General features: G+C 32.1%; 50 protein-coding genes (1 of these 50 running past the window's edge). 41 read left to right on the top strand and 9 right to left on the bottom strand.

The annotated features are described in order from the left end of the window. From EDD62_RS07385 to EDD62_RS07340, 10 genes are all read left to right on the top strand, one after another. On the top strand, positions 1-3,943 hold the 3' portion of the coding sequence (locus EDD62_RS07385; RefSeq protein ID WP_123808211.1) for a PD-(D/E)XK nuclease family protein. The gene continues 281 nt to the left of window position 1, outside the view; 3,943 of the gene's 4,224 nt are visible here — the last part of the coding sequence; its start codon lies beyond the left edge, outside the window; its stop codon occupies positions 3,941-3,943. Continuing rightward, on the top strand, positions 3,933-9,668 hold the full coding sequence (locus EDD62_RS07380) for a UvrD-helicase domain-containing protein (RefSeq protein ID WP_123808209.1): 5,736 nt from the start codon (positions 3,933-3,935) through the stop codon (positions 9,666-9,668). The genes EDD62_RS07385 and EDD62_RS07380 overlap by 11 nt, the downstream gene beginning before the upstream one ends. 1 nt (position 9,669) lies before the next feature. After that, positions 9,670-10,923 (top strand): McrC family protein, encoded by a 1,254-nt coding sequence (locus EDD62_RS07375; RefSeq protein WP_170152805.1) that lies wholly within the window; start codon positions 9,670-9,672, stop codon positions 10,921-10,923. A 172-nt stretch (positions 10,924-11,095) separates the two neighbouring features. Further along, the gene (locus EDD62_RS07370) at positions 11,096-11,743 is read left to right on the top strand and encodes a restriction endonuclease subunit S domain-containing protein (RefSeq protein WP_123808205.1); all 648 of its coding nucleotides are present in this window, start codon (positions 11,096-11,098) and stop codon (positions 11,741-11,743) included. Then, entirely contained in the window at positions 11,736-13,310 is a 1,575-nt protein-coding gene (locus EDD62_RS07365) for an N-6 DNA methylase (protein WP_123808203.1), read from the top strand. Before EDD62_RS07370 ends, EDD62_RS07365 begins: the two co-directional genes overlap by 8 nt. 251 nt (positions 13,311-13,561) lie before the next feature. Further along, on the top strand, positions 13,562-14,128 hold the full coding sequence (locus EDD62_RS07360; protein WP_123808201.1) for a restriction endonuclease subunit S: 567 nt from the start codon (positions 13,562-13,564) through the stop codon (positions 14,126-14,128). A gap of 27 nt (positions 14,129-14,155) precedes the next feature. Continuing rightward, on the top strand, positions 14,156-14,578 hold the full coding sequence (locus tag EDD62_RS07355) for an SHOCT domain-containing protein (protein ID WP_123808199.1): 423 nt from the start codon (positions 14,156-14,158) through the stop codon (positions 14,576-14,578). Between the two features lie 92 nt (positions 14,579-14,670). Further along, positions 14,671-17,331, top strand: coding sequence for an AAA family ATPase (locus tag EDD62_RS07350; protein WP_123808197.1), 2,661 nt, complete (start codon positions 14,671-14,673; stop codon positions 17,329-17,331). A gap of 71 nt (positions 17,332-17,402) precedes the next feature. Next, a complete protein-coding gene (locus tag EDD62_RS07345) occupies positions 17,403-17,849 on the top strand; it encodes a hypothetical protein (RefSeq protein WP_123808195.1) in 447 nt (148 codons plus the stop codon). 32 nt (positions 17,850-17,881) lie between these two features. Beyond that, a complete protein-coding gene (locus tag EDD62_RS07340; RefSeq protein WP_123808193.1) occupies positions 17,882-18,061 on the top strand; it encodes a hypothetical protein in 180 nt (59 codons plus the stop codon). Positions 18,062-18,139: 78 nt separating this feature from the next. On the opposite strand, the gene putP is transcribed toward EDD62_RS07340, so the two are convergent. Then, on the bottom strand, positions 18,140-19,675 hold the full coding sequence (gene putP, locus EDD62_RS07335) for a sodium/proline symporter PutP (RefSeq protein ID WP_123808191.1): 1,536 nt from the start codon (positions 19,673-19,675) through the stop codon (positions 18,140-18,142). Between the two features lie 307 nt (positions 19,676-19,982). Between putP and gatC the strand changes: the two genes are divergently transcribed. The 4 genes from gatC (at position 19,983) to EDD62_RS09230 (ending at position 23,710) form a co-directional block, all read left to right on the top strand. After that, on the top strand, positions 19,983-20,282 hold the full coding sequence (gene gatC, locus EDD62_RS07330) for an Asp-tRNA(Asn)/Glu-tRNA(Gln) amidotransferase subunit GatC (RefSeq protein WP_123808189.1): 300 nt from the start codon (positions 19,983-19,985) through the stop codon (positions 20,280-20,282). A 22-nt stretch (positions 20,283-20,304) separates the two neighbouring features. Beyond that, a complete protein-coding gene (gene gatA / locus EDD62_RS07325) occupies positions 20,305-21,768 on the top strand; it encodes an Asp-tRNA(Asn)/Glu-tRNA(Gln) amidotransferase subunit GatA (protein ID WP_123808187.1) in 1,464 nt (487 codons plus the stop codon). Positions 21,769-21,779: 11 nt separating this feature from the next. Further along, positions 21,780-23,207, top strand: coding sequence for an Asp-tRNA(Asn)/Glu-tRNA(Gln) amidotransferase subunit GatB (gatB, locus tag EDD62_RS07320; RefSeq protein ID WP_123808185.1), 1,428 nt, complete (start codon positions 21,780-21,782; stop codon positions 23,205-23,207). Positions 23,208-23,548: 341 nt separating this feature from the next. Then, positions 23,549-23,710, top strand: a complete 162-nt coding sequence (locus EDD62_RS09230; RefSeq protein WP_170152804.1) for a hypothetical protein — start codon at positions 23,549-23,551, stop codon at positions 23,708-23,710. 104 nt (positions 23,711-23,814) lie between these two features. Here EDD62_RS09230 and EDD62_RS07315 read toward each other — a convergent pair whose 3' ends face one another. Continuing rightward, positions 23,815-24,576 carry a hypothetical protein gene (locus tag EDD62_RS07315; RefSeq protein WP_123808182.1) on the bottom strand — a complete coding sequence of 254 codons (762 nt, stop codon included), beginning with the start codon at positions 24,574-24,576 and terminating at the stop codon, positions 23,815-23,817. A 153-nt stretch (positions 24,577-24,729) separates the two neighbouring features. On the opposite strand from EDD62_RS07315, the gene EDD62_RS09225 reads away from it, so the two are divergent. The 11 genes from EDD62_RS09225 (at position 24,730) to dinB (ending at position 36,455) form a co-directional block, all read left to right on the top strand. Further along, entirely contained in the window at positions 24,730-24,906 is a 177-nt protein-coding gene (locus EDD62_RS09225; protein WP_161485359.1) for a hypothetical protein, read from the top strand. Between the two features lie 2 nt (positions 24,907-24,908). Continuing rightward, on the top strand, positions 24,909-25,850 hold the full coding sequence (locus tag EDD62_RS07310) for a diacylglycerol kinase (RefSeq protein ID WP_123808180.1): 942 nt from the start codon (positions 24,909-24,911) through the stop codon (positions 25,848-25,850). A 9-nt stretch (positions 25,851-25,859) separates the two neighbouring features. After that, positions 25,860-27,659 carry a metallophosphoesterase gene (locus tag EDD62_RS07305; protein WP_123808178.1) on the top strand — a complete coding sequence of 600 codons (1,800 nt, stop codon included), beginning with the start codon at positions 25,860-25,862 and terminating at the stop codon, positions 27,657-27,659. 21 nt (positions 27,660-27,680) lie between these two features. Further along, on the top strand, positions 27,681-29,054 hold the full coding sequence (gene rlmD, locus EDD62_RS07300) for a 23S rRNA (uracil(1939)-C(5))-methyltransferase RlmD (protein ID WP_123808176.1): 1,374 nt from the start codon (positions 27,681-27,683) through the stop codon (positions 29,052-29,054). 300 nt (positions 29,055-29,354) lie between these two features. Continuing rightward, complete coding sequence (locus EDD62_RS07295) at positions 29,355-29,516, top strand: helix-turn-helix domain-containing protein (RefSeq protein ID WP_249037357.1); 162 nt, start codon at positions 29,355-29,357, stop codon at positions 29,514-29,516. Then, a complete protein-coding gene (locus EDD62_RS09395) occupies positions 29,507-29,635 on the top strand; it encodes a DNA cytosine methyltransferase (protein ID WP_123808174.1) in 129 nt (42 codons plus the stop codon). Before EDD62_RS07295 ends, EDD62_RS09395 begins: the two co-directional genes overlap by 10 nt. Positions 29,636-29,684: 49 nt before the next feature. Then, the gene (locus tag EDD62_RS07285) at positions 29,685-29,879 is read left to right on the top strand and encodes a hypothetical protein (RefSeq protein ID WP_148086843.1); all 195 of its coding nucleotides are present in this window, start codon (positions 29,685-29,687) and stop codon (positions 29,877-29,879) included. 344 nt (positions 29,880-30,223) lie between these two features. Beyond that, a complete protein-coding gene (locus EDD62_RS07280) occupies positions 30,224-31,798 on the top strand; it encodes a Vga family ABC-F type ribosomal protection protein (protein ID WP_123808170.1) in 1,575 nt (524 codons plus the stop codon). A 267-nt stretch (positions 31,799-32,065) separates the two neighbouring features. Next, on the top strand, positions 32,066-33,253 hold the full coding sequence (locus tag EDD62_RS07275; RefSeq protein WP_249037356.1) for a hypothetical protein: 1,188 nt from the start codon (positions 32,066-32,068) through the stop codon (positions 33,251-33,253). Between the two features lie 23 nt (positions 33,254-33,276). Next, positions 33,277-34,869: a hypothetical protein gene (locus EDD62_RS07270; protein WP_123808168.1), complete on the top strand. Its 1,593-nt coding sequence runs from the start codon at positions 33,277-33,279 to the stop codon at positions 34,867-34,869. 515 nt (positions 34,870-35,384) lie between these two features. Continuing rightward, positions 35,385-36,455 carry a DNA polymerase IV gene (gene dinB, locus EDD62_RS07265; protein WP_123808166.1) on the top strand — a complete coding sequence of 357 codons (1,071 nt, stop codon included), beginning with the start codon at positions 35,385-35,387 and terminating at the stop codon, positions 36,453-36,455. Here the strand turns inward: dinB and EDD62_RS07260 are convergent. Next, positions 36,427-37,455, bottom strand: a complete 1,029-nt coding sequence (locus EDD62_RS07260; protein ID WP_123808164.1) for an FUSC family protein — start codon at positions 37,453-37,455, stop codon at positions 36,427-36,429. The genes dinB and EDD62_RS07260 overlap by 29 nt on opposite strands. Positions 37,456-37,564: 109 nt before the next feature. On the opposite strand from EDD62_RS07260, the gene map reads away from it, so the two are divergent. Beyond that, a complete protein-coding gene (gene map / locus EDD62_RS07255; protein ID WP_077139900.1) occupies positions 37,565-38,314 on the top strand; it encodes a type I methionyl aminopeptidase in 750 nt (249 codons plus the stop codon). Positions 38,315-38,366: 52 nt separating this feature from the next. Here map and EDD62_RS07250 read toward each other — a convergent pair whose 3' ends face one another. From EDD62_RS07250 to EDD62_RS07240, 3 genes are all read right to left on the bottom strand, one after another. Continuing rightward, positions 38,367-38,924 carry a beta-class carbonic anhydrase gene (locus EDD62_RS07250; RefSeq protein WP_123808162.1) on the bottom strand — a complete coding sequence of 186 codons (558 nt, stop codon included), beginning with the start codon at positions 38,922-38,924 and terminating at the stop codon, positions 38,367-38,369. Positions 38,925-38,944: 20 nt separating this feature from the next. Continuing rightward, positions 38,945-39,937 carry a YihY/virulence factor BrkB family protein gene (locus EDD62_RS07245; protein WP_083705820.1) on the bottom strand — a complete coding sequence of 331 codons (993 nt, stop codon included), beginning with the start codon at positions 39,935-39,937 and terminating at the stop codon, positions 38,945-38,947. Positions 39,938-40,158: 221 nt separating this feature from the next. Further along, positions 40,159-40,473 carry a hypothetical protein gene (locus tag EDD62_RS07240; RefSeq protein ID WP_077139902.1) on the bottom strand — a complete coding sequence of 105 codons (315 nt, stop codon included), beginning with the start codon at positions 40,471-40,473 and terminating at the stop codon, positions 40,159-40,161. Between the two features lie 225 nt (positions 40,474-40,698). Between EDD62_RS07240 and EDD62_RS07235 the strand changes: the two genes are divergently transcribed. The 8 genes from EDD62_RS07235 (at position 40,699) to EDD62_RS07205 (ending at position 47,488) form a co-directional block, all read left to right on the top strand. Next, positions 40,699-40,896, top strand: coding sequence for a DUF1128 family protein (locus tag EDD62_RS07235; RefSeq protein WP_077139903.1), 198 nt, complete (start codon positions 40,699-40,701; stop codon positions 40,894-40,896). Positions 40,897-40,975: 79 nt separating this feature from the next. Continuing rightward, the gene (locus EDD62_RS07230; RefSeq protein WP_123808160.1) at positions 40,976-42,211 is read left to right on the top strand and encodes an aminopeptidase; all 1,236 of its coding nucleotides are present in this window, start codon (positions 40,976-40,978) and stop codon (positions 42,209-42,211) included. Positions 42,212-42,290: 79 nt separating this feature from the next. After that, entirely contained in the window at positions 42,291-42,464 is a 174-nt protein-coding gene (locus EDD62_RS09220) for a hypothetical protein (protein WP_170152803.1), read from the top strand. 102 nt (positions 42,465-42,566) lie between these two features. Beyond that, a complete protein-coding gene (gene rlmD / locus EDD62_RS07225; protein WP_123808158.1) occupies positions 42,567-43,928 on the top strand; it encodes a 23S rRNA (uracil(1939)-C(5))-methyltransferase RlmD in 1,362 nt (453 codons plus the stop codon). A gap of 67 nt (positions 43,929-43,995) precedes the next feature. Beyond that, positions 43,996-44,817: a regulatory protein RecX gene (locus tag EDD62_RS07220; protein WP_123808156.1), complete on the top strand. Its 822-nt coding sequence runs from the start codon at positions 43,996-43,998 to the stop codon at positions 44,815-44,817. Next, complete coding sequence (locus EDD62_RS07215) at positions 44,795-45,109, top strand: YfhH family protein (RefSeq protein ID WP_123808154.1); 315 nt, start codon at positions 44,795-44,797, stop codon at positions 45,107-45,109. The genes EDD62_RS07220 and EDD62_RS07215 overlap by 23 nt, the downstream gene beginning before the upstream one ends. A 12-nt stretch (positions 45,110-45,121) precedes the next feature. After that, positions 45,122-46,711: a hypothetical protein gene (locus EDD62_RS07210; protein ID WP_123808152.1), complete on the top strand. Its 1,590-nt coding sequence runs from the start codon at positions 45,122-45,124 to the stop codon at positions 46,709-46,711. Between the two features lie 12 nt (positions 46,712-46,723). Continuing rightward, on the top strand, positions 46,724-47,488 hold the full coding sequence (locus EDD62_RS07205) for a hypothetical protein (RefSeq protein WP_123808149.1): 765 nt from the start codon (positions 46,724-46,726) through the stop codon (positions 47,486-47,488). A gap of 94 nt (positions 47,489-47,582) precedes the next feature. On the opposite strand, the gene EDD62_RS07200 is transcribed toward EDD62_RS07205, so the two are convergent. Continuing rightward, positions 47,583-48,551 (bottom strand): metal-dependent hydrolase, encoded by a 969-nt coding sequence (locus EDD62_RS07200; RefSeq protein ID WP_123808147.1) that lies wholly within the window; start codon positions 48,549-48,551, stop codon positions 47,583-47,585. Positions 48,552-48,581: 30 nt separating this feature from the next. On the opposite strand from EDD62_RS07200, the gene mutY reads away from it, so the two are divergent. From mutY to EDD62_RS07175, 5 genes are all read left to right on the top strand, one after another. Next, complete coding sequence (gene mutY, locus EDD62_RS07195; protein ID WP_077139911.1) at positions 48,582-49,610, top strand: A/G-specific adenine glycosylase; 1,029 nt, start codon at positions 48,582-48,584, stop codon at positions 49,608-49,610. 61 nt (positions 49,611-49,671) lie between these two features. Beyond that, positions 49,672-50,220: a nucleoside tri-diphosphate phosphatase gene (gene ntdP / locus EDD62_RS07190; RefSeq protein WP_077139912.1), complete on the top strand. Its 549-nt coding sequence runs from the start codon at positions 49,672-49,674 to the stop codon at positions 50,218-50,220. 49 nt (positions 50,221-50,269) lie between these two features. Further along, on the top strand, positions 50,270-52,006 hold the full coding sequence (locus EDD62_RS07185) for an ABC transporter ATP-binding protein (protein ID WP_123808145.1): 1,737 nt from the start codon (positions 50,270-50,272) through the stop codon (positions 52,004-52,006). Between the two features lie 106 nt (positions 52,007-52,112). Beyond that, a complete protein-coding gene (locus tag EDD62_RS07180) occupies positions 52,113-53,720 on the top strand; it encodes an FMN-binding glutamate synthase family protein (RefSeq protein ID WP_123808143.1) in 1,608 nt (535 codons plus the stop codon). Next, a complete protein-coding gene (locus EDD62_RS07175) occupies positions 53,662-54,303 on the top strand; it encodes a DNA-3-methyladenine glycosylase (protein WP_249037355.1) in 642 nt (213 codons plus the stop codon). Before EDD62_RS07180 ends, EDD62_RS07175 begins: the two co-directional genes overlap by 59 nt. A gap of 128 nt (positions 54,304-54,431) precedes the next feature. Here the strand turns inward: EDD62_RS07175 and EDD62_RS07170 are convergent, their stop codons facing one another. Next, positions 54,432-55,727: a glutamate-1-semialdehyde 2,1-aminomutase gene (locus tag EDD62_RS07170; RefSeq protein ID WP_123808141.1), complete on the bottom strand. Its 1,296-nt coding sequence runs from the start codon at positions 55,725-55,727 to the stop codon at positions 54,432-54,434. Positions 55,728-55,819: 92 nt separating this feature from the next. Between EDD62_RS07170 and bcp the strand changes: the two genes are divergently transcribed. Further along, a complete protein-coding gene (bcp, locus tag EDD62_RS07165; protein WP_123808139.1) occupies positions 55,820-56,272 on the top strand; it encodes a thioredoxin-dependent thiol peroxidase in 453 nt (150 codons plus the stop codon). Between the two features lie 82 nt (positions 56,273-56,354). After that, entirely contained in the window at positions 56,355-56,807 is a 453-nt protein-coding gene (perR, locus tag EDD62_RS07160) for a peroxide-responsive transcriptional repressor PerR (RefSeq protein ID WP_123808137.1), read from the top strand. A gap of 32 nt (positions 56,808-56,839) precedes the next feature. Here perR and EDD62_RS07155 read toward each other — a convergent pair whose 3' ends face one another. Next, entirely contained in the window at positions 56,840-57,223 is a 384-nt protein-coding gene (locus tag EDD62_RS07155; protein ID WP_077139918.1) for a YgzB family protein, read from the bottom strand. Positions 57,224-57,671: the final 448 nt, after the last annotated feature.

Raw genomic sequence — 57,671 nt, 5'->3', positions numbered from 1 at the left:
CAGAATTATGAATGACTATCAACATGAAGAAGAGATGAGTGTATTTAAGGCACAACTTAATGATAATGATGATGTTTCAAAGCAAAATTCAATTGAACATATTGAATTTGCATATGCAATATTAAATGCTATCCAAGAATTTGAAGATTATTTAGTGGACGTCAATATGGATGAGATAGTCAACTTAAATGAAATGCCTAAACTAAAGGCAATTAGTTTTATATATGATAAATATAAAGAGGAAATTAAAAGGTTATCAACGTCTCCTAATAAGGATATTTCATTATCGTCTATTAATATGTTGAAAGATTTTATAGAGAGATTAAAATCATATAACAATAGTGAAGAAATACGCGCATTACAACATGCAAAAATATACATACATGGCATAACTGATTTTACACCGATAGAAATTAAGTTAATACAAGAGTTAAGCCGATTAGGTCTCCATATAGAAATATCTACGACAGATGATTCATTACATCAGGAAACGTTTGAAAGAAGAGAAGACGGCATACTTAAGCCGATTGAAATGAAGTCCAGCTTACATAAACAAGAAAATCTAGTGAATAAGCTTCAAATATTCGAAACACCAAATCACCGGGTAGAATTTGAACTGATTGCGAAAAGAATTGAAAATTTAGTACATACATCTTCTGATACAAATTTTAAGGATTTTGTAGTGTATTATCGAGATGATATGGTATTACAACAATTACTTAGAACATTTAATCGTTATAATATCAATGTTCAATATAACGAGAACAAACCGATGACAACACATCCATTTACTCAATTTGTAGATGGCTTATTTGAGTATGCGAATATAAATTATGATAATCTCCATCACCCTAAATATTTAGAGACTATTATTAAAATTGCTAAAACAAGATACTTAACGTCTTCTGTACTCAACACTTATCTTGATAGAATTGATGATTTCGTTCATTCATATGCTGTAACGTATGGGGAATTATTCAATGAAGATCATGAATTTGATCCTGAGGTACTTTTTTATAAAAAGTATAAAGAACGTACGAATGAGAATGACGAATTCCTTAAAGATATAGCGTTAAAACGGTATGAAAAAGAACTTGCTAAAGATGAAGTTAATACAACTGAAGTAGAAAAAGAAAACATAAATAAACCTGAAAGCAAAGCATACAAAGCACTCGTTGAAAGGCAAAAGGAGTACTATGAATCACTAAATCAGAATACAGATGAAGGCAATGTTGATTTAGAGGATGCATTGAATGACAAAGAGATTAAAGATATTGGTCAACTGAATGCAAAAGATGATGATGAAGAAGCAATCGAAGAGAGTGTTGAATTGAACCAATCAAATAAAGTGGATAGTGACTATACTGAGAGCTTTGTTAATACTGTCATTGTACTACGACATATTATCGATGGTGTTAATAACTTTAAGGCAATTTTTGAAGAAGAGATAAATGAAGATTCAAATAGAAACGTTGGTGGTGAAATTAAAAAAGAAATTCCTTTGATTGATGTTCTCGACGACATAAACCAATACTTTAATCATTACGGTATATATACTAAGTTATCTGGACAGTACTCATATTATGAAGATGAGGAAAAGCATGAGGTTCAACAAGTATATAATACAGTCGTCAATATTATTGAGAGTGGTTATATATCACTGAATGGTATTATACTTGACAATCGATCTAAATCATTAAAGTTAATGACTGATTTGTTTAGAACGACCTTCTCAAAATCAGTATTTCAACAACAACAATTATTAAAAGATGCGGTATATATAAAATCATTAGATGACGTTTCCTTTGATTCCTACAAATATGTGTTTATTGCAAATTTTGATCGAAATAATACACCAAGAACGATTAAGGACAATAAACTAATTTCTGATCGAATCAAAGAGAAGTTCAAAAATAGATTATCACCAACGACTATAGAGTTAAGAGATAAAGACAAATCTTTATTTTATAGAGCAATTCAATCAGCTGAGGAAAAAGTCGTTATTACTTATTCTTTAATTAATCATGATGGACGTGTAACAAAAGAAAGTCCATTCATTGGTGAATTGATTAATGATAGCAAGTTAAATATTAATAAGTATACAAATAGGTATAGAGTCTACAGAAATTCATTACTCGGAGAATGGATTGAATATAAGAAAAATAAAGATAATGAATATGATGAAATTATTCACTTTGATGAATATATAAATCTATTAACTTCCAAAGATCATATTAAAACACCTTTAATTCATAGGTTAAATGAATTATCTAAGATTCAAACAAATGAAAGTAAAGTTATAAGACATCATGAGGATCAACAAGCACAAAATAAATCAAAAACTGAAGTATTGAAGCCATGGGTTCATGCGTTGAACTATATTAAAGATAATAATAAAGATTTATATGATGAAATAAATGATTATTATAATTTTTATTCTAAAGTATCGAATCAGTTTATAGGGCCATCATTGGCGCATGAGTTATACCTATCTGAATCTGAAAGAGATCAAGCATCGAACGAATATATTTTTGAGCCAAGTGTATCGAGGTTCCAGACATATAACGGATGTGCGTTTAAACATTTCGCTCAATATGGATTACATTTACAGACTAGGGAAGCATTCGACATAGAATCTAAAGATACAGGAACAGTTCAACATGAAGTATTGGAACGTCTCTTTAAAGATTCAGACATTATTGAAACCCTTCGACATGAGGAAGATGATGAAAAGATTGTAGCGAATCAAGAATTAAGCGATCGAATACATGAAATTATCGAAGATGTTTTAAGTGACAGTGCGTATGTGAATGGGAAGTACAACCATTCACATTATAACCAGTATTTGAAACGGAAAATTCATCGTTCAGTTCGTAATGCAGCAATATTCTCTATTATGTCTTTAAGTATTGGTAAGTATAATCCAGAAAGATTTGAAGCAGATTTTGGTTTTGTGCGTGAAGATGATAAAAGTAACAAGAAGTCTAAAGTAGCAAATGTTAAAGAAATCACTACAGCCAAAGTTGATAATAAGTCTTATAAAGTTCATATTAAAGGTCAAATAGATAGAGTGGATATTTATAGGGATGAAGAGAACAAAAAAGCTTATATAAACGTTATAGATTATAAATTAAGCAAGAAAGATTTGTTATTAGAAGATGTATTAGACGGAGGTCAGCTTCAACAATTTAGCTATATGTATGTGATTAAAGAAAATAAGGAACAATTTGGATTGGAAGGATATGAAGTCTTACCAAATACGATGATGTTTTTGCCAGTGCATAGTAAAAATGGAAAAGTTGAATATGATACAGATAAGAAAAAGGTAAAAGAAATTTTAGATAATAGAAATGATGAAAATGAATATGAGTCGAAATTTAAAACTTTTATTTTTGATAAAACAAAGAAAGATTACAAACCAAAAGGTATGTTTATCAATGAAGCTGAAGCATTTAATAAAGAAGTTCACTTTAGTCAATCAGAAGGTTTAATGGCTTTGCTACAAAAATACAATAGTGATGAGAATTCAATTGACAAAGAAAGTTATAGGAAAATTTTTTCTCATTTTTATCCATCTGAATATGGTGGACCAGAACCGGAAAAAGATTATAAGAAAAGAAATCCAGAAAAGGAAATGGATGAATTATTTTTAATTAGAAATCAAAGTCAACATAAATTTATCTCACATGATGGATTTGAAGAAGTCATCTCCAAAGTTAAAGATATTTATGAGAAAAATACTAGTGAGATATTTAATGGTCATGCCTTAGTATCGCCTAAAGAAAATGACGATGGTGAATTGCAGCCTTGTGAATATTGTGAATTCAAGTCAGCTTGTTATTTTGATATTACAAATAGTGAATCACGTAAACCTGATAAAGAAGAATATGAAAGAATCATTCTAGAAGATATATTAAAGGGGGTTAAGCCAGGTGAGTACTAAAGAGATTAAATTTAATCCTCAACAAGAGTTCTCTATTAATGCATTGGGCAATGGTGTTGAAAATTATGATGGGTTTAAACAATATGACAATATATTGGTGTCGGCGGCTGCAGGTTCGGGTAAAACAGCGGTGCTTGTTCAAAGAATTAAGAGAAACATTGAATTAGGTGTGAAAATCGATGAAATGTTAGTCTCGACATTTACGATTGAAGCGGCTAAAAATATGAAATCACGTTTAGAGGATTTGTTAGAAGAAAATATAAATTCTGATCATGAGCATAATGAAAAATATAAAACTGCAGTTGAGCAAATAAATAAAGCTCAAATATCAACATTGCATAGTTTCTGCTTAGATGTTATTCAAGATAATTATTATAAACTAGGCTTGTCACCTAATCTTCGTTCATTGGATGAAGTGGAAAGGGATGTCTTATTAGAGCAAATTATTGAAGAATGTTTAGAGCCATATTATGAAAATCCAGATGATCATGAAAACTTCATTACAATAGCAAATATACTATCGATTAAAAACAGAAAGTATATCGTTGATAAAATCAAAGAAATTATTGATATAGTATTAGCGAATGAGAATAAAGAAGGTTTATTAGATATCTTTGAAAGTTATTTGAACTTTGAAAGCAAAGAAAATATAAATAAACCTATTAAAAAACTTACTTTAAATTATATTGAAAATTATATTGATAATTTGAAAGAGAATTTATTAAGCCTACAAAATGACGTTTCTTATATGTATGAGGAGACAGTTAAATCTATAAATGAAAGTAAAGTGTACACTTTTGAGCCTGATGATGATTTGAAAATGTATAGTGAGTCCAAACCGTTAAATGATGTTTATAACCAATTGAAAAATATGTTAGATAATATTCCAAATGCTTTATCAGATCTTAAAAATATAGAATCAAATATTAAGAAAAATCCAAATAATTATAATGATTATAAAATCAAAGAAAACTTACCAAAGTTTTTAAATCCTATTCCAGGGTCAAGTGGAAAGAGAGTTAGAGATTTAATTGATGAAGATTCAGTCTTTTCAGAGCTTTTTATAAATGGTGAGAAACTTATAAAAGAAGGTTCTTTTAAAGAGTTAAATAATAGTTTGAGTATAGACCCAATTATCCCAAATAATAATTTTCAGTATCAAAACTTTGCTGAAGTGAGTCATAATTATATTGCAACATTAAATGAAATTGTAAAAAGTATTATCAAGAAATTTGATTTATACAAAAAAGAAAATAACTTAATAGATTTCTCAGACTACGAACATTTGACATTAAAGTTGTTAACAGAGTATGAAGATGTTCGAGAATTTTATCATGATAAGTTTAAAGAGATTATGATTGATGAATATCAAGATTTCAATAATGTCCAAGAAGCGATAATTAATAAAATTAGAGAGCCTATTCATGATGAGAAACCTACAACAGTGTTTATGGTTGGTGACGTGAAACAATCTATTTATCAATTCCGTCAAGCGGATCCGGAGTTGTTCAATAGTAAGTATGCACAGGCTTTGAAACTTGATGAGTGGGAATTAAATAAAGATCTAGATAAATATATGATTATTCCATTTACAAATGATGAACTTGATTCGAAGTTTAAAGATGTTTCACCTCGAAACATTGTTATAGAACTGAATAAGAACTATCGTTCGAATCAGAATGTCATTGACTTTACGAATAGTGTATTTGACCAAATTATGATAGAAGATCGTGGTGGTATTAATTACCGTTCAGGACATGCATTACAGTTCGGTGGTTCTAATATCGATAATACGAAATGTGATGTCACTGTGATAAATAAAAAAACTTCTGATGAGCAGAATGGTAAAAAGTTAAGCAGAGAAGAGATGACGAGTCAATATATTATTGATACGATTCAAAAGCTAAAAGAAGGAAATCCGTCTTTTAAATATAGTGATGTAGCAATCTTGTCAACTTCTAGAAAAAATCATCGTCATTATAGTAAAGAACTTTATAATGTTGGTATTAATAGTGTTATGAATACTCGTAAAGGATTTCTTGAGTCATTGGAAGTTAAAGTGGTTTTAAGTGTCTTACGGGCATTAGATAACCCATTACAAGATGTAGATTTAATTTCAATGATGAGGTTGCCTATCTTTAATCTTTCGGTGAAAGATATTGCAACAATTAAGAATCCGAATAGTTATAGTCATTATTTGTACAGTATATTTAATTTTATTAATGATGAAGACAATAAAGATAAGGACTTATATGACAGGCTAGTTTATTTTAAAGAGACTTTATATGATTTAAGACGATATGTAAGGTATCACTCAGTAGATGAAATTCTAAGAAAATTATATGAAGATCTTGAGATTGAATCATTCTTTGTATCGATGCCATTAAGTGAATCACGAGAGGCTAACTTAACTGGATTAATTAATAAAGCAGTTGAATTTAATCGTCAAGGACATCGCTCTGTTCATGAATTTATTAATCAAATGAATCATTTAATCTCTAAAGAACAAGATTTTGGTGAAGAATCTTTCGTTTCTGAAGACGATGCAGTAAAGATTATGACAATTCACGGAGCTAAAGGATTAGAGTTTAAACATGTAATTTATGTTGATACTGAAACTAAATTTAATAAGAAATCTGCAGAGAGCCGTTTAGTGATTGATAGTAAATTAGGATACGGTATCGATCAATTGTATTCTCATGTAAGTTCTGAAGTTTATGGGTATGAAGAATCATTCTATAATAAATTAATCAAGAATCAAATGATTAATAAACAACAAGGTGAAGAATTACGAAAGATGTATGTAGCGTTTACGAGAGCGGAAAACTCAATTCATATCCCATTGATTGTCGATGACAAAGAGATTGAAAAATCTAAAATGAATGAAAAAGATGATCCTATAAAGCAAAGTAAACCAGCATTATACATTTTAGATGTGATTAACCATTTCAGTGATGAACAGTTCATCAATATTAATCATAAAGATATGGATGAATTAATAAAGTTGAAACAAGATAGTACCTCACTAAAAGAAGATGAATCAAAAAAGAATGATTCATCAGAAAGATCATTTCAGAAAGATCATTCTTCTAGACTGAATTCAATATTAGAATCATTTAATCATGAGGATAAAACTTCATCAGAAATCGATTTAAGTCAGTTGGATCAGAATTATGAACAACAACGACCAGATGTCAAAAAAGTTTCAGTAACTGAGTTGAAGCAGTTAAGACAACAACAGCAACTTGAAGCAACAGGGGAAGCATTAAATAAAGAAATGGTTCAGTTTAGAAGGCCGAGTAATCCGCTAAAGGGGCATTCAGAAGATTATGGTATGTTGACAGGTACGTTAATGCATGAAGTCATGATGCATGCGATGAATGATTATAGAATGAATCGTGATAAAGGTGAAGAATTGATTGCAGAGGAAGCGGAAAGAAAAGCGAAAGAGCATTCATTGTTCATGAGTCCAAACTATAAATTCAAAGAGAATGCGATGAATTTCTTAAAAAATCATGAAGTGAAAACATTATTAAAAGATGTTAAGGAAATTCATACTGAACAGCCTTTCTTTGCAAGCTATAATGATATTGTTCAAGCGAGCGATGATGAAGAACTTCTATTTGAAGGGATTATTGATTTATTACTAGAGAAAGATGATGAATTTATTATTATCGACTATAAGACGGATACGATCAGTAAAGATGAGAAAAAAGAGTTATTAAATCGATATGAAGAGCAGTTGACATTGTATACGAAAGCAGTTCAAAGATTAACAGGTGTGAATAAAGTATCATCATATATCTACGGAACAAAAAGTGATGTGTTGATACAAGTTACTGGTGAAGACAGTTTATTAGATGGATATCAAAATAATCCAAAAGATTTTAAAAACATTGTTAAAATTTCAAATGAAGAAAGGCATGATGATAATATGACTAGTAAAATTTTAAGATTAGAGAAAGGTAAACCATTAACAATAAATGATAAGGATACAAAAGGGCACCTTCTACATTCATGTAAATTAAATAATCATGAAATAGGTGTGAAACAAAAATCTGGCAATATACATTGGAACTCAATAGTAGCTTCATATATTAAAGCTAAGCATATTGATGAATTAAAAGTTAGAGAGATTCTTTTTAACGATATTTTTCCAAATGAGAAAATTGATGACTCAGAGCAACATCAAAAGAAAATTTTAAAAAATGTAGTTGGAATATTTAAGACTGAAATTGAAGTCGAACAAAAAATGGATCAGAAATCATCAGATAATAATCAAAAAATTAAAATGAGTGATACATCAATCCCTATATATTATGCATGTTACACTGCAATGGATAATATTTTGCTTCTACAAGGATTAATAAATGTTTACGGTAGTACTGATGACATTATTGAGTTAGAATTTTATTCTAATGATAAATCTTCAAATGATACAGATGATGAAAATAATATTAATAAATCGGAAATAGATGATAATATATCTCTAAATACAATAATCTATGGGCCTCCTGGTACAGGTAAAACACATAAAATCAAAAAAGATTTTTATGCAAATCTTATTTCTAGTGATGTATCAAAAAAAAATTTGGAAGGATTAACATGGATAAATGCTATATTGTTGGTATTTAAGGAGTATGATTTTATACCATTAAATTTAAATGATATTTATGAAAATAAATATATAAAAGAAAAGATAAAACAGTCAAATCCTGAAAATTATAAATCAACTATTCGAGGTGCAATTTATAAAGATAAAAATCAATTATTTAAGAAAGATAATAATAAGTGGGGAATAACTGAAAAAGGTATTGAAAAGGCTAATGAAATTGATATAGATTTTAAAGAAGTTTATAAGGAAGATTATAATGGTAATTTTGAAATGGTGACATTTCATCAATCATTTGGGTATGAGGAATTTATAGAAGGTATCAAAGCTAAAACTATTAATGGACATATTGAATACATTGTAGAAAATGGAATATTTGTTGATTTTTGTGAAAGAGCTATGGAATCAAAAAGAAAAGGTGAAAATAAAAACTTTTTATTTGCTATTGATGAAATAAATAGAGCTAATATTAGTAAAGTATTCGGTGAGTTAATAACTTTGATTGAAGATGATAAGCGTATAAAATTTGTAGATGGAAAATGGAACGGTAGCATGGTTACCTTGCCGTACTCTGGAAAAAAGTTTGGTGTACCTGATAACGTCTATTTAGTTGGAACAATGAATACATCAGATAAATCAATAACCTTGATTGACTCGGCTTTACGAAGAAGATTTGACTTCATAGAGCTAATGCCTTCTCCAAAAACATTATCAAATATATTAGATGAAAATGGAATAATTAAAGGGGTTAATGTGCCTAAAATATTAACTTTACTTAATGAACGTATATCTGTTTTGTATGATAGAGACCACATGCTAGGACATGCATTATTTATTAATGTTAGTTCATTAGAAGATTTACAGAAGGTATTTCAAAAAAAAGTTATTCCTACTTTGCAAGACTATTTTTATGGGGATTTAATTAAGGTCAAAGCAGTTTTAAATGATAAACATAGTATTTTTGTAAAAAGAAAACAACTGAAACCACATTTATTTGATAGTGGATTGATTGAGGATCTATATGATATTGAAGAACAATATGATTTAGTTACTGATGTAACGCATGAAGATTTTATTAAATATATAAATAGCATTGACAATGAGAACCTATAAAATGAAGAGGTTAATTGTACTTAAAGAATTTGACCGCATTTATATTGGCGAAAAAATTAATGATGTTATAATTACTAATACTGATATTGAACAATTGCAAAATTTAAAAATAGATAAATCCAAGGCAAATGTAGAAGACTTTTTAAATCCAATAAGAAAGGGTGTACAATTTAAGAATTATGTAGGGGTTTTAAAAATAAACTCTGGTTTAATTGTTGAAATTCTTCCCAAACTTTATGGCATAAATAGTGATGAAGAATCAAAGAAATTGGTATTTACAATGCTTAGAGACACAAAACATGTAAAATCTAAGTTATTTGATGAAATAGCTATGGATAAAGATAATAATTCGATGTTAGAAATTTTTATTAACATGTTTTTGGATGAAGTCGAAAAAATTTGTAAAGTAGGGTTAGTATCCGAATATCAAAAAGTAGAGGAGAACTTCAAATTTTTAAAAGGTAAATTACTTATTCATAAACATGTTAAAGTTAATAAATTTAATTACTCTAACTTTTATAATGAATATGACGACTTTATTTTAGACCATAATTTGAATAGGTTAATTAAAGCAACTTTAATCTATCTTTCTAAAGTAAATGTGTCAAATAATGTTAATCGTAAAATTAATAATTTGCTACCTTTTTTTGAAGATATTAATGCTAGGCTACTTGATATTAATAAAATATCTCCACATATTAATAGAAGGTTTGAAATATATGATAAAGCAATTGAATGGTCCAAAATGATTTTAAATAATAACACATTTAATACATTTTCAGGTGTTAATTCTTCATTAGCATTTCTATTTCCTATGGAAAGGCTTTATGAAGAGTATGTATATAATAAATTGAAGTATAATAATATTGATAATATTGAAATTGTAAGTCAACAAAATAAATACTCGCTATTTAACAAGAAAAATAATGAATATACTAGTATATATAAATTGAAACCAGATATAGTTATTAAAAAAAATGAAGATGTAATCATAGTTGACACAAAGTGGAAGATACTTGGTAGTAATGGCCCCAGTCAAATGGATATTTATCAAATGTATGCATATTTTACAAGATATAGACATCATGGTATTAATGTTAAAAAGGTAATTCTATTGTATCCATATAGTGGTAGTTACCCCCGAACAGTATTTCAATCTTTAAGTGAAGCAGGAGGTACTATAGCAATAATTGAAGTTGCATTTGTAAATTTAACAGATGATAATTGGATTAATGATTTTTGGAAATTAATTTGAAAACTAAATATATACTATTTGAGTTAATATGTATATTTAAATAAACATTCCTCTAATGGAATGTTTATTTTTTTCAATATTTATATAGTAATATCTATAAAATATTTTTAATATTTTATAATAATTTATGTATAATATAAAGTATACAAAATATACTTAATGAGGTGAAAAAATGATAGATATTAAAAGTAACGATAAAAAAGAAAACCACTTTACGTATGAATTAAAATATGCAAAGCTAGATGATCTAGTAACGATTTCGCCGGGGACTTCAGTGTCTCGGCTAAATCGTTATGATGATGAAAGTAAGTCAGGTACTAGGATCTATAACCAGTTGAGCTTTACAAGTGATAAAAATGGTTTTGAAATAAGTGATGGCATTGATAACGAGTATAAAGTAATTAGAAGTGATGACATCACAAGTTCGATGCTAACGCATGAAAATGACTTAATCATGAATATGTCAACAGGTGAATTGGTCAGAGTCTCAGCAGCGAATAAAGATTTACTTTTGCCTTACAATTATTCCAAAGTAAAAGTTAAAAACAATCAAATTGATGATAAATTTTTAGAATATTGGGTGAATGAATCTAAGACATTTAAAGAGAGAGTTAATGATAATTCAGAGTACTCAAGAAGATTATCTATAAAAAAAATTAAAGATATAGAAGTTGCATTACCAGATATGGAGACTCAAATGAAAATTGGTGAACTTTATAGAGCAAATCAAAATATTATTATAAAGCAAATTGAGAAAACAAAACTTATAAACAAATTGATATCTCAAGAAATTTTAAAGGAGAGTGAAGAAGATGAATGACGCAAGAGATATTTATAAAAATATAATTAATGAAATTGAAATGCTTTTTGGGCAAAGAGAATTTCATAAAACACAATATATAGAATTATTACGTTCAATATTATTATATAAGTACTTATGTGAAAAATATAAAATGCATATTGAAGAATATAAAGAAGATAATGATATTAATGAAAGCTATAATGAAATCTTTGAGGATGACATATTATTTAATCAATTTAAAGTTTACCTTTATCAGAATGTTGGATACATTATCGAGCCTGGAAATTTTTATGAAGACTTTATTGTTGAAGAAGACATTTTGAAATTCGAATTACTTTATTTTGAACAAGCATTAATTAAATTTACTGAATCACGATATGAATTCGAAAACATGAATATCAAGGATAAAGTTGTGAATATAGATGTTGATGGACTGTTTTCTCACATTAATCTAAATTCAACAATATTAGGACAGAAATTACAAGATAGAAAAGAGACATTATACCTTATACTCATAAGTATTAATAAGGCTACTCAAGATATTAACTTGGAATTGTATTCAGATATCTTTAAATTATCTTTAAATGAAACAAGATTTATAATCTCATCTTTCAGTAGCAACAAGAAGCATGTATTAGCTGAATCTATTGAACAGGATTTTCCACTTAATATTGCAATGATGATTAGTGAAGGTCTTATACCAAAAAAGAAATATAATAATCTGTATGTCCCATTTGAAAAAAATGGTGTTCCTTCAGCATATATAGCAGAGAATAATGATATTATGAAAATACAAAGCGAAACTTGGAATGATTTAGAACATAACATTTCACGGCAAAATTATTTAATACATGGTATTAACAATATAAATATAAAGAATCGTGGTCTCTTTAATTTGGATTATGGAATAAAATATATAAAAGATAAAGTTGATCTTATATATGCAGATTTTATGAAAATTAGATCCGTTAGGGATATAAAAAAGTATGACGAGAATAATATGTATGCTGAAAATCATACATTATTAAAAGAAAAAAAAGCTGAATTACTTTTGAAATACATTGACATGATGAGTGACGATGGAATAATGATTGTAGTTTCTGACAGGAGCTTTTATAATTCATTGGATGATGAATTATGTGATTCAATATTTTCCGATCAAAATGTAGTGGACTGCATCATTGATTTACCAACAAATGTGTTAGGTGAACGTTATACGAACCCAAGAATAACTATATTAAACAAAAATAGATATGAAGATGATAAAATACTTCTTATTGATGCAACGAGAAATTATATAGCGAGTGAGAAATATAATGAAATATCTGATCGACATATTAGTAAAATAGTGAGTATATACAAATCAAAGGAAGATCATCCTGGATTTAGTGCAATAGTTGAACCGAATCAACTTCAAACCGATTTCGGATGGAATTGGGAAATGTCAGACTTTATTACGCCGATTATTTACCAGGAATATGTAGATCCTAAACAGGTTAAATTAGACTTAGAACGGTTAGATACAGAAATAAGCAATGATCTAGAACGTGTTAAAAAGCATATTAAAGAACTAAATATATTTTAGCGATTAAAATCTTCTCAAGTGTGAGAAGATTTTTTTTTACAAAAATTTGTATTAAACAGTTTACTTATTACAGATATGTGGTATATTAAATATAACAGTTGATATACAAGTTATAATATAAATATTTTAAAATATACATTATGTTAATTACATTGTATATTCATCTGCATGGTTAGTTGTATATTAATTATATAATATTGTAATTTACAATATACAACATAGCTCGTTAAGTATTAGAAAGGAGAAAAGATATGTTGTTACAAGACTGTGTTGTCTTTGAAGGTGGGATTAATGTGAATAGGGTGATTGAATACGATGATAAAGGCTTGGTGTATAACGTCTATCATCATCACAGCTTTCTTTATGATTGTGGAGAGATTAACGCAAATTCAATTGAAGTTAATACTGTTCGAATTCAAGACGATGCGAAAGTAAAAGTCGTTCACGAAGGGGATATCATAGTGAATTTATCACGTGGTTATTGCACACGGGTATCAAGGGTTAATGATGGATATTTATTGCCATACAACTATTCAAAGGTCGTTGTGCCCGATGCAATTGATGATTGTTTTTTTGTCGCTTGGTTCAATCATTCATGGGAGGTGAGTACTCAATTGAATCAATTAAGGAAGTCACAACATAAGAAGATGAAATTGACACATCAAGCATTAGATGACTTTGAAATATCATTACCACTTCTAGAGTATCAACAACATATCGGTAATATGTACAAATTATTAATCAACACAAAACGACAAGAGCAAGAGCGCATTGCGCAAGATGAATTAGGGATTAAAGTTGCTTTAAATAAATTATAAAAAATATTTTATAAAGGAGATTTTTATATGAATAATCAAGTGAGAAGAAACAAAGAGATGGAAGCTGCTAAAACATTAACTTTTGCAGCGGGTGTTGTAGCAATAATTGCAGGTGTAATTTGGTGTTTTACAGGTGTTGGTTTGTTATGGGCTTGGTTAGATATCATTGGGGGGATATTATTCATACGATCTAAAGGCTTTACCGATGAGAAATTTGCTTCTAAGTCGACTGGGATTTTAGTGTTCGGATTGATTTTCTTAGTGACATCGGTATTAGGAGGCGTACTAGCAATACTCGCTTATATGAAATTAAGTAGTGCGAAACAGTCCAATGACCAGTCAACTGGATCTGGTAATGTTATGGATCTTGAAAAGGCATATGAATTGAAAAATAACGGTGTTATTTCGGAAGAAGAATTTGAAATGATCAAGAAAAAAACAATTGGGTAATGGTGAAAGTTGATATGAATATGTAAATACTGTGCCAATACAATGGATGGGAGAAGTTATATATTAATAAACTATTCGAAGGGGTCGATGTAATGAATTGTATGAATCGTGTTGAATATGAAGTGACAAGAGAATGTAATGAAGCATTGAATATTTTAGAAACTCAATGTAAAAATAAATCATTAATACAGACTGAGGATATTTTACTTGCGATTATTTCTGCTCAAGATACTGGTGCAGGATATTCGTTAGGACGTCATTCAATCACGCGTTCAAAAGTAAGTAAAATGTTAGACAGTGCAATAGTTGTAAGAGACAGAACAGTTATAGAGGTGAGTGAAGGATTATTTAGCGCGACTTCCGAACATGTGAAGAAAATCAAAGAAAATGATCTGGAATTTATTAATGAGCCCCCGTCTGATATATCAATTAACGGTATTGATTTATGTGTTTCGGAACATGTTAAAGCTATTTTTGATGCTGCAGATGAATTTAGAGTCCAACTTTCTTTAGATAGTGGAATGGATACGTATTATTTACTTGTTGCAATCGTAGAAAACGAAGAATGTAATGCACATCATTTATTAAACAAGCTCATGGCAACATATTACTCAGATTATCGAGTAGATTTAAAAGATAACTTTAGTATACGATACAGTATGCTTAATAGGAAGTATGATGGACATGTGAAGAGAAAGAAACAAGACAAAGAAATTGAAGATAATAGGCTGACTAATAAGTTAGAAAATCCAAACTACTCATTACTACGTGATATATCAACGGATTTAACCGAATGTGCAAAAAATGGTCAACTTCCAAACGTCATAGGACGTGATGATGAAATTGATCAAATTGTTCATACCATTTGTCGAAAGAATAAAAATAATGCTGTATTGATAGGACCTGGTGGTGTCGGTAAATCTGCAATTGTTGAAGGCTTGGCAAATAAAATAGCATTAGGTGACATAAAACCTTTAGATTCTATGAAAATATTGCAATTTAGTATGGCCGATCTTCATGATAAATATCAGGATAGAGTTTTGAATAAATTTAAAGAAGAGATTTCAAGCGAGAAGGATATTATCTTATTTATCGATGAAATTCATATGTTAGGTGATCATAAACGAATGACGGATATATTCAAACCTTTAATGGCCAGAGGAGACTTTACAATTATAGGGGCTACAACGCCTAATGAATGGAATCGAAATATTGCGAATGACCAAGCTTTAGTCAGAAGATTCGAGAAAGTGTATGTAGAAGAGCCTACTATTGAAGACACGATTAAAATTGTAAGTGATACGATTCACTCGTATGAAAATTATCATCAAGTGACTGTTCCAAAAGAAGTTATTGAAGCTGCAGTCATTTTATCCAGTGATTACTTAACTGAAGAATATATGCCTGATAGTGTATTTACTTTAATTGATAATGCATGTACGATGTGCAAATTAGATCAACAATTAGATATAGACCATAATCTTGATCGATGGTATATCGATGAAAGGAAAAAATTATTAAAAGAAGTAGACAAACTTGCAGCGATTAAATTTAATGAAGCAGCAGTAGAGGAAAAGAGGCTTGAATTAAAGAAACTAGAGGAACAATATAATATCAAAGTCAATGACTATGACAAGAAGGAATATCCAATTAAGTTGTCTTTTGAATATTTAAAGCAAGTCATTCAAAAGAAGGTAGACCGTAATATTCCAGATTATGTAATTCAAGACCAAAAGGCTCGCAAACAAGAAGAGTTTAATCGTTTACAAACATTAAATACCCAAATGCAAAAGCAAATTATAGGGCAATCTGAAGCGGTAGATATTGTGTCTAAAGCCGTTATAAGATCTAAAACAGGTTTTAGAGATCAGTCGAAGCCTATTGGTGTGTTTATGTTTGTTGGGACGACCGGTGTAGGTAAGACGGAAACAGCAAAAGTATTAGCCAAGACAATGTATGGGCGAGAAGATGAATATATTAGATTCGATATGAGTGAATATCAGGCCGCCCATGAAGTATCGAAGTTGATTGGGGCACCACCGGGATATGTTGGATATGGTAGTTCTGGTGAATTAACTAAGCAGGTCTCGAATAAACCAAAGTCAGTCATATTGTTCGATGAGATAGAGAAAGCCCACCCAAAAGTTTATGATATCTTACTACAAGTATTTGACGACGGAAGATTAACTGATTCGATGGGCAAAGTCGTTGATTTTACTGAGACGATCATTATCTTAACATCAAATATCGGAGCGAGTGATATTAAACATCGTAAACAAGTCGGATTTGGTGCACCTGAGTTATCTGAACTAGATTATGGCACAGTTACAATGTCAACTCAAGAAGCAATTAATGATTATTTTCGACCAGAATTTATTAATAGAATTGATGAAATTGTAACATTCAAGCCATTTGATGTGGATAGCATATATAAGATTACTGAACTTGAGTTAAATAAAAAGTTTGAAGCGATTGAAGAAATGGGATTCAAAGTGTCTTACGATCGAAAACTGATAGATTTTATTGTAACGAGTTTTTATGATCCAGTGAATGGTGCAAGGCCAATCAAAAGAGGTATTACAAAGTCTGTTGATGATAAACTCTCTGAACTCGTTATAGAAGGGTTATTAAATGAAGGAGATAAAGTTTCTTTCAGTGCATCTAAAAGTAGAATTGAAGTGACTATTGAATCTAAATCTAAAGGCGGTGATGAAGGCTTTATAGGTCAATCAGATGAAGTAGGAAGTCGGTAATTAATTACGGTGAAATAAATTTAACTTTATGCTTTTAAAATGAAAATATTCAATAAGGATGGGATTATATTATGAAAAAAATTATTACATTATTAACGATTGTTTCAGTATTCGCTATGTTAGTTGGTTGTTCAAAAGATGTATCTGGGGACTATAAAGCATTTAACAAGAATGCAGGTATTGTCGAAATGTCAATCTATGAAGAAGATATTGATGTGATTTTTTCTAGCCGTAATGAGTATGCTGAAATTATGTCATCCGGACTCTTTGCTCCAGATATTGATACATCAATGAATAAATTAACAGGTAAAATTGATTCAAAGAAAAAAGAAATGAAGCTACGCAATGAAGCGGGTGATAAGGTAGATGTGACATATGAAGTTGATGGAGATAAGATTATTATGAATATTGAAGGGTTAGGAAAAGGGATTACGTTCTATAAAGAAGATACTGATGAATATAAAGAAAAATCAAGTAAATTTGATGAAGAATCTGTAATAAATAATATGTCTTACTAAAAGAGGAAATTATTAAAAGGAGGTGAAACAACATGGCAAAATCGAAAGGGGATGTCGAAAGATACTTAAGAAACGAAGGATATAAAGATGTTCAGTTTGTAAGACAACCTTCTAATAATGTATTTGTATTTGATGCACGTACAACATTTAGTGGACCAGTCACTGTTGAAGTGACAGATGGTTTATTAGGATTGTCTAAAAAACATATTTAATTAATCTGGCTAAAAATAAACCCACACTGAAAAAAATGTTCAGTGTGGGTTTTAATATATAGTTAAAATATGTGACTATTATTTATAATCTCTCAATAATCTTCTAGATTCGTCAAATTGTTCAACCATTCGTTCTGATGGTTCTGGTGTCATTAATGTTGTAACAATGGCTGCAATCATAGCAAGGATAAATCCTGGTACGATTTCATATAAATCTGTACCGAATCCACCTGCAACAATCCATACAACGACTGTTAATGCACCGACAATCATACCTGCGATGGCGCCTTGACGGTTAAAGCGTTTCCAGTTCAATGCTAAGATCATAATTGGTCCGAATGCTGCACCGAATCCTGCCCATGCGTTTGCGACGATGTCTAATACGCTTGAGTTTGGATCCCATGCAATGATAATTGCAATTACAGCAACTAAAACAACTGATAATCTACTCATTAATACTAAATGATTATCAAGCTTCTCTTGATCAATATGATCATTGCGACCTGTTTTGTTACGGAACATTTGATAGAAGTCTTGAATTAATGAACTTGATGTTACAAGCAATTGAGAAGAAATTGTACTCATAATCGCTGCAAGAATTGCCGCTAAGAAAAATCCACCAATTAATGGGTGAGTTAATACTTGACTCATTAAGATTAAGATTGTCTCAGGGTCTTCTACGTTATGCTTTGTTTGATCGATAAATGCAATACCTAGTAAACCAGTAAAACAAGCACCGACAATTGCGATGGCCATCCATGCAATACCGAAACGTCTTGCAGTTGGAATGTCTTTCACTGAGCGAATTGACATAAAACGAACAATAATGTGTGGTTGTCCGAAATAACCAAGTCCCCATGCTAAGTTAGAAATAATACCAACAAGTGCTGTTCCTTTGAAGATATCCATCTTCGTCTCATCAATTGAACGAATTGTATCGAATGCTTCCATTCCACCAAGCTCTGTAAATGCAACAACTGGTACTACGATCAAAGCAATGAACATGACAGTTCCTTGGAAGAAATCTGTTAAACTTACTGCTAAATATCCACCAAAGAATGTATAAATCACAACGACACCAGCAGTAATTAATAATCCCCAATAGTAATTCAATCCGAATGCACTATCGAATAACTTACCGCCAGATACCATTCCAGACGCCGTATACACTGTAAAGAATAATACAATGACAATACCTGAAATAATTTTTAAAGTACCTTTCGTATCTTCGAATCTGTTCTCTAAAAAGTCAGGGATTGTGATTGAATTATTTGCAACTTCAGAGTATACACGTAATTTTGGTGCGACTACGAAGTAGTTAATATAAGCTCCGACTGTTAATCCGATTGCAATCCAACCAGATGCTAGTCCTGTTGCATACATCGCTCCAGGTAATCCCATTAGCATCCAACCACTCATGTCAGATGCACCAGCAGATAATGCTGTTACATATGGTCCAATGTTACGACCACCAAGCATATATTCATCTAAATTAGCTGTAGATTGTTTATATGCATAAATACCAATACCAATTAAAACAAGGAAATACAATACCATCATTAAGTATTCTTCCCATCCAGCTGTAAACGTAAATTGAGCTGAATTTAATATCATTTTATCGCCTCCTATATTTAAGAGTACATAAATGACTAAGAATAATCAAGTTAGTTGACCTAATTTTATTCAGTATTCTCAATGGTTTCGAGGATATTTACTATTGTACCAATAGTTGAGAACTAATAATCTGAATATTTAAGCTTTAATATCAATAACCATTAAACGCTAATATATCTACGAAAAATGAAAATGTTAGTATTGAATCTAACATTTTGATTCAGTATTTCAACTGAGTTCGATAGCATTTTTAAGCTAATTTTGATAAAATTTAATACGATTGACATTTCCATAGAGGAGGATTGACATGGAGCATATAAATAAGGAGCAAGTGAAACATGTTGCTCATTTATCAAAAATTGAAATTAATGACCAAGATGCAGAAAAATTCAGTGAACAGTTAGAAAAAATTATGAGTTTTGCTGATCAATTAGATGAAGTCGATACTGAAGGTGTCAAACCAACGTATCATGTATTAGATTTAGTGAATGTATTTCGTGATGATGCGGTTGTAGATCCGTTAAGTCAAGAAGATGCTTTATCTAATGCGCATTCAACAATAGATGGACAATTTAAAGTACCACAAGTCATGAATGATAGCGAATAATTTTTTAACTAAGGAGTGATATATGATGCGTTACGATTCTATAGAACAATTACATGAAAAATTAGTCAATCAAGAAGTGACTGTTTCAGAATTAACGTCAGTTTTTCTTGATGCAATTGAGCAAGATGATCAAACGATCAATTCATTTTTGTACGTGAATAAAGACAAAGCGCTTGAAGCAGCTAAAGCGTTAGATGAACTACAATCTGAAGGTAAAGTGACGAATCCATTATTCGGTATTCCGGCCGGAATTAAAGATAATATCGTCACTAAAAATATCGAAACGACATGTGCAAGTAAAATATTGGAAGGCTTTATCCCTGTCTATGACGCAACAGTCATGAACAAATTAAATGAGGTAAATGCTGTTAATCTTGGGAAATTAAATTTAGATGAATTTGCGATGGGTGGTTCAACGGAGACTTCATACTATAAGAAAACTGTAAATCCATTTGACCATAAAGCAGTACCTGGTGGTTCATCTGGTGGTTCAGCAGCGGCGGTTGCAAAATCACTAGTCCCTTATTCACTAGGATCAGATACTGGAGGGTCAGTAAGACAACCTGCAGCATATTGCGGCATCGTAGGAATGAAGCCAACGTATGGACGAGTATCTCGTTTTGGACTCGTTGCATTTGCATCATCTCTTGATCAAATTGGACCAATGACTCGTTCGGTGAAAGATAATGCATATGTATTAAATGCAATTAGTGGATATGATAAGCATGATTCAACAAGCGCCAATGTCGAGGTCCCTGATTTCACACAAAAAATCGGTCAAGATATTAAAAACTTAAAAATAGCGGTACCAAAAGAATATTTAGGCGAAGGGGTCTCTGATGAAGTAAAAGCAAATATTCAAGATGCCCTTGAAACATTTAAATCACTTGGTGCAACAGTAGATGAAGTATCATTACCACACTCTAAATATGGATTGCCGGCGTACTATATTCTCGCATCATCTGAAGCAAGTTCTAACCTTGCGCGCTTTGATGGTATCCATTATGGGTATCAAGCAGAAGGTGTTGAATCATTAGAAGAATTATACAAAAAGACGCGTTCAATAGGATTCGGTGACGAAGTGAAGCGTCGTATTATGCTCGGTACTTATTCATTAAGTGCAGGACATTTTGATGCATATTATACGAAGGCTCAAAAAATTAGAACGTTAATCAAAGAAGATTTCGATAAAGTATTTAATGAATACGATATTATTGTAGGTCCAACCGCTCCAACACCTGCCTTTGATTTAGGTGAACAAGTAGAAGATAATTTAACGATGTATGCAAATGATTTATTGACCATTCCAGTCAATTTAGCAGGTCTTCCAGCGATTAGTATTCCATCGGGATTATCAGAAAATGACAGACCGATTGGATTACAAATCATCGGTAAAGCATTTGATGAATCTACAATATATCAAGTAGCACATGCATTTGAGACGCAATTTAATTTACATGATCACTATAAGAAATTGAATCAATAGGAGGAGTTTACATGAATTTTGAAACAGTAATCGGATTAGAGGTTCACGTTGAATTAAAGACAGATTCGAAAATGTTCTCTCCTTCACCTGCACATTTTGGAGCTGAACCAAATACGAACACAAATCCAATCGACTTAGGGTATCCAGGTGTTTTACCCGTCGTGAATAAAAGAGCGATAGATTTTGGGATGAGAGCAGCGATGGCGTTAAATATGGATATCGCAACGCACTCTAAATTTGATCGTAAAAATTATTTTTACCCAGATAACCCGAAAGCATATCAAATCTCTCAATTCGACCAGCCACTCGGTGAACATGGATCAATTGAAATTGAAGTCGATGGTCAGAAGAAAACAATCGGGATTACAAGGCTACATTTAGAAGAGGATGCCGGGAAATCAACACATAAGTCAGGGTATTCACTTGTCGATATTAACCGTCAAGGAACACCTTTGATCGAAATCGTATCTGAACCAGATATAAGAACACCTGATGAAGCTTATGCTTATCTAGAGAAATTGAAGTCCATCATTCAATATACCGGAGTGTCAGATTGTAAGATGGAGCAAGGTTCCTTAAGATGTGATGCGAATATTTCGATTAGACCGTATGGTCAAGACGAATTTGGTACGAAGACAGAGCTCAAAAACTTGAACTCATTCTCTTTTGTTAAAAAAGGGTTAGAATTTGAAGAGAAGAGACAACGTCAAGTATTACTTGGAGGCGGGGAAATCCTCCAAGAAACGAGACGATTCGATGAATCTACGGGTCAAACGGTATTAATGCGTGTAAAAGAAGGTGCTGATGATTATCGTTACTTCCCAGAGCCAGATCTCGTTCCGTTATATATCGATGACGAATGGAAGAATGCAGTAAGAGAAACAATCCCAATGTTACCTGATGAACGAAAAGATAAATACATTAACGAACTAGGATTACCAGCATACGATGCTAAAGTATTGACGTTAACGAAAGAAATGTCTGATTTCTTTGATGAAATGGTAGCGCTCGGTGCAAATGCGAAGAGTGCATCGAATTACTTAATGGGTAATGTGAATGAATACTTGAATAAAGAGCAAATGGAATTAGCTAATTCTAACATTAAACCAAGCAATTTAGTCGAATTGTTACAGCTTGTTGATGATCAAGCGATTTCAAGTAAGCAAGCGAAGAAAGTATTCCAAGAAACTGCTAAGTCTGGGGATTCTCCTAAAAAGATCGTAAAAGATTTAGGAATGGAGCAAATTTCGGATGTTGGGACATTGACTCAATTTGTAACAGAGGCTTTAGATGAAAATCCTCAATCAATCGAAGATTTCAAAAATGGTAAAGATAAAGCGATAGGGTTCTTAGTGGGTCAAATTATGAAGAAATCAAAAGGACAAGCAAACCCACCGTTGGTAAATAAGATTTTAATGGAAGAAATCAACAAACGTTAGATCGCTCTCATGCTCGTATTCAGAGTAAACGACAAATACTCTGAATACGGGGTGAAAAAAGACAAGAATTCGTCTGATATTCAGAGTAAACGGCAAATACTCTGAATACAGGGGATAAAAAGGCAAGAATTCGTCTGATATTCAGAGTAAACGGCAAATACTCTGAATACGAGAGCACAAAATATTAGAACAATGAACTAGATGGATATCCATCTAGTTTTTTGTTTTGAAAAATACTGTGATTTTAATCGCATGGACTATAGTCGGTATTATAGAAGGCAGCAGAAATTGCCGGTGAAAATTATGATAAAAAGTTAGAAAGATATATCGAACAAGATTTGATGAAAGATCGTGTGATTGAAGAGTTAAAAAAGATGTATAAAGCTGATAAAAAAGATGCCAAAAAAGATGAAGTGAATTTCCATGTATCTAAAGAATATCAAACGTTAATACAAGAAGAACGAAATGAACATAAGATTCAAATTTTCAATGAGAAGTTATAATGAAGAAAAGGTAGACCTCTTAATTAATAGAGGTCTACCTTTGTTTTTGTTTCGTAATCAGAGTAAAAGAGAAATACTCTGATTACCAGATGATAGCGTTAATACTAATCTTTCACAAAGTAATCATAAATATTATTCGCCCAAAATTCTGTTCCTTTTTCTGTCAGTGTTCCGTCACCATTGACGTATTCATCATAATTCGTTAATGATTCCCATTCCGAATATTGATCGATATATTCATAGTCGTTCGATTCGAAGAAATCTTCTTCACTCGCTAATATTTCATTATAAACATTATCCGCTGCCAGACGTTGACCGACAATATACACTGGTACTTCTTGATTGTTATATGCATCGACATATAATCTGCCGATATTTAAACGATGATTGTCTGTCGAAACCCCTTGTAAATAATCATTTAATAGAAATGAATCAATGAGCAACATATCCATATCTTCTTCATAGATTGTAGAACGAACTTCTTCATCATTCAATTGGCTTGAATCTCCTTCAAGCATCACTTCATGAATTTTTATACGCTCATTGAATTGTTGTTCTAATTGTTCACTAACTAATTTCGAACCATCTTCATTTTGTAATTTGTTATTCGTGACGAATGTTATGTTAAATTCTTTATCATCTTTAATTGCTTTTTTATATGCAGTATTAGCTTCCTTAGGCTTCAATTCAAAGTTTTCAAGTTCCTTTTGTTTTTTCACTGCAGGGTCATTTTGTGCTTGTGCTTTAAAGTCATTCACAATTTTTTGATCATCTAATTGCACTTTATCTTGCCAAAGCAAGAATCCGCCTACAATAATTGCACCAATAATAATTGCGTATAATAATAGAGGTAATCTATAAATCATATTTTTTTACTCCTAAATTTATTTAATCAATATTATTTTAACAAAATATAGAATAAATCGCACAATTAATATAGATAAGTTTAACAATTTATTGTGATACTTTATAATATAACATGTATAACTATTTATAGTTCAAAAAAAGAGGAAACTTTCATGAGAATTAACAGTGTACTATATTTGCTTAATATTTTATTACTAATTATTCTAATTTTATTTCATTCGAAGATGGATACTACGATCGTTCAAATATTAAAAATTTCAGTATTTGTTATCGCAATATATTTAGTATTCAGTATGAAAAAAGTGGATAAAAGAAAGAAAGGGGATTAATCATGAAAAAACGTGCAAGGATTATATATAATCCGACTTCAGGAAGAGAATTATTTAAAAAGCAATTGCCTGACTGTTTAATTCAGTTAGAGCAAGCCGGATATATTACGAGTGCTCATGCAACGACTGCAGAAGGAGATGCAACACTCGCAGCTCAGTATGCAGCTAAAGATGGTTTCGATTTAGTGATAGCAGCGGGTGGTGATGGTACTGTCAATGAAGTCATCAACGGTATCGCTGACTTTGAAGTAAAGCCAAAACTCGGTATTATTCCTATGGGGACTGTAAATGATTATGGTAAAGCATTAGGCATTAAGAAAAATATCCAACAAGCCATTGATGTGATTACAAATAACACACCTACTAAATTAGATATCGGTAAGATGAACAATCGATACTTTATGAATATTGCTGGTGGCGGAAAGATTACAGAAGTATCTTATGAAGCACCAAGCAGGTTGAAAACATTACTCGGTCCGGTTGCTTATTATGTTAAAGGGATAGAAATGTTACCGAATTTATCTGCCATTGATATGCGATTGGAATACGATGATGAAGTCTATGAAGGTAAGGTCATGTTATTTTTACTCGGATTAACAAATTCTATCGGTGGCTTTGATAAGATTGCACCTGACTCAGAATTTGATGATGGATATTTTGCATTTATGTTTTTAGAAGAAGTATCACTAGCTGAACTTGCTCATATTATTACATTAACAACTAGAGGAGAACATATCCATCATCCAAAAGTTCATTATAAGAAAGCACGTGAAGTTCGTGTGACGAGTGGTGAAACGGTTCAATTAAATATCGATGGAGAATTTGGTGGAAATGCCCCTGCCCACTTTGTAAATTTAAAGCAACATATAGAAGTATTTACAAATATTGAAGGGCATGTCGATACCAATGTGGAAGAACAAGAAGAATTTTTAGATATGGAGTGATACACTTTTATGACAATCATCCAATGTTTTGCGACATCCGATGTCCATAATGGCATTCCGAATTATGATTATCGTTTTAAGCAAGTGACAAAAGAAGGGTTATCTGTATTAATGGATCAAATAAAGGAACGCGATAAAGAGAAGTCTTTACTATTGGATAATGGAGACTTTCTACAAGGGGATATCATCGGTAATATGAGCTTTGACCATTTTAAAAAAGATGACCAAGACTCACCAAATGAGTTGATTCAATATATGAATAAAGTTGGTTATGACGTTATAGCTTTAGGGAATCATGAGTTCAATTATGGTCTTGATTATTTACAATATACGATGAATCACTTAAATGCGACTGTCGTCAATTCAAATGTGACATATGAACAAACAAATGAACATTTTACGACTCCGTATGTTATTCGTTCTCTTCAAGTAGATGAATCGACAAGACCATTGAAGATTGGTATATATAGTGTTGTCCCAGAACAAATATTGAATTGGGACAAATTTAATTTGGAAGGCATATTAAATGTTGAAAGTATGTATCAATGTAGTCAGAACATGAGCAAGCAATTAAAAGAACAACATCAATGTGATCTCGTCGTGTGTTTAGCACATACGGGTATGCAATTAAACTTAAAGGAAGATATTCATCATGAAAATCAAGCCCATTTAATTGCAAAGGATGAATATTTGGATGGGATTGTTTTTGGTCATACACACGAACAATTTCCCGGGTTATATTATGATGGGTTAGACGAAGTGGACAATGATAAATCTTTAATTCACAACACACTGGCTGTTCAACCATTGTCATCAGGACGTTCTATCGGTGTACTTAACTTCGATGTTTCGTATGATGCTACAACCGATCGATATATGATTAGAGACCAATTTACTGAGCACATTATGAGTGATCATGAAGGAACTGATATTCCTCATGATGTGTTGCGATTACATGAAGTTTTACTACAATACGTTGATGAACCGGTAACACAAATAGAAGAGCCAGTCATGAGTTACACACATCAAATCACACCGAATGAAACAACATTTACGATTGCGAAAGCAACATATCGATATGTGAATGAAATGTTAGACATTCTAGATAAAGATATTCCAGTCATATCATCTCAAGCTCTATTCAAAGGTGGACGTGATGGGATAAAAGATTTCATCCATATGACACCACCAACATTGACGATGTTAGATGCAATTAATCTATATAAGCATGAAAACAATTTAGCAGTTGTAAAAGTGAATAAAAAACAATTGAAAGAATGGATGGAATTCTCAAATGGTCACTTGACCGTAGAAGATGAGCAATATATTGTGAAGCCAGGATTTCCAACTTACAATTGTGATATCTTTTATGGATTGAATTATTCAATCAATCTAGATAAACCGAGGAGATATAATTCAAAAGGGATACAAGAAAGTGATCATGAGCGAGTTCAAAATATTGAATTGTCCACGGTACTTAACGATAAAGAAGACAATTCAACTGAAATATTTGATGATTATGATGAATTCTATGTCATTACGAATGAATATCGTATTAATACATTTGAACCTCTTAAATCGTGCACTAACCTTGTCGAACATCCAGTGCCGATCAATAAAATTGTACTAAATGATGTAAAAAAATACGGGTTATCGAAGTTAAGACAACTGCCAATTCAATATCATTATAATCAATACCCTGGGAAACTTTATATGTATGTACCAACGATATCATTGGACGTGATTGATAAATCATTTAAACTTGATGATCATGGTGAACTTTGGAGTAAAGTATATAAAGAAATATAAACCGATGAAGGCGTGTATAATATGGCAAAACCTGTCCAAAAAAATGAATATGTAAAAGCAAAAGTCATTGATTATAATCACGAAGGCCAAGGGGTTATGAAAATTGATAAATATCCAATTTTCATCCCAAATGCAATGATTGGTGAAGAGGTTGAAGTGAAAGTCATTAAAGCGACAAGTAAATATGGTATTGGTAAACTTGTTCATATTGATACACCAAGTGATGCCCGAGTGGACCCACCGTGTATGTATTATGCACAATGTGGAGGATGTCAATTACAACATATGTCGTATGAAGAACAGATGAAGTTCAAGAAAAATAAAGTCATCAATGCAATGAAACGTATAGGCAAATTAGATGTTCATGTGAATGATGTTGTACGTGCAGAAAATCCTTTCCACTACCGAAATAAAACAAAACTGCCTGTTCAAATGATCGGTGGCGTTACTGAACTAGGTTTTTATCGAAATCGAAGTCATGACGTCATTCCAATTGAAGAATGCTTAATTCAACGGAATGAATTAAACGAATTGATGCGTCATATTCGTAAATTGTTGAATGACTTTCATATCAAAGTGTATGATGAACGAACGAATTCAGGCCATTTAAAGCATGTCATCATTAGAACCAATAAATCCGGAGATGAAGTGATGATTGGATTTGTCACAGCGATTGAACGATGGATGAATGCTCAAGAAGAGCAAGCATTTATTCAACAGATCACAGATCAATTTCCAAATGTCAAATCCATTCAGTTAAATATAAACCCACATGAAACAAATGTCATTTTAGGTAAAGAATCAATCGTATTATATGGTGAACCGTCAATCAAAGATCAGTTGTTTACGGAAACGTATGAATTATATTTGCCATCGTTTTATCAAGTGAACCCTGAACAAACAGAACGATTATATCAAACAGCCATTGACCAAACGAATTTTTCAAAAGATGATGTCGTGATTGATGCGTATTGTGGTATTGGAACGATAGGTCAAAGCATAGCGAATAAAGTGAAAGAAGTCATCGGTATTGAAGTTGTTGAAGAAGCGGTAGAAAATGCGAAAGATAATGCGAAGCTAAATGGTATTGATAACGTAACTTATTATAGTGGCAAAGTTGAAGATATTATTCATCAACTTATTCAAAATGGTGAGAAACCATCTACAGTGATCGTTGATCCACCACGTAAAGGATGCGATCAAAACTTTTTACAATGCTTGATAGATATTGGTGTAGAGCAAATCACTTATATTTCATGTAATCCATCAACACTCGCAAGAGATTTGAAATTACTATCAAGCCATTATGATATAGGAGATGTCACACCTGTTGATATGTTTAGTCAGACTTATCATGTTGAGACGGTAGTAGTGATGTCAAGAGTGGATGAATAAAAGAAGTTGAAGTATTGATATAATAAGGTTTTCCAGTGGTTTTGGAGAATGTCCAAGCTGGGGAATCTTATTTTTTATTTTGCTGAAAAGGAAGAGTAGTTTCAGTAAAGGTAGGGTTGAGTTGATAGGATGACTTTTGGGTGGAGGAGTTGACAGAACGGATGTTTTCATTTTGGATTGATATCCAAATGTAATATTCTATTAATAGAGAATTTTATTCTAGAAAGAGTGAGTAAATTGGCATTTTCTTATAAACCATTATGGAAGTTAATATTAGAGGAAAATATTAATAAAACTTAATTGAGAGATAGAGCAAAAATAACTAATCAAACACTATCACGTCTAAGTAAAAATCAAAATGTAATTATGGAAATATTAGGTCGTATTTGTAAAACATTAGATTGTAGATTAGAAGATATTGTTGAGTATGTAAATGAAAATAAGGTTTATCAATGTCACTAGATACTATTTCATTATTTAGTGGAGCAGGAGGGTTAGATCTAGGTGTAATTAATTCTGGATTTAACATAGTGTTTGCTAATGATATTCTAAAACCAGCAATTGAAAATTATCGTGCTTGATAATGTAGCGGAAGAAATATACCGATTGCGGGAACTGAAGCAAGAAGTTATGATGAAAAATGCAGCAAGGGAAAGAATCAGACAGCGGATTGAAGAAATGACAAAGTTTTCAAAAGAGCAACCTCATCTGTTAAAAGAGTATAATGATTTACTTGTAAGGAGATTGATTGAAAAGATAACGATTCATGAAAGACAATTAACAATTGAATTTAAGTCTGGGATCAAAGTTAAAAGAAAAATTTAAAAGAATCAATTTTCATCTAAGTAAAGCATAGAAATGTTGACAGGGCCATATAGATGTCTTATATTGAGATTAAATGATATGAGAAAGGGTGTTACTTTATCACAATGAACAATTAATCCTATTTATTAAAGAAAATCAACATAAAAAAGTGAATCAATAACTTAAGCTAGGTTATTTGTGGAGCTTTTTATGTATCATTTTCAGAATAGGATTGAATTGTGAAGTGTGGTTTACCCTAATATTGTAATGCTTTTTTAGGTGTATACTTATAAATTTTACTGACCTCCTATTCTGAATAGAATTAGGGGGTTTTTTATATCCCCTCTATATAAGGAGATGGTATTATGCTTTTATTTGAAGGAACATCAATCAAAAAACAATTACAAGACAGATTGCTATTTTATATTGATTTAATGCAAGTGCATGATAATCAACGTATAGGTTTAGTAGGTAGGAATGGAACAGGAAAAACAAGCCTATTAAAAATTATTACAGGTGAAGAATTACCTGATGAAGGTAATATTACTCCTTTTACCTCTGTGAAATTAGTGCCACAATTTAAAGAATCAAGATTGGAGAAAAGTGGTGGCGAAATAACACAGCAATATTTACAGAAGGCTTTCAATGAGAACCCAGGCCTGCTTCTTTTAGATGAACCAACAACACACTTAGATACGGAAAGAATTGCTTGGTTAGAAAAAAAGATAAGAAACTATCAAGGAGCAACTGTCGTAGTATCACATGATCGTGCATTTTTAAATAATGTATGTACTGAAATATGGGAAATTGAAAATAATACGTTTAAAATATTTAAAGGAAATTATGATGAATATGCAAAGCAAAAAGACTTATTGAAAAAACAAGAACAAACTGAATTTGAAAAGTATGAACGTGAGAAACAAAAATTAAAAAGAGCAATACGTCAAAAAGAAGAAAGAGCTCAACGAGCAACAAAAAAACCTAAGAATCTAAGTTCATCAGAAGCGAGAATAAAGGGTACTAAAACCCACTACGCCAACATACAGAAAAAGCTGAGAGGTTCTGCAAAGGCTTTAGAAACAAGACTGGAACAATTGGATAAGGTTGACAAAGTGAAAGAGCTACCTGAAATTAAGATGGATATGTTAAATGAAGAAAAATTCACAAACCAATCTGTGTTACGTGCTGAAAATGTTAAGGGAGAGATTGGCGGAAGTAAGCTCTGGGATCCCTTTACCTTTTATTTATATGGCGGCGATAAAGTTGCTATCATTGGGAAAAATGGCTCAGGTAAAACAGCGTTACTTAAAAAAATAGTGAAGCAAGACGAAGGTTTCACAATTCCAAAAAAAGTTAAGATCGGCTACTTCTCTCAACACTTAACCATCCTAAATGATGAGCAATCAATCATAGAAAATGTACAATCATCCTCTAGTCAGAATGAGACATTAATAAGAACGGTTTTAGCAAGAATGCATTTTTGGGATGAAGATGTCTATAAAAAGGTGGGCATATTAAGTGGTGGTGAAAAAGTAAAGCTAGCGTTAGCTAAACTATTTTTAAGTGATGTGAATATGCTCGTTTTAGATGAGCCGACTAACTTTTTAGACATTATATCTTTAGAAGCGCTAGAAACATTAATGAAAAGTTATCATGGAACGATTCTATTTGTTACGCACGACCGAATGTTAGTAAAAAATATAGCTACAAAAATAATTGATATAAAAGATGGTAAGATAACAGTATTCGATGGATCGTACGAAGCATATGAAGAGTGGCTGGAGAATAAAACAAAGTCTAAAAATGATGACCAAATTTTACTAATTGAAACTAAAATATCTGACGTTCTGGGTAGATTAAGCTTGGAACCTTCGCAAGAGTTAGAAGATGAATTTCAAAGATTATTGAAAGAAAAGAAAGAACTGACAAAAAAACTATAAAAACTTCTATTGCCCGTATGAATCGACATCGTCATAAAAGGAGTAATGCTAAATAATAGAAAAAGTATGCATATTGGAATCGAAAACATTTAAAAAAAGATAGTGAATCAAAGTAGAGAATTAACCATGAAATTTAAAGTGGAAATATAACAAGGATATCTAACAAGCCCGTGTCGGAAAAGGCAGGGGCTTTTGCTTCTGTTAAATTGACCGAAAATTTTAATAGTTATAGAATATAATTAAATCAAACTAGATGGAGTGGTATTTTTGTTATCAATTTCTAGGAAAGACTTATATGGTGAAATATGGTCTGTTGGAATGACGAAAGCAGCTAAGAAGATTGATATACCTTATGATAAGTTGAAAAAGGCATGTGTTGATCATGATATTCCACTACCAACTCAGTCTTATTGGAGTAAATTATATATGGGAAATGAAAAACCGTCTCAACCTGAATTGCCTAAGGCAGAAGATAATGTAGTGATTACAATTAAAAAAGCGAAAAAGCAACAAGTTAAATTAGCTCCAAAAAAGATTGTTAAGTCTACAAAACAAAAAGAAAAACAAGAATCATCACCATTAAAAACAAGTCACGGCAAATTATCAGAACAGGAAAAAAGTTATTTTTCTTATTTTAAACAAGATGAAAATAGGTTAATAGGTATTTATAATAATTTAAAAATTAATAAAACACTATCTTCAAAACCACATAAGGTGATAGTTGGATATCGTAAAAAAACTCAATTCTATCGAGAGGATCAACTGAGAATTAAATCGGCATCTGGAGAAATATTCCCGGAAGTTTTACCATTTATAGATAGTTTGTTCAAAGCCCTTGAGAAAGCGGGCGCTAAGATTGTTACCAAATATGAGGAAACGGAAATTATATTGAAAGATAAATATACTATTACTTTGAACTTTAAATTGCCATGTAGAAAAATTAACTTATCACCAAAAGATGAAAGATATTCCACATATCATACGTTTGAATATGAAACTAAAGGAACAATAAATGTGGAAATTGGTTATAAGCTGTATTGGCGTAACTGGGGAAGAAGTGAAAAAAATATAAATCAAACCAAAAGAATGTCTACTGAGGATCTTTTAAGAAAAGTATTTGTCTATATTTTTTCGTTACCAGAAATAATTGATGAGCGAGAAAAGGAGTATATAATACAAGAAAAACAACGTTTGAAAGAGGAGGAAAAAAGATTAATCTTACAGGAAAATCGGGACAATGAATACACAAAAACAAAGCAACTCATAAACAATTCCTTGAATTACTTCTATTCTAAATTAGTTCAGGAGTATGTTACTACTGAAATGGAAAAAGATTCAGAGGAGTATAGATGGGCGATGGAAAAGGCCAATTGGATTCGGGATTCAGAAAAACATCCTGATGATTTATTAAATAATGCTGATAAGACATTAATGTTAAGATATGAAAACAAATAATTAATATAGAAGGTGAAAAGATAATGCCAAGACCAGGGATTACAGCATATGATGTACTGATATCTTGTCCAGGGGATGTTTCGGATTATTTGGAAGTGATAAATCAAAGTATTGATAATTTTAATAGAATGTTTGGAGAGCTGAATAATATCACTCTTGTAATAAAACATTGGTCAAAGGATAGTTACCCGCAGTCGGGCGATAAACCACAGGAATTATTAAACAAACAATTTGTTAATGACTGTGATGCAGCAATAGCAATTTTTTGGACTCGTTTTGGAACACCTACAGATAAATATGGGTCTGGAACAGAGGAAGAAATAGAGATAATGTTAAATTCCGATAAGCAAGTATTTATGTATTTTTTAGATTTACCAATTAATCCTTCAGAAATTGATATGGAACAATATCAAAAGGTATTAGATTTTAGGAATAAATATAAAGAGAAAGGTCTTTACGCTGTTATAAAAGACAAGCATGAATTACAAAGAGAATTATCAAATCATTTAGCTATGCATTTTATTCCAATTATTTCGGGTGAAAGTGTAGCAGTTAATAATAAGGAAAAACCAGAATTAAATATAAGAAATACTGAGGACTATTCAGAAGCGTTTTATACTGTACATAAAACAAGTTTGTTAGAAAGTAAATTTATGGTTGAACAGAAAGAGGAAATATTTAATGACATTCTAGAACTGAAAAAGACTAGTTTACCATTAAATGATAAAGTGAAAGATAATGACATTGATACTGAAGATAGCTTAAAAAAGGTTGAAAGTTCTGGAATAGATTCGAAGAATACTGAACTTCTTCAAAGTATAACAAAAGGAAGTTTTTATACAGATGTTACAATAAGTGAGGATATTAAAAAGGTAATTAAAGATTTCATAAAAGCTAACCAACTTATTATTGAAGATGACTTTTGGAATTTGGGTAATTTAAAGAAATCACCATTGCAGTTAAAATTAGCTGCTCCTACATATGAAGGTTCGGAAGCAGAAAAGGAAAGATTCAAACAGATTAAAAAATTATACTGGGATATCCGAACTTATAATGAATATGTAATTTATTTTGGAGAAATTGATAAGATTAATTTTTTGAAATTAGCAATATCTAATAACGGAACAACATTTGATGAGGATATTGACATAAAATTTATAATCCCCAAAAAACATTTAATTAATTATTCAGATCTACCCATGCCAGGTATAAATATTATAAAAGAATTAATTGATATTAAATTTATTGATTATATTTTTTCTATTGAAGAAACTGAAACAATGGATGAGTATTCTGGGCATCATAACTATCCATTAAACATCTCAAGTCATTTAAAAAATCCATTATTACTTAATCAAAGAAGTATTGAACAAGAATATGAATATTATAAAGATGAGTTTTTATCTGAGTTTGAATACCTATTTTGTTACAGAACATTCGAAAATAAAAATAATGATGTGGTTTTATTTCATATTGATTATTTAAAACATAATACTACAATGGCATTTCCTTCTGTTCTTATGTTTAAGGAAATTCCACCATATATAAAATATGAAATCTCCTCCAAGTTTAGTACAGAAATAATTGAAGGTGAATTAACTCTGAACCAGAACTAAATAAGTGTCTTGACTCGTTTCCGTAGACGTACAAAATAGTCGACATGTTCCCGCATACGACCGTTTTGTTATAAATCGGAAATACATCAATGCTATCAACTCATCCCATGTTGAGTGTGTAACAGTTTTACAAAGAAAGTCATAAATAAATTAGAACTGATTTGATCAGTTTTTTTAGTCTTGAACTGGAAATGACCTAGTATTCAGAGTAAACCGGGAATACTCTGAATACGGGACGGAAATTGATTGGAAATGACCTGGTATTCAGAGTAAACCGGGAATACTCTGAATACGGGACGGAAATTGATTGGAAATGACCTGGTAATCAGAGTATATCGTAAATACTCTGAATACGGGACGGAAATTGATTGGAAATGACCTGGTATTCAGAGTAAACCGAGAATACTCTGAATACGGGACCGAAATTAATTGGAAATAAGCTGGTATTCAGAGTAAATCAGAAATACTCTGAATACGGGACGGAATTCACTTAAAAAATATCGGGAGGTGATTGTATGAGTGAGCGTCGGATTATCCATGTTGATATGGATGCGTTCTATGCACAGATTGAACAGCGTGATAATCCAAGGTTAAAGGGACAACCGGTGATTATTTCAGGTAGCCCGAATACGAGAAGTGTTGTATCAACGTGTAGCTATGAAGCTCGAAAGTTCGGCGTTCATTCTGCAATGCCTGCAAGTACAGCCTATAAACTTTGTCCACATGGTGTCTATATTAAACCTAGAATGTCTTATTATAAAGAAGTGTCTGACCAGTTTATGAATATATTAAAGAGTTATTCAACATTATTGCAAAACATTTCATTAGATGAAGCGTTTTTAGATATAACACATTTAGTTCATCGTGGTCGACCGGCTCATAAAATTGCATTACAAATTCAACAAGAAGTGCTGGATACATTGAATTTAACATGTACGATGGGGGTTTCATATAATAAGTTTTTAGCAAAAATCGCATCGGATATGAATAAGCCGTATGGGCTTACAGTGATCAATTATCAAAATGTAGATGAAATTTTACGAACACTTGATATTGGTAAGTTCCCTGGTATCGGTAAAGTGAGCCAAGAGCGTTTAAGAGTGAAAGGGATCAATACAGGTGCTGATCTTAGAGCGCTTTCAATGAGTGAGATGGATACGTTATTTGGTAAGAGAGGTAAAGTATATTATGACCGAGTAAGAGGGATAGACTATGGTGAAGTCGTTGTGTCACGTGAGCGCAAATCGATTGGAAAAGAGACAACTTTTGATCGTGATATCGAAGACGATGATGAAGTGATTCAAACGATCAAAAAATTAAGCGAACGCGTTGCAGCACGTCTTAATGATATGGGACTAATCGCACATACAGTCACAGTTAAGTTGAAGTATTCAAATTATGACACACATACGAAGCAATGGACGGAAGAGCGTCCGATCATGAAGCACGAGGATATATTGGAATATGCAACGCACCTTTATTATGAATTAAAAGACACCAATGAATCGATTCGGCTCATTGGTGTGTCTGTGTCACATTTGGCGAAAAAAGGTTATGTTAATATGACGATATATGACTTTGTTTAGTAGCTTGTTTATTTCGCTTCGTATAATATGAATGCAGCATCCGATATATAATTTCCATTTCGTGCAAAATATCGATTTTAAAAATCTCATTTGGACGGCTATGATCAAATTTCAAATGATGTAATGTTTCAAGTGATTGTTGACAATTATAATGGGTGTCTGTGTGTAAGCTATTCGTACTTTTCATAATTGCTTTTAGAGCGTCTTTTTCTTTTTGATCCCATTTAATATCTATTTCGTTAGGTAAAAATATTAAATTACCTATATGAGTAATGAGTAATTTTTTATATTGCAGTTCATTTTGAAGGTGATTTAGCTTTCTTAAATCTTCACGCTTTGTAATGTGATATTTTATTTCATTTTGTTGGTAATGCATATATTTCTCAATGTTATTTAAGTGTTTGTATAATTGATTGTACATCTGTTCAGAGTCTTTCGAGATGTATTTATAATTGATTAATTCATCCGTTCGTTTCGTAAGTAGAGTACGCATAGCATGTTCGAACTTTCGGATGGAATCATTAATATTGCCATAATATACTGGTGGTAAGACGATGAAGTTAATGCTTGAAGCAACCACGATACCGAGTGTTGTCGTAAATAAACGAGTCACAAACGTATGTACAAATTCATCATGTATATCTGGAATCATCGCAACACTTGTAATTGCCGCAACGAGTATCCCTTCATTAAGCTTTAATTTATGACAAATCAAAATTGTTAATGTTGCACTTAAAGAATAAGTGAGTGCAGATTCTTTGAAAAAATAAGCACTTGAGACGGCAATGAGTGAACCAATGACCGAAGCAGGAAACCGAACTTTCGCTTTATTGATGGAGTCATACGATGTTGGATCAATCGATACAATGGCAGTGATCACTGCAAAAATAGCAGGTAAATCTAGCCAGACGCAAATGAATGCGGTGATAAGGGTCGCAATACCTGTTTTAATAATTCTTGGACCTATAAACTTATATAATGTTTGCGTGAAATCAGTCAAATTAAATCACCTTCTTCATATTGTGTGATTGATAATATGGCATAAAAGTGTAACAATAATATACGAATATAACAATTACATTATATCAAAGATAAAGGTAGGTAAAAGTATGATTATAGAAAATGAGCAACAACTTGAAAAATTAAAAGAAATCGGTAAAATTTGTGGGACAATTCGTGATACATTAAAGCAAAATGCAAAAGTGGGTATGACGACTAAAGAACTTGATGATATCGCGAAACGATTATTTGAACAATTTGGTGCGACGAGCGCTCCGATTGCAGAATATGATTTTCCAGGGTACACATGTATATCTGTCAATGAAGAAGTTGCTCATGGTATACCAGGGACACGTGTCATAAATAATGGTGATTTGGTCAATGTTGATGTGTCTGCGAGTAAAGATGGATTTTATGCAGATACAGGAATATCATTTATCGTAGGTGAAACAGATATCGCAATGAAGCAGAAAGTGATTGACGTTGCAGAAATGGCGTTTAATGAAGCGATGAAGAAAGTGAAACCAGGTGCCAAATTATCACAAATTGGCCGCGCGGTGAACGCAACGGCGATGAAGAATGATTTAAAGGTCATTAAAAATTTGACAGGACACGGTGTTGGTCAAAGTTTGCACGAAACACCGAAACATATATTGAATTACTATGATCCCAATGAAAAGATGTTATTAAAAGAAGGTATGGTCCTTGCAGTAGAGCCGTTTATTTCATCGAATGCCACGCTCGTAACCGATGGTAAAGATGAGTGGGCATTTGAGACGAAAGACAAAAGTTATGTCGCACAAATTGAACATACGGTTGTTGTCACGAAGGATGGTCCATTACTAGTGACAGAAGTATAATAGATAAAGAAAGAACACGTAAAAATAATTTACGTGTTCTTTCTTTGCTTAATTATTGTTTATAGCCATCATCAATCAATGTCACTTCACCTGTTTTGGAATCAATAATGACACCGTGTACAGGAATCTCTTTATTGAATAATGGGTGGTTTCTTACTTTTTCGACATTTTTTCTTACATTGTCTTCTGTAACACTGAATCCAGTGAACATATTGTCGAAGTCATAATCTAATGATTGAATGAGTTCATCCGTAATCCCTTTCTCCTTCATAGCATCAAACATTACTTCAGGCTTTAGTTTTCCGAAACCGCAGTCAGTATGTCCCATAATGACAACTTCTTCACAGCCTAATGCGTATGTCCCTACTAAAATACTGCCCATTATACTATCATCATCAGATTGAATTTGAGCTCCAGCATTTTTTAAAAACTTCACATCGCCATTTTTCAATCCAAGTGAGCGATGAGCAAGTTCCACAAGTCTAGCATCCATACAACTTAAAATCAGTAATCCTTCATTTGGATGACCATCTGTAATCATTGGCTCGTATTGTTCATCTTGAACGAATTGTTTATTGAATTCTAATAGCTTGTACAACTTCTTTTGCATTCGAAATCCTCTTCTCTTAATTAATTTAAAAATCCTTCTTGTTGACGCTTTCGATGATGCTTAATGGCATTGATTTGAGCGCCTAGAATAATGATAACACCTGTTAAATATAACCATAACATAAGGATAATCACACCGGCAATTGAGCCGTAAGTTTTTGAATAGCTGCCGAAGTTAGAAACATAGAATCCGAATAAATATGTCGCACCTAGCCATATAATCGTTGCAAACAATGCCCCTGGCCAAATGCTTTTCCAAGTTACTTTTAAGTTTGGTGCAATGAAGTAAAGCATTGAGAATACAATGAATATGACAATAACTGGTAATACACCACGAACTAAATTCCAAACCCATGTGAACTGATCATTTAATCCGACAACACCGAATAATAAATCACCAATTTGTTTTCCGAATACGATTAATACAAGTGATAGTAATAATACTGAAATCATGATCACAGTAAATAATACACTTAAAAGTTTAGCAACAATCGCATTACGATTATCTTCTACACCATATGCAACGTTAAATGCATTCATCATCGCAGTCATTCCATTAGACGCTGTCCAAAGTGTCATCAATAAACCGAATGATAGAATGCCCCCACCAGAGTTTTTCATCACGTCTTCAATAATACCTGTAATTAATTCACTTGTTTGACCAGGTGCATTTTGTTCAATCATATTAGTGATTGTTGATTGATCAATATTCATTAATGGAATTAATGTTAATAAGAAAATAAGTAAAGGGAATAAACTCAACATGAAATAATAAGCAAGTTGAGCCGCGAGACCTGATGTATCATCTTTTCCGAAACGATACATTAACGTAGAGAAAAACCCTCCATTTTCTTTCTTTTTAGCTGGTTTATTCATCTTGGAGACATAGAAATTCTCATTGTCCTTTTTTGCTCGTTTAGACTTGAAAGGAACATCTCCAACGTAGTATTCATTTTGTTCAGGTGCATCTGGGACACTCTGATAAACTTGATTGCCTTTAGGCATTTTATTCATAATATCACCCTCTATTAAATTTAATAAATTATTTTAATCTATCTATGTATTACCTTTATAGACGCATAATAAACGTTGTTGTTCATTATATATCTTGATCCTAGTTTTTCTAAGAAGTGATGAGAACAGAATTTATTGGTTAAAAAATAAACTAGATGAACGATTTACACTCATCTAGTTTATATAATCATTTAACTCATTGTTTATAAATTAATAATCATTTATTTTAAGCGCTTTTGGTTACGCTTTTCCATTAACGTATCTTTAGCATTCATTACTTGACGTTCTAATTCAGGGTTTTCACGACGTATATCTTCAATTGTTTCTTTCCAGAACAATACTTCGTCTTGAATTTTACCAATAAAACCTTGGTTAGGATCGTTTCTTACTTGAAGGTCACTTTGTACTTTTTGTACATCATTTGGTAAGTTTTTCATTGACTGACGAGTATTTTTATCAATTAAGCTTAACGCACCACCAGCTAAAGCTCCGATGATAATAGCAGGGACGAATTTGTTATTTAACTTTAAGTTCATAATTAATTGCTCCTTTAATTGTGATTTAATTTTATTATAACCAATTAAATATTAATATAAACATTTTTGATTAATATTGATTAATAAACTAATATTTGATTTAATTCTAATCTATCTTATACTTTTATCAATTATCATTGTATATATGAATTTATCAATTCATTTCATTGTATGATATGATAAAATTAATTACGAATTATCAGAAATATTGGAAGGAGTAAACAAATGACGATTGAAGAAATTGTAGAACAAATTAAAGAAAACTTAAACCTTGTGAATGCAGGTGTTATAAACCCGGAAGATTTCGACGAAAATAAAAAGGATGATCTTGAAGACGTGATGAACTTTACGAATTCGAGAAATAATTTATCACCCAATGAAAGAGAAGCAGTATTACAACAGTTGAGAGAACTTAAGAAATAATATTTGAAATTAAAGCTATAGTTTATCGGTTATAAGATCGATTAGTTATAACATTAAAGATTATAAAGGAGAATTAAATATGGAACTAACTCAAGAAAGATTGAATAAAATAAGTGAATATGCAAAATTACTCGTTTCTGTAGGATTAAATATTCAAAAAGGTCAACCGTTATACATCAATGCAACGGTGGATTGTACGCCACTTGTTAGAGCGTTATACAAACAAGCTTATGAGTTAGGTGCTTCAGAGGTTAAGGTCAACTTCAGTGATGATGTCTGTCGTCGTCTTTATATGGAAAATAGTGACATGGCTGTTTTAGAAAATGTACCACAACATGTGATCGATGAAAGAATGTACTATGTTAACAATAACGCAGCATTTCTATCCTTAACTGCGAGCTCACCTGAATTAATGAAAGGCGTTGACCAAAATCGAATTAAGTCGGCTTCAATCGCTGGTGGTAAAGCGTTAAACGAATTCAGACAAGCAATTCAAAGCGATGAGATTGCATGGTGTGTTGCAGGTTATCCATCAAAAGATTGGGCAGAATTAGTATTTCCAGGCGAAGACGATGCTGAAGAGAAATTACTAGACTTAATCTTATATACAGTGAGAACTGAAGAAGAGGATCCTACAGTTGCGTGGAAGAAACATACGGATACTTTAGATAATAAAGCAAAACTTTTAAATGAGAAACGATTCAAGCAATTGAAATATTCAGCACCTGGTACTGACCTGATAATTGATTTACCTGAAGGGCATTTATGGGCTGGCGCATCAAGTGTCAATAAAGCAGGAACAACATTCGTTGCAAATATGCCGACAGAGGAAGTTTTTACAGTTCCATCAAGAACGGGTGTCAATGGTACGATAAAGAATACAATGCCGTTAAGTTATGGTGGTAATATTATTGATGATTTCACACTCACTTTTGTTGATGGTAAAGTAACTGATTATCAAGCAGGTGTTGGTGAAGAAGTATTAAAGAGTTTACTTGAGACAGATGAAGGTGCGATGAGACTAGGTGAAGTCGCTTTAGTCCCTGATGATTCACCAATTTCAAACACGAAAACATTGTTCTATAATACTTTATTTGATGAGAATGCGAGTTGCCATTTAGCGCTTGGTAGTGCATATTCTTTCTGCCTAGAAGGTGGTAAAGAAATGACAGAAGAACAATTGATTGAACATGACTTAAATCAATCGATTACGCATGAAGATTTTATGGTTGGTTCAAATGAATTAAATATTGAAGGTGTACATGCTGATGGCTCAACTGAGATGATTATGAAAGATGGTAATTTCGTGATCTAGAAAAACATATATTTCATTGAAGAGATATGATATACTAATGTAGATTAAAGGATATAACAATTCAAGTGAGGTGGATATTATGTCAATGGCGATGATGACATTAATTTTAATTGCATTTTTATTTGCAATTTTTGGTTTTGGTATGTTCATGATGTTTACTATAGGAAAGTTCTTTGAAACGAAAGAATCAGTCATTATTGATACACCAGATGAAGCTTTAGAAAAGAAAGTATTTAAAGATTTAGTACATTAATCGATATAGAAGTGAGTACTACTTTATTGGGTAGTGCTCACTTTTTTTGATATAATTAGGCTATTATGAAGCAAAGAGTGAATAGTAAATAAGGAGAATTATATGACACAAAATACAAAAAACAAACCTGTCACGATTACCATCAAACGACTTGGTATTAATGGAGAAGGTATCGGATATTACAAAAAAAAGATCGCATTCGTTAAAGGCGCTTTACCCGGTGAAGTGATTCGTGGGGAAGTTGAATTTGAAAAAGATAAGTTTATGTCTGTCAAAATGACTAAAGTACTTGAGAAATCATCTGACAGAATTGAGCCACCTTGTCCTGTTTATGAAGAATGTGGAGGGTGTCAACTTCAACATTTAAAGTATCCTGCTCAACTTTCTGAAAAAGTTGGAATCATTAAAGATGCTTTGACACGTTATGCACCTAAAGTGAAGTTCGATATCATTGAACCGATGAAAGGTATGACTGAACCATTTCGGTACCGTAATAAACTACAATTCCCAATCAAACAAATGAATACCGGACGTGTCATTTCAGGAATGTATGCAGAAGGAAGCCATCAACTGATCGATTTAAAAGATTGTATCGTTCAGCAGAAGGAAACGATGACACTCCATTTAAAGATTAAAAGATTAATTGAAGATTTAAATATCCCTGTAGGAATGAGCAGTAAAAAACATGGATTAACGCATATTATTATTCGACAAAATCATAACAATGAAATGCAAGTCGGATTGATGGGTAATAGTAAAGAGGTCAAAAAATTAGACTTAATCGCATCTAAAATCATGGATATCGATAAAGTAATTAGTGTGTCATATGTGTATAAAGATTTTGATGATTCAGTCATTACTGGACATTCGATGAAATTACTTAAAGGTAAGAAAACAATGGAAATGTCAATCGGCGATAAATTATTTGACGTTGAACTTGAAAGTTTCTATCAATTGAATGATGCAATGGTTAAAGATTTGTATGATACGATAAAAGACCATTTAAATGATATTAAGTCTGATCAAGAGATGAAAATTCTTGATGCTTATTGTGGAGCAGGAACAATCGGAATATATGTTCAAGATGAAGGGATGCACATTACAGGCGTAGACGATAGCGAAGCAAGTATCCGAAGTGCTAAGATAAACCAACAAAAAAACAATATTCAAAATATAGAATTCATTCACGCTGATGCGAAAGATTATATTACATCTAATCATCTTGATTACGACTGTATGATGTTTGACCCACCGAGAACAGGGATTAATAGACACATTGTAGATACATTATTAACAAAAGGTAGCGACCATATTATTTATACAAGTTGCAATCCATCAACATTTGCGAAAGATATAGCCCATTTATCAAGCCGTTATCATGTGACGCGTATTACACCGGTTGATATGTTCCCACAAACATCTAGAATTGAACTTGTAGCGACATTAGAGCGTAAAAAGAAATAACTTCTATAAAATGTGTATGCAGAAGGAACATATATAAAATATAATGGTGAAAAATTAAGGTGATTTCGTGGCGAAGAAAATTACATCCATTGAAGTACAAAAAAATAACAAAGAGCGATTCAACATCTATTTAGATAGTGAATTCGCTTTTGGAATTAGTATGGATACATTGGTTAAGCATCATCTAACAAAAGGTCAGTCGTTAACAACTGAGTATATTCGTCAAATTGAATCGACAGAATTATATTATACAGGATATCAACGAGCGATACGGTATTTATCGTTTAAGAAACGTTCTGCGAAAGAACTGAAAACACATTTATCTGAAGATCAACTGACCGAAGAGGACATCAATCGATTAGTTCAAAAATTAACAGATCAAGGGTATATAGATGATGAAGACTATATCACTAGTTTCGTTAGAACCGCATTGAATACAACTCAAAAGGGACCTCAAAGAGTCAAAAAAGAGTTATTAAACAAAGTCGGACAGAACTATGTTGAAGAGATTGATCGTGTTATCCGTGACTATTTCACGGATGATATTATTCATGAACGACTTAATCACTTGATTCAAAAAGAAGATAAACCATTATCTATACCGAAGCGTAAGCATGAACAAAAAGTTCTATTAAAACTAATTCGAAAAGGTTATGAAAGACATTCCATTGAGGAAGTACTTAAACACTTTCAATTCGATGAAAAGTCTGATGTTATAGAAGATAAGATGATTCGTGACTTAGAAAAGAAGTATAAGAAAGTTAAGCATTTACCATTATATGAACGTAAACAAAAGTATATGGCGATGTTAATGATGAAGCAATATGATTATGATAAAATTAAAGAAATCTTGGAAGGTGATCTGAGTGCATTCGAAGCCGATGAATGAAATGACAGAAGATGAATTAAATGAGCTCATAAAATCATTATATGAGAAGGCACGTAAAGCCGAAATGGCAGGAATTATGAATGAATATGAAGTATATGTGCGAAAAGTAATGATTGCTAAAAGCTATTTAGTCGATGAATCAAAGATAGATCTTCATAAGATTTATCAGCTGAAAGATACAGATGAATACTTTAAAGTTGAATATTTAAAAGGGATCTTTGCATGGGGATACCGAATTCGTGGTAATGGAGAAGAAGAAGGATTGCCTGTTGCAATATTAAAGATAGACTAGGAGTGAGTATGTATGAATTATTTAGTTAAACTAGAAGATGTTACAACAATTCATTATGCTCATCATGGGATTAAGCAATTTGTAAATCAATTATTACCAGTACGCGTTCAAAAGAGAATACTTCTAAAAAATATTAACCTGACCATCAAACCAAATACTGTATATGGATTGTATAGTGAAGATATTATCGATGCAAGGCATTTGTTACATATTATCGGGCGAAATGAACAAGTTGATATAGGGCAAGCATCTTATTTTGCGAATAGTTTTTACTTCTCAATCGAATACATTATGAAGCATTTCCAACATAGCACACTTAATGAAATATCTTCACAATTATCTATCATTACTAATAGTAATATTTCATTGAAGAAAATAAATGTTCAACACCTTTATGAAGAGCACAGTGGGTTTGGTGTGAATAAAAAGAATGTTCAATTCGATGAATTAGCAGATAAACCATTGTCATCATTTACATATGGTCAAAACATAATAACAATAATGAAATTGCTTGAGCAAAGTGAATTTAATTTAGTACTCTGTCATAATTTATCGCTATACTTAAATGACGAACAAATGTCATTATATGATTCATTTATTCAAAAAATGTCTAAAGAAGGTAAATCGATCGTATTAAGTGAACAACTCGAATTTCTAAAAAATAAATCAGATGAATTAATATGGTTATCTTATGGCCAAATTAGAGAACATGGTAAAGCGAGCACCGTTTATCCTGTAATTCGCAACTATTATTATGAAAAAAATAAACATAAGTCTAGTTTTTTCTCGGCACAAGATAACAAGTTGATTGAGAATAGAAAGAGTTTAACCGACGTTGATTCAGAAGACTTGAGTCGTCTGAAGCGGCGAAATCTTTATCAGATGAACCCGAGAATTCGCAACTTATTATTACTTACTGGATTATGTGTAATCGTGCTATGTATATGTATGTTCTTATTATACAAAAACATTACATTGAATCCATTAGAACAAGGGTTGATACCGACGTCAGAAGAAAAAGTGATTCAAGAGCAATCGACAATTACAGAACAATCGGGCATCGTTGTGATGACAGAAAATAAGCATATTAAGACTAAATCACAAGCATTTAATGTACCTGTAGGTGCTGCATTATTAACAGAAAGCTATACTGAAAAATTTTATAATGTGGAAATAGAACAAGATATCGTTGAATTAAGTAAAGAAGACTTAATCTATATTAATAAAGCCGCACTATATAACGAAAAGTCAATGGATGATTTACAACAATATATGGACATTACACCGGTAAGTATACAGCGTATTCAAAATAACTTTATTGGCGAAAGTAAAGATAATATATTTACAGCTGGAAATGGTGACCACTTATTTATCGGTGATGAAGGTAATGATTTTATTCAACCTGTTGCGGCTCAGAACTTCAGCATGCTATTCAATGGGTCGGATGAAGCGATAGGATTTGTTGTGAAGGCGAAAAAAGCGAAAGCATTAGATAAAGAATTCAAAAATAATATTGATGATGGCCAAATTGTATTTAGAGTTAATAATGGGTTTGTTGTATATCAACAAAAGCATAAATTATGGACCGTTTTATATTATTAAGGGGTGAATTGAATGGATACAATAAAACAACATTATAAACTTCTCCTTCAAATGTTTAAACGTTCCATCTTGTCATTTAAAACAGATTATCAACTCCATTTGATGTTCAATGTAATTGGGTTGACATTATTTATACTTTTAACGATTTTCCTCAAGTTAAAAGGCGTTGATGAATTATCTTGGCATACGGCTGTATTTAGATTGATCGGTTTTATTTTGTGGTTTTGGGTGATGTTATTACTGATTCAATTATATCGAACAAATGCGAATAAAAACTCACTATGGAAGCTATCAAGTACACCGTTGTATTATCAATTATTCTCAAGACTGTTTCCGCATTTTTTTAGTTTATATATTCATCTCATCATCATATATATTTTCTTAAGATTATTATCAATTGATTTTAATTTATCAGTTTTAAGTATTATATTTTTTGCAATTATGTTTACATTACTCATGATGCCGTTAATTTTAATTTATTTTATTATTTTACAAATAATTCCTTTCGATAAAGTTTTTATTGCGATTTGCTCTTTAATTATGTTACTCTCAACACCTATTTTTTGGCTACCGAATTCATTAGGACGGTTTATATTACTTATGAATATTAACCCATTGTATTATACGGTGAATGGTATACAAAGTAGTTACGTGTTAGGTTATGATCAATTGTTCAATACTGTTATACACGTCTTGTTTTTGGCGGTTTTAGTCATGTTGTCGATATGGTCAGTGTATAGCTATTTAGGTTTAAAGAAACTTTCTCAAGATGAGTAATGTATCAGCCTGTTAGTTAGGATTAATTTTAATAAAGGTTAATAAAGAGCCTAAATCAACGTTGATTTAGGCTCTTTCCAATGAAGTATTATGATTAATTTTGAATTGGGACTTTTTGTTGTAATTTATCTTCAGAAAAAACCCATCCAGTATATGAGCTTGGTACATTAAATTGATCATCATATTTAACGATGGCGACAAATGGATAATGTCCTTTCTCAAGGTATCTTAAGTCTATGAATCGCAATTCATTTCGAGCATAATCCCATTCATAGCGATAAAATGGACTAAAATGAATAAAGGCACGTACATTTTTATCGTGTTTGATTTCAGGATATTTTTCGAAGTTGAATGGTTCTTTTCTTTTGAATTTGTCGTAAAAGTTAATCGTTAACCCATGTGCTCTTCCAACGTAATCATATTCAGATGTTCGAATGGCAATACGCCATACTTTATACCGCATTGTTGGTGCGATAAAATATTGTTCGATTGTTTCTGAATCGATAAAATGATGGATATATTTCTTAATTGTATATTGATAATAAAAGCGACTTATATAATATAAAATTAGAATTATATATATGATTGTAAAAATGATAAATCCGTGACCGATGAAATACCATAATATAAAACCAATGCCATGCATGAATAAGATGAAGTAATCAATCGTATTTATGACAGCAAGTTGAATCCATTGATTGCTAAATGGCCTTAAAGCCTGGGTACCATATGCGTTAAAAATATCTACAAAGATATGAAGACTCACGCCGAGTTGAGCAAACAAGTAGTAGTGCAATATATTGATATCTTTAAAGATTAAATAAATTAATGCAGTAATTAAAATTGGCCATATTAATTGCATTGGTAAACTATGTGTAAATCCACGATGATGTGTAATATAATTAGCGTTACCTGTTAATTTAAGCACAGTATCAATATCTGGTATTTGTGAAGCGGTAATTGCAGTAATAATGAATGGTAATGATGTACTTTGTATCGATGGGTCGATTGTACCGAAAGCAACTAGACCTACACCCATACATGTATGAGTCAATGTATCCATTCTATCCAACTCCTTATATGAGGTGACAATATGTATAATGAAAGTCAATATGCGAATAATTTACTGAATTGGTATGAAGTAAACAAACGAGATTTGCCGTGGAGACATACGTCAAATCCTTATTATATTTGGTTGAGTGAAATGATGTTACAACAAACTCAAGTATCAACTGTGATACCTTATTATAATGCATTTATTCATAAATTTCCAACCATTGAAACGTTGGCTAATGCACCGATTGAAGAAGTGTATCCGTATTTTGAAGGGTTAGGTTATTACCGTCGAATAGAGCACTTCCATGATGCGATTAAAGAAGTTCAATCAGTATATGGTGGTGAAGTACCTCATAATGCAAATCAATTTCGACAACTGAAAGGCGTCGGTGATTATACAGAAGGCGCTGTGATGAGTATCGCCTTTAATCAATTACTACCGGCAGTTGACGGGAATGTAGTACGAGTTTTTTCTAGGCTCGATTGTAAACCTTATGAAGTTGTATCATCTAAAGGAAAGAAGTATATCAAGGATAGAGTTGAAACATTGATCCCTCTTGAAGCAGGAGATTTTAATCAATCTTTAATGGAACTTGGTGCAACAGTTTGTACTCCGAAGGCACCAAAATGTGAACAATGTCCAGTTCAACAACATTGCGAAGCGTATGAAACATATCGTGTTGATGAGTTTCCTGTGAAAAAGAAAAAGACTAAAAAACAGCATGAATATTATGACGTGTTCGTCATTAAAACAAAACAAGATGAGTTAATTATTGAACAACGTCCAAAGACAGGTCTACTAAGAAATATGTATCAATTTCCGATGTTCGATTATTATGATGAAGAACATGTGGAACAACATATCAATGAAAGAATTCATATTTATGATAAAGCAGTTCATGAAATAGAACATATATTTACTCATAAAGTATGGCATTTAACCGTTCATTATGGCATATGTTTAACAGATGGTTCGAAACATATTGTCCTTGATGAAAAACACAACTACCCAATGAGTGTGAGTATGAAAAAAATCAAAGAAGCATTTGAACAGAACAATTCTTAAATCATGAGTACGTATGATATAATTTGTATATTAATGATATAGATGAAGAAAGTGTGATGACATGGAGGACGTTAATTTAATAGAAGGTGAGACCCTACGAATACAAAGTTATAAACATAACGGTCATATTCATCGTGTATGGAGTGAAACGTTAATTTTATATGGTGATGATAATATTATCATCGGAGGAAATGACCATACACTTGTCACGGAAAGTGATCGAAGGACTTGGGTGACCAGAGAACCAGCAATCGTATATTTCCATAGTGAATACTGGTTTAATGTCATTTGTATGTTTAGAGATGATGGTGTTTATTATTACTGTAATTTAAGTTCGCCGTTTATTTATGATGGTGAAGCAATTAAGTATATAGACTATGATCTCGACATTAAAGTATATCCGGATGGTAAGTATCATTTACTCGATGAGGATGAATATAAGTTGCACAAGCAGCGGATGAGATATTCTGATGACATCGATTATGTCGTTCGCAAAAATGTCGATATTCTCCAATCTTGGATTGAAGAGAAGAAAGGACCATTTGCCCCTGACTTTATAAAAGTATGGCACAACAAATTTATCGATATTAAAACAAAACAATTACGGTAAACATCAACTTTTTTTGTTGATGTTTATTTTATATAGAGGAGTATAGATTATGATTAAAAGATATATGCAATTCGTGAAACCATATTGGTTACTTGTTGTGTTAACGATTATCATTGGTATATTTAAGTTCGGTATTCCGTTACTTATACCACTTTTAATTAAATATGTTATTGATGACATTATCATCAACGATGCGTTAACCGTAAATGAAAAAATTAATCAGTTATTCATGATGCTTGGAGTATTTATGTTTATCTTTGTCGTTGTGAGACCACCGATTGAATATTTCAGGCAGTATTTAGCGCAATGGACAGGGAACAAAATATTGTATGATATTCGAGACAAACTATTTGATCACCTCCAAGCATTGTCAGTGAGGTTTTATGCTGATCGTAAAGTCGGTGAGATTATTAGTCGGGTCATTAATGATGTTGAGCAGACGAAAACGTTTGTTATTACTGGGTTAATGAATGTATGGTTAGACCTTGTGACGATTATCATTGCATTATCAATTATGTTTACGATGGATGTAAAGTTGACGTTAGTTTCGATGATTATTTTCCCATTCTACATATTAAGTGTGTGGTTTTTCTTTGGAAGATTGCGTAAATTAACACGAAATCGCTCGGCAGCACTTGCTGATGTCCAAGCATTTTTACATGAGAGAATTCAAGGAATGACAATTGTTAAAAGCTTTGCTATAGAATCTAATGAATCAAAACGTTTTGGAGTAGAGAATAAAGAATTTTTAAATAAAGCAACAGACCATGCGAAGTGGAATGCATTGAGCTTCGGGGTTGTGAATACGATTACTGATATTGGGCCTTTATTAGTAATTGGTTTCGGTGCGATGAGTGTCATTCAAGGAAACTTGACAGTAGGTGTTTTGGCAGCATTTGTAGCCTATATGGAACGTTTATACGGACCACTTAGACGGCTAGTAAGTTCTTCAACAATGCTTACACAAAGTATTGCATCGATGGACCGTGTGTTCCAACTATTTGACGAGGAATATGACATTGAAGATAAGCCGAATGCAATACCATTACCTGCATCAAATGGTCATGTTCGATTTAATGATGTGACGTTTAAATATCATGATGATGATTCATATGTGTTAAGAGATATTAACTTAGATATCCAAGCTGGTGAAACGGTTGCATTCGTTGGAATGAGTGGTGGAGGTAAATCAACTTTAATATCATTAATTCCAAGATTTTTCGACGTGACGACTGGGTCTATTGAGATAGATGATTATAAAATTACTGATGTGACGGTTAAATCTCTCCGCGATCAAATCGGAATGGTCATGCAGGATAACGTTTTATTCAGTGACACGATTAAGGAGAATATTTTGTTAGGATTGCCTAATGCAACAGATGGCGAGGTCATTGAAGCGGCAAAACAAGCCAATGCGCACGACTTTATTATGAACTTACCACAAGGTTATGATACACAAGTCGGTGAACGTGGGGTGAAACTATCTGGTGGCCAGAAGCAGCGTATTGCAATTGCACGAGTGTTTCTTAAAAACCCTCCAATCCTCATATTGGATGAAGCAACAAGTGCGCTTGACTTAGAAAGTGAATCAATTATCCAAGAAACGTTAGAGACTTTATCAAAAGACAGAACGACCATTATTGTTGCCCATCGCTTATCAACCATCACTCATGCGGATAAAATTGTCGTATTGAAAGATGGAGAAGTTGTCGAGACAGGAAATCATCAAACATTAATGGCAGCTAAACAGTATTATTATGACTTATATTCAATCCAAGATTTATAAATGTATGCGCTTTAAAAATTTTCATGGATAAAATTTTTAATTGTGTTAATATTTAATTGAGTTTAACTGTGCAATGTTGAATTTAATGATTTGGGGGTAACGAATTATGACGTTTCTAACATGGGTTGCAATTATTGCAAATGTGTTGATCATCAGTATAATACTACTTCTTATATTGACTTTTTTATTTTTTAGATTTAAGGATGCAGGTCAAAACCAGCATAGTGTTCTTAGAAATTTCCCGGTGCTTGGTCGGGTAAGATATTTCTTAGAAAAAATCGGACCAGAAATTAGACAATATTTATTCCATAATGACAATGAAGGACGACCATTCTCAAGAAAAGATTATTTGGCAGTTGTATTGGCAGGTAAATATAAATCACGTATCGGTGGATTTGGTTCTCAGCGTGACTTTACTCAGCCTGGATTTTATATTAATAATTCAATGTTTCCACTTCAAAGTACAGAAATTGATGTCGATCAATCTGAACAGATTCATACTCAAATCTATGAGGTTGAAGAAGATACGATTTTTACACGTAAAGAACACCAAGAAAAGAAGACAGTAGATCCTTATTTGATACCGAAAGAACAAGGTGTGACGATCGGTCAAGATTTACAATATCCGCACACATTCCAACGTCTCATCGGACAATCGGCAATGAGTTATGGGGCATTAGGTAAAAATGCAATCAAGACTTTATCCATTGGTATTCACGATGCGAAAGGAAGCTGGATGAACACAGGTGAAGGTGGTATTTCGCCACATCACTTGCACGGTGAAGCAGATTTAATTTTCCAAATTGGACCAGGTTTATTTGGTGTTCGTAATTTAGATGGAACGTTTAGTGAGGAACTATATAAAAAGAAGGTTGCATTAAACAACGTCAAAGCTGTTGAATTGAAGCTTGGTCAAGGTGCAAAAACACGTGGCGGACATGTTGAAGGTGAAAAAGTGACAGAAGAAATTGCTGAAATACGTAACGTTGAACCGTTCAAAACAATTAACTCACCGAATCGCTTTGAATTCATTGATAATAGTCATGAATTGCTATACTTTGTTCAGAAATTAAGAGAACTCGGTCAAAAACCAGTTGGATTCAAAATCGTTGTCGGCAATATTGATGATATAAAGCAGCTAGTTCAAGCAATGAAGGAAACCAATATTGTACCGGACTTTATCTCAATTGATGGAGGTGAAGGGGGAACTGGGGCAAGTTATCAAGAGTTAGAAGATAGTGTTGGATTACCGATATTAACAGCATTACCTATTGTTGATATGATGTTGACACATTATGGCTTACGAGAACGAACGAAGATCATATCATCAGGAAAGTTGATTACTCCAGATAAAGTAGCTATAGCGTTAGGACTTGGAGCCGATTTAATACAAGTTGCGAGAAGTATGATGATGAGTGTCGGATGTATTATGGCATTGCAATGTCATACGAATGAATGTCCAGTAGGCGTAGCAACAACAAACCCTAAGTTAGAACGAGGACTTGTGATTGAAGAGAAAAGGTATCGTGTGACGAATTATTTAATCGCTTTAAGTGAAGGATTGTACAATGTTAGTGCAGCGGTTGGAGTAACAACGCCGACTCAAATCAATGCAAGTCATATCGCATACCGCAATGAATACGGGGAAGTGGCAAATGGTTATGAATACAAAGCGAAGTTGTGGCAAACAATTAGACAACGCACTGAATCTTAATTTATATCAAGATACATTAGATGTTGCTAAGTCATTGCTCGGTAAGGAAGTGCACAGTGTTATTGATGGTGTTCATACATCAGGTTACATTACTGAAGTTGAAGCTTATTTAGGACATAATGATGAAGCGGCTCACGGTTTTGTCGGTAGAAATAAAAAGAATAATGAGATTTTCAACGAAGCAGGACACTTTTACATTTATTCAATGCATGGACAGCACTGTATGAATGTTGTCACACAATGTGATGGCGTCCCAGAAGGAGTATTAATTCGTGCGATTGAACCAAATCACGGCATTGACACGATGAAATCACGCCGTGGACGAAGTGATTTAGCAACAGGTCCGGGCAAAGTGACGCAATGTTTAGGCGTGAAGCGTGATGAACATAATGGAACATTGATTAATTCAGACGTGCTTTGGTTGTCGGATGGTAAAACACCGAAATCAATTGAAGCGTCAAAGCGAATTGGCATTGACACGAAAGAAACAGCGAAAGAATATCTATACCGATTTACTGTGAAAGGTCATTATAGTGTTTCGAAACGACGAAAGAGAGATATCGTGGAAGATGTATGGCGATGAACGATTGTGTTCATCGCTATTTTGTTTGAAGAGAAATTCCGTCAACAAAATCGTTGAAGTTGTAGATGGAATAAGACGATAAAAAAATTCCATCAACAAAATTAGTAAATTTGTTGATGGAATAAAATTTATTTCGATGACATTTTTTCAAATACACGATGCACTGCTTTAATCGTTTTTTCGATATCCTCTTCTGTATGTTCAGTCGTAATAAACCAAGCTTCATATTTACTTGGTGCTAGGTGAATCCCTTCTCTCAGTAATAAATTAAAGAATTCACTGAATTGTTCAGCGTTAGAAGATTCAGCATGAGAATATTGAGTAACTTTTTCCTCAGTGAAATAAATCGTCAATGCCCCGACAAGTCGATTGATATTTGCTTTAATACCGTATTGATCAATACCTTGTTGAATTCCTTCTTCCAAACGTTGACCGAGTTTTTCTAATCGTTCATATACGCCGTCTTCTTTCAATACTTCAAGACAAGCAATGCCTGTACGAATCGATAGTGGATTTCCCGCCATTGTGCCTGCTTGGTATGCAGGTCCAAGGGGTGCGACATGTTCCATAATATCAAGTCGACCGCCGTAAGCACCGATTGGCGTTCCTCCGCCAATAATTTTACCCATTGCCGTTAAGTCTGGTTGTACATTTAATAAGTTTTGCGCTCCACCATACATAAATCTAAACGCAGTAATGACTTCGTCGTAGATTACTAAAGAATTATTACGATGAGCAATTTCATTCACTTGCTCAAGAAATCCTTCATAAGGTTCCACTATTCCGAAGTTCCCAACAATCGGTTCAACAAGGACTGCAGCGATTTCATCACCGAAGTGTTCAATCGCTTCTGTTAATTGATCTATATCATTGAACGGAACAGTAATGACATCTTGCGCAACACCGATTGGAACACCAGCAGAATCAGGTGTTCCAAGTTGTGATGGACCACTACCAGCTGCAACAAGTACTAAGTCGGAATGACCGTGATAACACCCTTCGAATTTTATAATTTTATTTCGTTTCGTATACGCTCTTGCAATACGAATCGTCGTCATAACAGCTTCAGTCCCTGAATTAACGAAACGTACACGTTCTAGTGAAGGAATTGCATCTTGTAACATTTGAGCAAATTTAATTTCATGTGTTGTCGATGTACCGTATAAAATACCATCTTCTGCAGCATTTTTTATTGCTTCTGTAATATGAGGATGCGCGTGTCCAGTAATAATTGGTCCATAAGCCGCAAGATAATCGATGTACTCATTTCCATCCACATCATAAAACTTAGATCCTTTACCTCGTTCCATCACAATTGGAGCACCACCTCCTACTGCTTTGTATGATCTTGATGGTGAATTAACACCACCTAATATATGTTGTTCACTAATATTTTTTAGTGATTCTGATTTAGAGAAATCCATTGATATCATCCTTTCAAATCATAAGATACAATCATCTTATCAAATTATGTTAAAATAGTCACAGTATGAATAATAACTGGAGTGATTGAATTATGAAATTTCCAAAGTTTGAACTTATGAATGAAAATAATGAAATTGTTTCGCACAATGATTTATTAGGACAGTATACAGTTTTATTTTTTTATCCGAGAGATAATACACCGACATGTACTCAACAGGCATGTATGTTTAGAGACATAAAAGATACATTAAAATCTTTAAATGCAGAAGTATACGGTATATCTGGTGATAGTGCTAAAAAGCATACAAACTTCATCAATAAACATGATTTAAACTTTTCACTATTAGTCGATGAAGACTATCAATTGTCGGAACAATTAGACGTGTATAAATTGAAGAAGGTATTCGGTAAAGAATCAAAAGGAATTGTTAGAACAACGTTCATATTAGATGAACAGAATGAAATTGTTAAACGTTTTGACCAAGTTAAAGTTAAAAATCATATGGATGAAGTCGTTGAAGCAATTAAAATAGCACAAGCATAATTAATTTTTATGATTGACAATGAAATTTAATAAAGATTAAAATAGTACTATTGAAATTGATACGAAGTGAGGTGAATGTTCAATGCATCACACGACTGAACATGATATTTTGAAAGAATCGATTCACAAGTTACGTGAAACAGGTGTCAGAATAACGCCGCAAAGACAAGCGGTATTAAATTACATGATTAAATCTGATGATCATCCGACAGCAGATGATATTTATAAAGCACTCGTCGATGAGTTCCCGAATATTAGTGTCGCAACTATATATAATAATTTAAGATTATTTAAAGATACTGGGTTAGTTAATGAATTGCCATACGGTGATGCATCGAGCAGATTCGATTTTATTACATCAGCTCATTATCACGTTATTTGTACTGAGTGTGGTAAAATTACAGACTTTAATTATCCAGCATTGAATGAAGTAGAAACACTTGCAAAACATGTGACTAATTTTGATATTACACATCACAGAATGGAAGTTTATGGACTGTGTCCAGAATGTGCAGAGAATACTAGTAAATCTTAAAAAAACTGTTCCAATTAATTGGAACAGTTTTTTTAATTGATTTTATTTTCATCTTCTTGAAGTAATTTTTCACGCTTTCTTCTATTGTTGTAATCTTCATTGAATTCCTTACCGTCAAGCTCTGGATCAATTGTGATAGCTTCATTACAATTTGAACATATATCTGCACGTCCAAGCATTTTTGTATAGTGTTCACAGTGTGGACATTTAACTTGTATCGTTTTAGTACTTAACATACCAATCCAAAAGTAGACAATAAAGCTCAAAATAATAGGAATAAAACCGATAATCAAAAAGATTGAAAATACAATGGGATATTGTCTGAAGAAGACACCAATGTACATTATTATCATACCAATAAAGACTAACGCTAATGCCCAACCTCTTATTCTATTAATTTTACTATTTTTCTTCATATAATCACCTCTAGTTAATAAGATAAGAATACTAAAGTTAATTTGAATTGACAATGAATCAATAAATAAAATCAATACACATATATATAAAGTAAATAAATATTAAACAAATGATTGACCAGGATTAGAATATTTGATATATTAATTAAGTCGCTAATTTGAGACGAAACATTGAAATTAAAAATATTAATTAAATGTAAATTAGGTCTTGAAGACAATGGCGATATCGTGTAAAATAATTTATGCACTCACAAAGGAATCATCAAATAAAGGACAAAGATTACATTTGATGAAATTAATTTTTAAAAAACAAAATTAACACTTGAAAAACAATTTTGATTTCTGTATAATTAATTCTTGTGAGACAAAATAGAACATTGAAAACTAAATCAAGAAAGTCAACGTTAATTCCGATAGAAGAGTCATTCCCTAAAGGGATGAAGAGAAG

This window comes from Abyssicoccus albus (assembly GCF_003815035.1).
Lineage (GTDB): Bacteria > Bacillota > Bacilli > Staphylococcales > Abyssicoccaceae > Abyssicoccus > Abyssicoccus albus.
Note: the sequence above shows the minus strand (reverse complement) of the source record. Positions and strands in the feature narration are given on the sequence as shown.

Bases quoted from the DNA above. Each gene is read 5' to 3' on its own strand.
- EDD62_RS07375 (WP_170152805.1), top strand. From the start codon at position 9,670: ATGAAGAGGTTAATTGTACTTAAAGAATTTGACCGCATTTATATTGGC.
- EDD62_RS07370 (WP_123808205.1), top strand. From the start codon at position 11,096: ATGATAGATATTAAAAGTAACGATAAAAAAGAAAACCACTTTACGTAT.
- EDD62_RS07365 (WP_123808203.1), top strand. From the start codon at position 11,736: ATGAATGACGCAAGAGATATTTATAAAAATATAATTAATGAAATTGAA.
- EDD62_RS07360 (WP_123808201.1), top strand. From the start codon at position 13,562: ATGTTGTTACAAGACTGTGTTGTCTTTGAAGGTGGGATTAATGTGAAT.
- EDD62_RS07355 (WP_123808199.1), top strand. From the start codon at position 14,156: ATGAATAATCAAGTGAGAAGAAACAAAGAGATGGAAGCTGCTAAAACA.
- EDD62_RS07350 (WP_123808197.1), top strand. From the start codon at position 14,671: ATGAATTGTATGAATCGTGTTGAATATGAAGTGACAAGAGAATGTAAT.
- EDD62_RS07345 (WP_123808195.1), top strand. From the start codon at position 17,403: ATGAAAAAAATTATTACATTATTAACGATTGTTTCAGTATTCGCTATG.
- EDD62_RS07340 (WP_123808193.1), top strand. From the start codon at position 17,882: ATGGCAAAATCGAAAGGGGATGTCGAAAGATACTTAAGAAACGAAGGA.
- putP (WP_123808191.1), bottom strand. From the start codon at position 19,675: ATGATATTAAATTCAGCTCAATTTACGTTTACAGCTGGATGGGAAGAA.
- gatC (WP_123808189.1), top strand. From the start codon at position 19,983: ATGGAGCATATAAATAAGGAGCAAGTGAAACATGTTGCTCATTTATCA.
- gatA (WP_123808187.1), top strand. From the start codon at position 20,305: ATGATGCGTTACGATTCTATAGAACAATTACATGAAAAATTAGTCAAT.
- gatB (WP_123808185.1), top strand. From the start codon at position 21,780: ATGAATTTTGAAACAGTAATCGGATTAGAGGTTCACGTTGAATTAAAG.
- EDD62_RS09230 (WP_170152804.1), top strand. From the start codon at position 23,549: ATGAAAGATCGTGTGATTGAAGAGTTAAAAAAGATGTATAAAGCTGAT.
- EDD62_RS07315 (WP_123808182.1), bottom strand. From the start codon at position 24,576: ATGATTTATAGATTACCTCTATTATTATACGCAATTATTATTGGTGCA.
- EDD62_RS09225 (WP_161485359.1), top strand. From the start codon at position 24,730: ATGAGAATTAACAGTGTACTATATTTGCTTAATATTTTATTACTAATT.
- EDD62_RS07310 (WP_123808180.1), top strand. From the start codon at position 24,909: ATGAAAAAACGTGCAAGGATTATATATAATCCGACTTCAGGAAGAGAA.
- EDD62_RS07305 (WP_123808178.1), top strand. From the start codon at position 25,860: ATGACAATCATCCAATGTTTTGCGACATCCGATGTCCATAATGGCATT.
- rlmD (WP_123808176.1), top strand. From the start codon at position 27,681: ATGGCAAAACCTGTCCAAAAAAATGAATATGTAAAAGCAAAAGTCATT.
- EDD62_RS09395 (WP_123808174.1), top strand. From the start codon at position 29,507: ATGTCACTAGATACTATTTCATTATTTAGTGGAGCAGGAGGGTTAGAT.
- EDD62_RS07285 (WP_148086843.1), top strand. From the start codon at position 29,685: ATGATGAAAAATGCAGCAAGGGAAAGAATCAGACAGCGGATTGAAGAA.
- EDD62_RS07280 (WP_123808170.1), top strand. From the start codon at position 30,224: ATGCTTTTATTTGAAGGAACATCAATCAAAAAACAATTACAAGACAGA.
- EDD62_RS07270 (WP_123808168.1), top strand. From the start codon at position 33,277: ATGCCAAGACCAGGGATTACAGCATATGATGTACTGATATCTTGTCCA.
- dinB (WP_123808166.1), top strand. From the start codon at position 35,385: ATGAGTGAGCGTCGGATTATCCATGTTGATATGGATGCGTTCTATGCA.
- map (WP_077139900.1), top strand. From the start codon at position 37,565: ATGATTATAGAAAATGAGCAACAACTTGAAAAATTAAAAGAAATCGGT.
- EDD62_RS07250 (WP_123808162.1), bottom strand. From the start codon at position 38,924: ATGCAAAAGAAGTTGTACAAGCTATTAGAATTCAATAAACAATTCGTT.
- EDD62_RS07245 (WP_083705820.1), bottom strand. From the start codon at position 39,937: ATGAATAAAATGCCTAAAGGCAATCAAGTTTATCAGAGTGTCCCAGAT.
- EDD62_RS07240 (WP_077139902.1), bottom strand. From the start codon at position 40,473: ATGAACTTAAAGTTAAATAACAAATTCGTCCCTGCTATTATCATCGGA.
- EDD62_RS07235 (WP_077139903.1), top strand. From the start codon at position 40,699: ATGACGATTGAAGAAATTGTAGAACAAATTAAAGAAAACTTAAACCTT.
- EDD62_RS07230 (WP_123808160.1), top strand. From the start codon at position 40,976: ATGGAACTAACTCAAGAAAGATTGAATAAAATAAGTGAATATGCAAAA.
- EDD62_RS09220 (WP_170152803.1), top strand. From the start codon at position 42,291: ATGTCAATGGCGATGATGACATTAATTTTAATTGCATTTTTATTTGCA.
- rlmD (WP_123808158.1), top strand. From the start codon at position 42,567: ATGACACAAAATACAAAAAACAAACCTGTCACGATTACCATCAAACGA.
- EDD62_RS07210 (WP_123808152.1), top strand. From the start codon at position 45,122: ATGAATTATTTAGTTAAACTAGAAGATGTTACAACAATTCATTATGCT.
- EDD62_RS07205 (WP_123808149.1), top strand. From the start codon at position 46,724: ATGGATACAATAAAACAACATTATAAACTTCTCCTTCAAATGTTTAAA.
- EDD62_RS07200 (WP_123808147.1), bottom strand. From the start codon at position 48,551: ATGGATACATTGACTCATACATGTATGGGTGTAGGTCTAGTTGCTTTC.
- mutY (WP_077139911.1), top strand. From the start codon at position 48,582: ATGTATAATGAAAGTCAATATGCGAATAATTTACTGAATTGGTATGAA.
- ntdP (WP_077139912.1), top strand. From the start codon at position 49,672: ATGGAGGACGTTAATTTAATAGAAGGTGAGACCCTACGAATACAAAGT.
- EDD62_RS07185 (WP_123808145.1), top strand. From the start codon at position 50,270: ATGATTAAAAGATATATGCAATTCGTGAAACCATATTGGTTACTTGTT.
- EDD62_RS07180 (WP_123808143.1), top strand. From the start codon at position 52,113: ATGACGTTTCTAACATGGGTTGCAATTATTGCAAATGTGTTGATCATC.
- EDD62_RS07175 (WP_249037355.1), top strand. From the start codon at position 53,662: ATGGTTATGAATACAAAGCGAAGTTGTGGCAAACAATTAGACAACGCA.
- EDD62_RS07170 (WP_123808141.1), bottom strand. From the start codon at position 55,727: ATGGATTTCTCTAAATCAGAATCACTAAAAAATATTAGTGAACAACAT.
- bcp (WP_123808139.1), top strand. From the start codon at position 55,820: ATGAAATTTCCAAAGTTTGAACTTATGAATGAAAATAATGAAATTGTT.
- perR (WP_123808137.1), top strand. From the start codon at position 56,355: ATGCATCACACGACTGAACATGATATTTTGAAAGAATCGATTCACAAG.
- EDD62_RS07155 (WP_077139918.1), bottom strand. From the start codon at position 57,223: ATGAAGAAAAATAGTAAAATTAATAGAATAAGAGGTTGGGCATTAGCG.